This is a genomic window from Actinopolyspora biskrensis (genome assembly GCF_013408175.1).
In the GTDB taxonomy this organism is placed as follows: domain Bacteria; phylum Actinomycetota; class Actinomycetes; order Mycobacteriales; family Pseudonocardiaceae; genus Actinopolyspora; species Actinopolyspora biskrensis.
Map to the genome: position 1 here is coordinate 57,672 of NZ_JACBYW010000003.1, position 57,671 is coordinate 115,342.

The window sequence follows — 57,671 nt, forward strand, 5'->3', positions numbered from 1 at the left end:
CCGGTGATCCTCCCGCCGTCGTGCTGCGCCCTCCGGTGTACCTGGACAACCTCTTCAGCCCCTGGAACGGACCGGACCTGGTGAACAACGGCGTGCTGGCCTACCCGTTCTCCGCGGACCGACGAGTGTCCTGGTTGTCGCACGACGACCTCGCCGCGGCCACGGTGGCCGCGCTGCACGCGGAAGGGGTGGAGAACACGGTGCTGCCGCTGGGAGGCCCCGAAGCGATCAGCGGGGACGAACTGGCCGCCGTCCTCGCCGGCGAACTCGGCGGGAACGTCACCTTCCGCCCGCTGACGGCATCAGGGTTCGAGAGCATGCTGCGGGGACCGCTCGGAGCCACCACCGCGGCCGGAATCGCGGGCATCTACCGCTGGCTGGACGACGACCCCGGCTCCGAACTGTTCCACGTCGACAACGGCCCGGCCGAACGCCTGCTGGGATTCGAACCCGCCCCCATCGCGGATTGGGTCCGCGCCCAGCCGTGGGAAGTCTGGAAGCACACCTCCACGGGATGACCGGAAGCGGTGCGGAACCGCCGCCGCTCGAGGCGCCCCGCGGCGCGGCGGGGACCGGCCCCGCCACCCGTGTTCCGGCACCCGGAGCGCGGGCCGGCCGGAGGTCCGCCGGCCGAGCCCGCACGAGACCCGAACGGAAAAGCTCTGTCAGTGGGCGAAGTGCCTGGTTCCGGTCAGGTAGAGCGGGACGCCCGCGGCGGCCGCCGCCGCGCTCACTTCCTCGTCCCGCACCGAACCACCGGGCTGCACCACAGCGCGCACCCCGGCGTCCAGCAGCACCTGCAGACCGTCCGGGAACGGGAAGAAGGCGTCCGAAGCGGCAACAGCACCGCGCACCCGGTCCCCGGAACGGGAGACCGCGAGCCTGGCCGCGTCGACGCGGTTGACCTGTCCCATCCCGACACCGACCGTGGCGCCGTCGTCCGCGAGCAGAATCGCGTTCGACTTCACCGCGCGGCAGGTGTGCCAGGCGAAGGCCAGATCCCGCAGCGTGGCCTCGTCCACGGGTTCTCCCGCGGCCAGCGTCCAGTTGGCCGGGTCGTCCCCGGAGGCGTCGATCGCGTCGGCCCCCTGGACCAGCAGGCCGCCAGAGATCGCGCGCATCTCGACCCGCCCCCCGTGCGGTGGCTGCGCGGTCAGGATGCGCACGTTCTTCTTGCGCGTGAGCACGTCCAGAGCGCCCTCGGCATAGCTCGGAGCGACCACGACCTCGGTGAACACCTCGGCGATCTGCTCCGCCATCGGAACCGAGACCTCGCTGTTCGTGGCGATCACGCCCCCGAAGGCGCTGACCGGGTCGCACTCGTGCGCCTTGCGGTGCGCCTCGGCGACGTCGCCGTCCGACACCGCGATTCCGCAGGGATTGGCGTGCTTGACCACCGCGACGCAGGTCCGCTCGTGGTCGTGCGCGGCTCGCCAGGCCGCGTCGGCGTCCACGTAGTTGTTGTAGGACATCTCCTTGCCGTGCAGCTGCGCCGCCGCGGCGAGACCGGTGGCGTCCCCACCCGAGACGTACAACGCGGCGGGCTGGTGCGGGTTCTCGCCGTAGCGCAGCGCACTGCGCCGCTGCCAGGTCTCCCCCATCCAGCCGGGGAAGCTCTCCTCCTCCGGACTGTTGTTCCTGGTCATCCAGCTCGCGACGGCCACGTCGTAGGAGGCGGTGTGCCGGAACGCCTCCGCGGCCAGCTCGGCCCGCTCGGTGAGGTCGAAACCGCCCTCGCGGACTCGCTCAGCCACCCAGTCGTACTTGTTCGGTTCCACCACGACGGCCGTGTTCGCGTGGTTCTTGGCCGCCGCGCGCACCATGGCCGGACCACCGATGTCGATGTTCTCCACGATCTCGTCCGCACCGGCTCCGGACTCGACCGTCCGCGTGAACGGGTACAGGTTGACCACGAGCAGGTCGAAGGCGGGAATGTCGAGCTCGCTCAGCTGATCGACGTGTTCCCGCTTGCGCTGGTCCGCCAGCAGCCCGGCGTGCACCCGAGGGTGGAGGGTCTTGACCCGACCGTCCAGCGCCTCGGGGAACCCCGTGACCTCCTCGACGGGGGTCACGGGGACGCCTGCTTCCGAGATCGTCCGGGCCGTGCCGCCGGTGGAGACGATCTCCACACCGGCCGCGTGCAGACCGGTGGCCAGTTCAAGCAGACCCGCCTTGTCCGAAACGCCGATCAACGCGCGCCGCACCGGCCGCCGTTGTTGCGAGTTCGTGGTCACGCCGATACTCACCTTTCGTCCCCGCACGGTCCAGCCGTGCTCTGCCAGCCGTTCCAGCGTTCGCACCAGCGTCCGCCGTTCCTCGGCCTTGATTCGTTCGTGCAGAGTCCGCTCGTCGTCATCGGGAAGCACCTCGACCGCCTGCTGAGCCAGGATCGGTCCGGTGTCCACCCCTTCGTCGACGACGAACAAGGTACAGCCGGTCACCCGGACGCCGTATTCCAGCGCGTCGCGGACGCCGCGCATACCGGGGAACGAGGGCAGCAGCGCGGGATGGCTGTTCAGGTAACGCCCCCCGAAGCGGGCGAGGAAGTCGGTGCCGACGAGCTTCATGAAGCCCGCCGAGACCACCAGGTCCGGCTGGTGGGCAGCACACTCCTCGGCAAGGGCCCGGTCCCATTCCCGCCTGCTCGAATGGTCCTTCAACCGGCAGGTGAACGTGGGAACACCCGCGCGTTCGGCCCGTTCCGTACCGGCCGTACCCGTGCGGTCCGCGCCCACCGCGACCACTCGCACCGGGTAGTTCGGGTCTTCGACGGCGTCCAACAGCGCCTGCAGCAGGCTGCCGGAACCGGACACCAGGACGACCACCCGCACTGGGCTGGACGGTCGAAAACTCCGGACGCCGGATTCCGCTTCCTCCGGCGACACGCTCTGTTGCTCCGCGGCGGTGGGGAGTGGGGCGCTCAGTGTGCACTCCTGACGACGGCCTGAGGGTTCCGCTTGATGTCACACGCAGACTAAGCGCCCTGTTCACGATCATCACAGGCAGGTCCCCACCCGAGTGGTATGCCCCTCACCGAGATTCTCCGCTCTCGCCCGTCGCAGGTGCTCGGGGCCGTTTCGGCACCAGGAGCACCTGCGGGGAAGACCCGGCTCCAACCGACGACTCGACCGGAAAAGCTCTGCCTGCGAATGCGCTGCCCCCGCGTTCCGGTGTCCGCTGGGCCTCTCAGCCGGAGCGGGGTTCCGGAGCGGCAGCCACACTGTACGAATCTTTTTCGTTTTCTTGGCTGGAAACTTCCTCGTCCGCGCCCGGCGGAGCGGTCTCCCCGGAGTCCGGGGAGACCGCTCCGCCGGTTTCCTCCGCAGCCCGCTCCGGCCCCGGGTCCTCCACTTCGGCCGGTTCCGCTCCGGCCGATTCCACTTCTGCAGGATCCTCGGCCTCCACCTGCTCCGGTTCCTCCGCCGTGTCCGGCTCCTCGGCGGGCTCCGGGGCGGAATCCCACTCGGCGGACTCGGCCCACCCGGGCTCCGCTCCGGCCCGCTCCTCCTCCGAACCGGCTCGAAGGGACCCGGCCGCGCCTTCCTCCCGGTCCTCGGCACGCCACACCCCGAGCAACCACGCGGTCGAGAAGGCACCAACCATCAACCATCCGGCCGTGGCCAGGGCGGCGGGCACGGGCCGTGGTGCGAAGGGGCCGTGAACCCCGCCCAGGCCGCCCCCGGCCAGCAGGGCCAGCGACAGCACGAACAACGCCACCGGAACCGTCGCGAGAGCGAGCACGCGCATTCGTCCGTCCTCCCGCGCGGTGACCCGCCGACAGTGCGCCCCGAGCGCCACCCCGACGAGCACGGGCACCGCGAGCACCCCGACCAACCACCCCGGCGGGCTCTCCTCTGGCAGCACGCCGAACAGCGGCAGCACCGGAAGCGGGTGCGACAACGCCCCTCCGAACGGGGTGAACGTGGTATCGCCCATCGAGAAGCCCACTCCGGTGGCGAAGGCCCAACCACCGACGACCACGTTCGGCACGTACAGCACCGAGACCAGGGACGCACCCGCGCCTGCTCCCGCACTGCCCAGCTCGACCGAGCGCGCCTGCAGTTCGGGCAGACTCGCGCAGAAGGCGCCCAGGAACACGATCGCTCCCGCGGCGACCACACCGGCGGAGGCCAGCACCCCCTCGCGCAGGGCCAGCCACATCGGGCGGGACAGACGCTGCCACAGCAGGTAGAGAACCCCGCACCTGTCCACAGTGCCCACGAAAGCCGCGAAAGCGGCCGTCGAACCGCAGTGGACGAAGGCCCGCCACGGGGCGGCGCGCACCGGTGAACCGTCGGTGCCGAGCAGCAGGGCGAACAGCGTTCCGAGCAACGCGTGGGACAGCCCCATCACGAGGATCACGGGGAGCAGCTGCTCCGGCTTGCGCAGCCGCGCCCGCCGCGCCACCTTCGCCGAGGCCCACGCGATCAGCGTCGCCGCCAGAGCGGTGGGCAGCAGCGGCAGAGCCGTCAGGGGCGCACCCTGGACGTGCAGGGGGACCTGGAAAACGGTCAGCCACCCCGGCACGGCGGCCACGAGCACACCGGACCAGGCGAACTCGGCGCGCGGGGAACTTCCCACGACGCAGGAGAGCAACACGGCCACGCCAAGGTAGCCGGACACCAGCACCAGCACGGACGCCAACAGCGTCTCGCGCGTCGCGCGTACCCACTGCCGGGTGGTGCAGGACTCGGCAGCGTCGATCTGAGCGGAATCGAGTGCCGTCACACGATCGAAGGTGTCAGCCACACACCGAGCGCTGGCGACGACGCGCCGCCGCACCCCCCGAAAGGGTGATCACGAGCTCGTGCGGGAACGGGGCCCGCTCACCGGTGTTCTCCGATCGAGCCGTCGGACGGGACGGGGCTTCCTCCGGCGCGGGCAGCGCCGAAAGCACCACCCGTGCGACGACCACGAGCGGTCGCCGCACGGCACGAGCACGGGGTCTTCAGCCCGGAGGCCGCTGACCGGGGTGGGGCATCTGCTGAGTGCCCTGCGGGCCTCCCGAGGGATCACCCTGCTGTCCCTGCTGCTCCTGGGAGGGCTGCTGCTCGTAGGGGTTCGGCCTGGCGTAGGGGTTCTGCTGGCCACCCTGGTAGGGCTGTTGAGCGAACGAGCCGGGCTGGGCGTACTCCTGCGGTTGGCCCTGTGGTTGCGCGGGCTGGGGCTGGCCGAACTGCCCGGGCTGGGCCGCGCCCTGGCCGGTTCCCGGAACGAAACCGCCCGACTGGGGGTTCCAGCCGCCCTGTTGCTGCGGTGCTCCCTGCTGCGGGGCACCGGGCTGGGCCGGGTACGGGCCGCTCTGCGGATTCCAACCCCCCTGCTGGGGCTGTCCCTGCTGCCCGGCCGGACCGGGATGTGCCACCTGCTGGGTGGCTCCTCCGCCCGCCGCTGGAGGTGTGAGGATCCGGTACTCGAACAGCAGCAGCCCCACCACGGCCACCGCCTGCAACAGGACCAGCAGCATCAGCACGATGGAGGAGGCCCCGCTGGTCGCGCCCGGGACGTCGGAGGTCCCCACGAGAACGACCTGCTGCAACATCGACAACGCCGCGTACACCGCGAGCGGAACCATCGCGACGGTCGAGCTCGGGACCCGTGGAAGCAACCACATCCCGGCCAGCACGGCAGTGGCGATCACGGCGAGTCCGGACACGCCGGTCATCGCGTTGGCCGCCGAACCGAAGAATCCGACGAACCAGCTGACCAGACCGAGTGCGGCCGTGGCGAGCGCGAGGATCGACTTCGCGTCCAGCTCGAATTTCGCCCGCTCCGCCGCGGCGGGTTGCTGGGGTGGTGGGTAGGGCGCGGGCATGGGAACTCCATCCTGACCGGAGAATCGTTTGACAGCGGTTCGGCGGTCATTCGTTCGAGGGGTGCGCCGGAACCTCGATCACGACGCTACCGAACCCGCGGGGACCGCGTCACAGGAACGCGAGGACCGGAGGACGCCCGGCGCACGGCCCCGCGACACGGAAACGCCGCCCGTCACACCCGCGTGCGGGCCGACGGACGGCGCATCCGTGCTACGGCGCGGTGATCAGCCGTTGATGATCGAACGCATCAACTTGGCGGTCGCGCTCGGCGTCTTGCCGACCTTGACCCCGGCTTCCTCCAGCGCCTCCTTCTTCGCGTCCGCGGTACCGGCGGAACCGGAGACGATCGCACCGGCGTGCCCCATCGTCTTGCCCTCGGGGGCGGTGAAGCCCGCGACGTAGCCGACGACCGGTTTGCTGACGTTGGCCTTGATGTACTCGGCAGCGCGTTCCTCGGCGTCACCACCGATCTCACCGATCATGACGATCGCCTCGGTCTCCGGGTCCTGCTCGAAGGACCGCAGCGCGTCGATGTGGGTGGTCCCGATGACCGGGTCGCCTCCGATGCCGACACAGGTGGAGAAACCGATGTCGCGCAGCTCGTACATCATCTGGTAGGTCAGGGTGCCGGACTTGGACACCAGGCCGATCTTGCCGCCCGCCGTGATGTCGGCCGGGATGATGCCCGCGTTGGACTTGCCCGGCGAGATCACACCGGGGCAGTTCGGGCCGACGATGCGGGTCCGGTTGCCGGTCGCGTTGGCGTGCGACCAGAAGTAGGCCGCGTCGTGCACCGGGATTCCCTCGGTGATCACCACGGCGAGGCCGATCTCGGCGTCGATCGCCTCGATCACGGCTTCCTTGGCGAACTTGGGCGGGACGAACACCACGGAGACGTCGGCCCCCGTCTCGGCCATCGCCTCTTTGACGCTGCCGAAGACGGGCAGCTGGCTGCCCTCGATCTCGACGCTCTGCCCTGCCTTGCGGGCGTTCACACCGCCGACGATGTTCGTTCCGGAACGCAGCATCCGAGCAGTGTGCTTGGTGCCCTCGGAACCGGTGATCCCCTGGACGATGACCTTACTGTTTTCGTTGAGGAAGATTGACACAGCAGCTCGCCCCTTATTCGCCCGCAGCCAGCTCGGCGGCCTTGTCGGCCGCGCCGTCCATGGTGTCGACCAACGTGACCAGCGGGTGGTCGGCCTCGGCCAGGATTCGCCTGCCCTCCTCGACGTTGTTGCCGTCGAGCCGGACCACCAGCGGTTTGGCCGCCTCGTCGCCGAGCATCCTCAGTGCCTGGACGATGCCGTTCGCGACCGCGTCGCAGGCGGTGATGCCGCCGAAAACGTTGACGAAGACGGACTTCACGTCCGGATCACCGAGGATGACGTCCAGTCCGGCCGCCATGACGTCGGCGGAGGCTCCTCCGCCGATGTCGAGGAAGTTGGCGGGCTTGACGTCGTTGTGCTCGGCTCCCGCGTAAGCAACCACGTCCAGAGTGGACATCACGAGACCGGCACCGTTACCGATGATGCCGACCTCGCCGTCGAGCTTGACGTAGTTGAGGTCCTTGGCCTTGGCCTTGGCCTCCAGCGGGTCCTCGGCGCCCTCGTCCACGTACTCGGACTGCTTGGAATTGCGGAACGAGGCGTTGTCGTCGAGGGTGACCTTGCCGTCGAGGGCGATGACCTTGCCCTGCGGGTCCTTGACCAGCGGGTTGATCTCGAAGAGGGTCGCGTCCTCGGCCACGAACGCCTCCCAGAGCTGGGCGACGATGGTGGTGACCTGATCGGCGATTTCCGCCGGGAACTTGGCCGCCTCGACGATCTCGCGGGCCTTGGCCTCGTCCACACCGTGAACCGGATCGATCGGGACCCTGGCCAACGCGTCGGGGTTGTTGGCCGCCACCTCCTCGATCTCCACGCCTCCCTCGACCGAGGCCATCGCGAGGAAGTTGCGATTGGCACGGTCGAGCAGGAATGAGAGATAGTACTCGTCCGCGATGTCGGAGGCCTCGGTGACCAGCACTTGACGCGTGGTGTGGCCCTTGATGTCTAGCCCGAGGATCGCCTCGGCCTTGGTTTCGGCCTCGGAAGGGGTCTCGGCCAGCTTGACACCGCCGGCTTTACCTCGCCCACCGGCCTTGACCTGGGCTTTGACGACCACGGGCCCGCCGATTTCTTCCGCGACTGCCTTGGCCCCGTTGGGATCATTGGCCACGGAGCCGGGCAGTGTCGGTATTCCGTGGGAAGCGAAGATCTCCTTCGCCTGGTATTCGTACAGGTCCACGCGACTCTCCTGCGACGTCGGTGTCGGACTCCGGTAACCATATCCACCTGCGAGAACGACAGAAGCAGCGCATGCGGTGAACTCGCTCACCCCGAGGCGGGCGCGAGCAGGCAATTCCCGCCGTGCGGTGCTGCGGGAGCCGCGCGGAGCGGTCAAGCTCACATCAAGAACGGGAGCGCGCCGCCGGAATCGCCGTCCCGACGGCCAGCACGGCACCGGCCAGCGCGCACCACAGTCCCGCTCCGGGAGCGGAGTCCGGCACCCCGGAGGCGGTCAACGGGGCCTGCAGCGCACGCATCGACAGCACCAGCGCACATCCCGCCAGCAACCCGGCGGCGCGCTCACCCCGCGCCAGGGGGACCAGCACCAGTGCCGCCGGCACCGCCAGCACGGCGCAGAGCAGCCCCCACGAGGCGATGCCGAACTCGGTGAGGATGCCGAGCGGGACGTAGTCCGGCGCGGTCAGCACCGGGAGCGTGAAGGCCGCGACCGTGAGCAGCCCGAGCAGCACCGTGGGCACGATCAGCGAACGGTCGGCGGTCGTTTCGCTGAGATCCACCTCGTCGCGTTCGGCCCCGCCTGCCAGTCCGGCGCAGCAGGCGGCCGCCCCGGACAGCAGGATCGCGGCGACCGTCAGCCAGGTGCCGAAGCCGAGAAGTTCGGCACCGGTGGCACGAGCCACGTGCAGCACGATGTCCAGACTCGCGGCGCCCGCGAGCACGACGATCACCCATGCCACGGCCAGCGCCGGACGCGCCGCTCTTCCCCGGCGGAAGAGCAGGGCAGCACCGAGCAGCGCGAACACGCAGCCCGCGACCAGGAGCTGGCGCAGGTTCGCGTACTCGGCCAGCCCGACCTCCCCGTCGGCGGTGCGCAGTTGCGGGGACAGCGCGGCGACGACCGCCAGCGCTCCTCCGAGCATCGCCAGGATCCCGGCGGCCGCGGACAGCCTGTCGTGACCGGGCAGCTCGATTTCCGCGGAGGCGGGCGCGCTGTCGACCACTCGTCCCGCGGGAAGGGCCAGCACCGCGAAGCCGGACACCGCCACCAGTTCGAGGATCGTCCCCCAGCCGATCGACAGTTCCGCGTGGAACAGCACGGCTCCGAGCGCCGGGACGGTCGTCCCAGCGAGGGCGGCCGCCAAACCGAGCAGTCCTCCTCGCGCGGTGTCCGCGTCCACCGAACTCACGGCGACACCGGCGACGAGGGGAACGGTGATCGCGAGCAGCAGGTCCCCCGCGAACACCGGCACGGAGGCGTCCGGCCCTCCCCCGGTGAGCACGAAGGGGTCGGTGGAGACGAAGCGGGCGAGCAACGCGCCGATCGCGCCCAGGACCGCGGTGCACAGCACTCCGGCCAGCAGCCCCTGCCTCCTGCCCACGGGACTGCGCTCGCCCGTGCCCGCCGGGGCGGACCGGGCGGTCCAGGCGAGGACCCCCGCTCCTCCGAGCATCACGTGTCCGGCCGACAGCAGCCAGGCACCGCTCGACGGGGCCAGCGGGCGGAGGCTCTCGCGCAGGAACAACGCAGGATCGGTGACCACGCCGGGATCGACCAGCAGCTGAGCGTCGTCCAGCAGCGCGCTCGGTGCGAGCGCCCCCGCGGCGAGCAGCACGGCACGTGCCGCCGCGGGACGGTTCGCGCCGAGGAAGAACGCGGACAGCGCGGGAGGAAGCAGGCCGAGCAGCAACAGCACCGGCCAGGAGGGATAGGCGGCGGGAACCGGCGGCGAGACCACGCCGAGCAGCGGAGCCGCACCGATGCACAGGGCCGCCACGGCGGCGATCCCGGAGGCCGTCCGGAGAAGTGGCCACGAGCGGTTTCCCGGACCGGCGAGGGAACTGTCCAAAGTAGTCTTCATGTCCGATTTTCCGGGACGACCGGATCCGACCGCGGCACCGGGCTCGGCTCCGGGTTCTTGACCGGAACGGGCATTCACGGCACCGACGCTAACAACCTCGAAGGGCACGGGCGGGCACGCCCCGACGCCGCGCGGAGGGCACCTGCTCCGAATTCATCTCTTCGAGCTAAGGGCTTTCAGCAACCCGCACGAACGTGAGACACACAGTGCACCAGTTGGACACTGAACGTGTTCATCGCTACCAAGCGATTACCCGAAACCACCAACGGCCACACCGGGGCGTGACAACATCGTGTTGTGACTTGAGGCACTTTTCGCGGTCGTCGCTCAACCTCGGCCTGCCCGGGACGATCACAGCCGACATACTAATTGGACAGTTTTGCCATCGCGGGAAAACGCAGGGAAGACCACGTTCGAACCGCGGGCGAGCACAACGGAAAAGCCGTTCCCTCACGTCCGGCGAAGCGGTGTTCGCTCCGCGTGACGAACAGAGCGGACCCGATCGGGATTTGCCCCTAGGGGACTCCCTTGGTTAATGTCCCGACGTCCGTTGTCACAGTCAGATCACGAACAGGGACAAGTACCGGTTACCCCGACCGGACCGGGTCTCCCCAACCCGGCCCTGTGGTCCGGCTCCCCGAGACGGAAGGTCAAGCATTGACTCGACACCGCTCCCCCGGCGGTCAACAAAACGCCCCGGTACAGCAGCACGATTCGGACGAGGAGTCCACAGCGGACCGAAACCGCAAGCACCGGCCCCCGACACCTTCCTCGGTGCTGCGCGGACGAATCGTCGTCGCGGCCGTCGCGGCCGGCGCCTTCGCGGCCGCCGGACAGGCGATGGCCGCCGAACAGGACCAGTCCGATTCCCAGCAGGACGACTCCACTCCACTGGCTTCCAGCCAGGAAGCCGCCGCCTCGCTGGGAACCGCCACCGAGGAGAACACCGGGACCAAGGGTTCGGACGGCGCGAGCGCGGGCGTCGGTGGTGCCGCACCTTCCCCCGAGGTGCTGCCCGTAGCACGCACCGCCAACACCGACGACGAAGTCCGCAAGATAGCCAAGAGCCAGCGCGTCGAGCGCGCCCGTGAAGCGGCCATCCGCGAGGCACGGCAACCCGACTACGTCGCTCCGGCGGAGGGCACATTCACCTCCGGCTTCGGCGGACGCTGGGGAACCACCCACTACGGCATCGACATCGCCAACAGCAAAGGCACCAAGATCTCCTCCGTCGCCGAGGGAACGGTGCTCGAAGCGGGCCCCGCGAGCGGCTTCGGCCTCTGGGTACGGGTGCAGCACACGGACGGCACCATCACCGTCTACGGCCACGTGCACAGCGTCACCGTGCAAGAGGGCGAGAAGGTGGAAGCGGGCGACCAGATCGCCACCATGGGCAATCGCGGTTTCTCCACGGGAACGCACCTGCACTTCGAGGTGTGGAACCAGGGCGGGAAGAAGATCAACCCGCTTCCCTGGCTCAACGCCCGCGGCGTCAACGTCACCTGAATTTAAGAACGGCGGCTCTTCTTTGAGGCTCGGCGGCTCGGTTTGCGCGGCTCGGTTTGCGTGGCGGTGCGGGTGGCGGAACCTCGGTCGGCGCCCGGCTGCGGGAGCGCGCCCATCGAGTAGCCACACCTACGCCACGGGCGCGCTGTCCTCGCCGGGCACTCGACCGAGAACCCCCGGCGGTGCGAGTTGCCGGGCGGATCCTCCGGCGCCGAAGGATCCGCCCGAGCCCCGGGCACGGACCTCGCGAACAGGAACTCCCAGCGCAAGGCTTCTGTCCAACGCGGGCGCTTTGAGCCTATGCAGCCCGGCCGACCGCGGGTTCTCCCGTGGTGCTCTCGCGAGGACGGCCCCGACGTCGTGTAGGTCGCTACCCGATGTCGGGGCACCCGCAGCGAGAGCCCGCGAGAGGTTCCGCCAAGCGACCACCCAAGCAACCGGCACCGCCGACTCTGTTTCTCCTACCCCTCCTGGGCGCGCCACTTGTCCATCAACTTGGGCAGTTCGGCACGCAGGAACTCGAAGAAACGCCGCGTCTCGTCCAGCCTGCTTCCGGCTGCCGTCTCCGCCCCGAGCGCGGAAACGCCCTCCCGCAGAGTGCTCTCCCAGCTCAGGAACTGCTCGTCGCGTTGCGCGAACGCCTCGTACCACATGTCGTCGCGGACACGGTACCGATCACGCCGGCTGCCGGGCTCGCGTTCCCGCACGACCAGGCCCACCTGGATCAGGTAGCGCACGGCCCCGGAAACCGCAGCGGCGCTGACCTGCAGGGAGTCGGCGAGTTCGGCCGCCGTGCAGGCCCCCTCGTCCGTCACGAGCAGGCGAACGAACACCCGTGCGGCCATGCGGGGGAACCCCGCCTCGCTGAAGTCCAGGGCGAAGCGCTCGACGAAGCGAGCCACCGCCTGCTCGTCACGCCCCTGCGCGGGGTTCGGCGCTGTCTCGGACATCCGGACCTCCCGCAGTGCTCGCTCGCCTCCCCGGCAGCTGGTTTACACATTTGCCAAAGTTCACAGCTTTGTGAAAACAGTATAACTTAACAGCGGGCGACCGCGGAGGACCATCCGGACGAGGCCGGGCGAACGCGGAACACGGGACGCCGACCACCTGTATTCATACTATTCACGAATTTGTGAAACTTATGTACCATCTGAACCGTGATACCTGAGGTCGCCGCAGCCATTCGGGTGGGACACCCCGGAACCGGGCTCTACTCATCCCGCGCGGGAGCACGCACGGCGGACCCCGATCCGCCCGCCGAGCCCGCCGGCGCGACACCGACGTCAACGGCCCGGGGCGCGCAGAGCGGACCGGATTCGGCACTCGCCCCGAGGGCCGGAAGAACGCGCCGGTGACGACAGCGCGGTGACAACGCCGCGGCCACGGCCGCGCCACCCTCGTCCGACAACGTCGGAGCACCCCTCCCACATCAGGTCGGCACCCACACGGAAACCGGGATCGCCGGACGAAACGGACACGTCGAACGGCCCTCGGAACGAAGTGCCGACACGCGAACGATCCCCGAACGGGTACCCAGAGGAATCGACATGAATTCCGAAACCCCAGCCATCTCCGTCTCCGGCCTGACCAAGAACTTCGGAGCGACCAGAGCGCTCGGCGGACTCGAGCTCGAGGTGCGCCCCGGGGAGGTCCACGGCTTCCTCGGCCCCAACGGAGCGGGCAAGACGACCACGATCAGGATCCTGCTCGGCCTGCTCCGAGCCGACTCGGGAGAAGCGGGCCTGCTCGGCGGCGACCCCTGGAACGACGCCACCGAACTGCACCGCCGAATCGCCTACGTCCCCGGCGACGTGACCCTCTGGCCGAACCTTTCCGGCGGCGAGGTCATGGACCTGCTCGGGCGACTGCGCGGCGGAATCGACTCCCGGCGCAGAGCCGAGCTGCTCGAACGGTTCGACCTCGACCCGCGCAAGAAGGCACGCACCTACTCGAAGGGCAACAGGCAGAAAGTCGGGCTGGTGGCCGCGCTGGCCTCCGAGTGCGAACTGCTGATACTGGACGAGCCGACCTCGGGGCTGGACCCGCTGATGGAGGAGACCTTCCGCGAGTGCGTCCGCGAGCAGCGCCGAGAGGGCCGCACGGTCCTGCTGTCCAGCCACATCCTCTCCGAGGTCGAGGCGCTCTGCGACAGGGTGACGATCGTCCGCTCGGGCAGCACGGTGGAGTCCGGGACCCTCTCCGAACTGCGGCACCTCACCCGCACCTCGGTCACCGCCGAACTCTCCGCTCCCCCCGACGGTCTGGAAGACCTCCCCGGGGTGCACGAGCTCGACGTCGACGGGACCCGGATCCGCTGCGAAGTGGACACTCCCGCGCTGGACGGGCTGCTGCGCCGGCTCACCCGGGTCGGCGTGCACAACCTGACCAGCCAGCCGCCCACCCTCGAGGAACTGTTCCTGCGGCACTACGAACAGGAGTCCGGAACCACGACGCAGCAGGAGGTGCCCCGATGAACGGGATGGCCGGAACGGGCGAACTCGTCAGGCTGATCCTGCGCAGGGACCGGATACGCATCCCCGTCTGGATGGCCGGGGTGGCGGTCTTCCTGCTCGGCAGCGTGGCAGGCTTTCCCGCCGCGTACGGGACGGCGGCCGAACGGCAGGCCAGGGCGGCGCTGATGGACAACCCGGCCACCGTGGTGCTCACCGGCCCCGGATTCGGGCGGGAGGACTACACCTACGGCGCGATGACCGCCAACGAGATGGGCGGGATGACGGCCGTGCTCATCGCGCTGATGAGCATCCTGCTCGTGATGCGGCACAGCAGGCACGAGGAGGAGAGCGGAAGGACCGAACTGCTGCGCTCGGCCGTCGTCGGCCGCTACGCTCCGCCCGCCGCGGCACTGATCACCGTGCTGGGGGTGAACCTCGTGCTCGGGCTGGTGCTCGGCTTCGGCCTGCCCGCCACACTGCCCGAGTTGAGCCTGTCCGGATCGCTGCTGTTCGCGGCAGGGCTAACCTCGGTCGGATTCGTCTTCACCGCCGTGGCCGCCGTGGCCGCCCAGATAATGGAGCACGGCCGGGCCGCGAGCGGCCTCGCCGGAGCCCTGCTGGCCGTGACCTTCGCCCTGCGCGGCGCGGGAGACCTCGGGGACGGAACGCTGTCCTGGCTGTCCCCCATCGGCTGGGCGCAGCGCACCCGGGCCTACGTCGACGGGATCTGGTGGCCACTGGTCCCGGCGCTGCTGCTGACGCTCGTGCTGGTGGTCCTGGCCTTCACGCTCCGCGGTCGCAGGGACGAGGGGGCCGGGCTCGTCCGGGGCGGTCTCGGCAGAGCATCGGCATCCGGCCGGCTGTCCGGCCCGTTCGCGCTGGCGCTGCGGCTGCAACGGGGAGCGCTGACGGGGTGGACGGTCGGGTTCGTCCTGTTCGGCGCGTTCGTGGGGACCATCGCCGAGCAGGCGGCCAGGTTCGTGGAGAGCAACGAGACCGCGCAACGCTTCTTCGCGCAGAACGGGCAGGCGGACTCGGCCGAGACCATGATCGCCACCTACATCTCGTTGATGGCCATGGTCGCCGGCGGTTTCGCCCTGCAGTCGGCCGGTCTGTCCCGCGCCGAGGAGTCGGCGGGGCGGCTGGAGCCCCTGCTCGGGGGCACACCGCTGTCCCGAACCCGGTGGGCGGTGGCGAACCTGGCCGCCACGGTCTCCGGCAGCGTGCTGGTGCTGGGCGGAGGCGGCCTGGGCGCGGGCCTCGTCTACGCGGCGACCAGCGGGGACGCGAGCAACGTGCTCCGGGTGCTCGCCGCGGCCCTGGTGCACCTGCCCGCGGTGTGGGTGCTGGCCGGGATCGCCACGCTCCTGTTCGGGCTGGTGCCCGCCGCGAGCGGTCTCGGCTGGCTCGTGCTGGCCTGGGGCGTGTTCGTGGGGATGTTCGGCCCCCTGCTGCGGCTACCCGACTGGCTCGCCGACGTATCGCCCTTCGCGCACACCCCGATGCTGCCCACCGGGGATCCGGAAGCCACGCCGCTGATCGCGCTGACCGCGGCCGCGGTGGTTCTGATGGCGGCCGGGGTCACCGCGTTCCGGCGACGCGACACGGCTTGACCGGCGGCCGGAGCGGCCGGTGCCGGAACGACTCCGCGCACCGGCCGCTCCGGTGCGCGGCTGCGGGTAACCGCCGGAAGGCGCTCGATTCCGGGACGCCGGACGGGTGACAGGCGCGGGAGGAGTCAGCAGCCTCCCCCACCGCCGCCTCCTCCGCCGGGGCCGCCTCCTCCGACGGCTCCGCCGCCTCCGGCAAAGTGGGCGTGGCCCCCGTTCCGGAACGAAGAGCGGTAGCGCGCGTAACCGCCCCGGATCGGAGTCCACTGGTCACCGCGCTCCGGGGTGTTCGCCCGGAACGCGGTGACCAGCCTGACGACCAGGAACAGCGCCAGGAGCAGCACGGGGGCACCGACCACGGCCAAGGCCTGTGACACGACAACTCACCTCGCTACGGCGACACGTGTTCGAAAGCACGAAGCATACGCGCGCAGCCACCGGTTCGAGGCGATTCAGCGGATTCGTGACCCGGTTGCCGCAGCCCGTCCACCCGCCCGAAGAACGTTTCGCGCGAAACGTTCCCCCGGCACGAATCCGGAGTGACGGTTTCGCGCGAAACGTCCCGAGTTCCGATCAGAGCTTGACCAGGGGAACACTGCCGATCAGCATCAGCCGCACGGTCCCCGAGTTCCCGAAGTCGATGGTCGCGGTAGCGCGTACACCTTCGCCCTCGGTGGACAGCACCGTGCCCAACCCGTACTTGTCGTGGTTGACCCTGTCCCCTTCGGACAGCTTGAGCGGTACCGCGTTCTTCCAGTCGGAGCTCGTGGAAGCACGCTCCGCACCGCCGCCGGACCTCTTGCCGTCCGAACCGTTCTTCGGTGACCAGCTGCCACGCTCACGCGGTGCCGAACGCTCGTGTTCGACCCTGCGCCACTCCACGAGGTGCTCCGGAATCTCGGTGACGAACCGGGAGGCCGGATTGGTCATCGGCTGTCCCCACGCGGAGCGCATCAGAGCACGGGACAGGTACAACCGCCTCTTGGCGCGGGTGATCCCCACGTAGGCGAGCCGCCGCTCCTCGGAAAGCTCCGCGGCATCGCCCAACGCCCTGGTGTGCGGGAAGACTCCGTCCTCCCACCCCACGGCGAACACGACGGGGAACTCGAGCCCCTTCGCCGTGTGCAGCGTCATCAACGTGACCAGGCCGTCCCCGTTCTCCGGGAGCGCGTCCGCGTCGGCGACCAGCGAGACCCGCTCCAGGAAGGCCCCGAGGGAGTCGTCGGGCAGTCCCTGGTCCGCGTCCTCCTCGGGGACCGCTTCACCGGCACCGGAGTCCCCGGAGGCATCGGCCGCGGTCTCCCGGGCGGCAGCCCGCGTCTCGCCGAACTCCCGCGCCACGGCGATCAGCTCGTCCAGGTTCTCCACCCTGCTCGCGTCCTGCGGGTCCTCGCTGCTCTCCAGCTCGGCCCGGTATCCGGTGCGGGCGAACAGGGTTTGCAGCAGGTCGGCGACCTCGGTCGTGGGCACGAGCTCGCGCAGCTCGTCCAGCAGATCCACGAAACCGGCCACCGCACGCGCCGCACGCGAGTTCAGCCGCGTGATCTCGCCGCGTGCTCCGTGCCGCAGAGCCGTCGCGAAGGAGATCCGCTCCTGGTCGGCGTATTCGGAAAGCACCGTCTCCGCGCGCTGGCCGATGCCCCGCTTGGGGACGTTGAGTATCCGGCGCAGGCTCACCGTGTCCTCCGGGTTGTCCAACACCCGCAGGTAGGCCAGCGCGTCGCGGATCTCGCGGCGCTCGTAGAAGCGCACCCCGCCGATCACCCTGTAGGGCAGGCCGAGGCGGATGAACACCTCCTCGAACACGCGCGACTGGTTGTTGGTGCGGTAGAACACCGCTATGTCGTTGAAGGTGGCCTCGCCCGAGTCGACCAGCCGGTCGATCTCGGCGGCCACGAAGGCCGCTTCGTCGTGCTCGTTGTCGGCCACGTAACCGACCAGGGGCTCTCCCTCGCCGGCCTCGCTCCACAGCCGCTTCTCCCTGCGGCCCGTGTTCGACCTGATCACCGAGTTCGCCGCGGACAGGATCGTCTGCGTGGAGCGGTAGTTCTGCTCGAGCACGATGGTGTGCGCCTGCGGATAATCGCGCTCGAACTCCTCGATGTTGCGGATCGTCGCGCCGCGGAAGGCGTAGATCGACTGGTCGGCGTCGCCGACGACGCACAGCTCCCCCGGGGGCGTGCCCTCCGCGCTCGTTTCCGTGCCGACCAGTTCGCGGACCAGGGCGTACTGTGCGTGGTTGGTGTCCTGGTACTCGTCGACGAGGATGTGGCGGAAGCGGCGCCGGTAGTGCTCCGCGACGGCCGGGTGGTTCCGCAGCAGCGTGACGGTGCGCATGATCAGGTCGTCGAAGTCGAGCGCGTTGGACTCTCCCAGCCGCCGCTGGTAGGCGGCGTAGACCTCGGCGACCTTGCGCTCCAGGTCGTTCCCTGCCCGCTCCGCGGCCGTCTCCGGATCGACGAGCTCGTTCTTCAGGTTGGATATCTGCCCCGCCAGGGTGCGCACCGGGTAGCGCTTGGAGTCCAGTTCGAGGTCCCGGCTCACCAGGGTGACCAGCCGGCGCGAATCGTCCGCGTCGTAGATCGAGAAATTGCTGGAGAGTCCGAGCACGCCCGCTTCGCGGCGCAGGACGCGCACGCACATCGAGTGGAAGGTGGACACCCACATCGCGTTGGCGCGGCGCCCCACCAGCTCGGCCACTCGTTCCTTCATCTCGACGGCGGCCTTGTTGGTGAACGTGATCGCCATTATCTGCCCCGGATGCGCACCACGCGCGTCCAGCAGGTGGGCGATCCGGTGGGTGAGCACCTTGGTCTTGCCCGATCCCGCTCCGGCCACGACCAACAGCGGCGATCCGCTGTGCAGCACCGCCTCCCGCTGCTGCGGGTTCATCTCGTCGAGCAACCGCTCTCCCGTTCGTTCCTCCCGCGCGCTTGGCGCGCTGCCGTGCCCCCCGGCGGGGGCCTCCCCCGTTCTTGCCGGTGAGGTGGTTCCCTCGGAGTGGCTCGGGCCTTCGGCGGGGACGTCGAACAGGGTGCTCATCGGTAGTTCAGAGTACCGCCCGCCCCGACGGGCGCCGACGACAACCGCACCGGAACCCCTCCTGCCGAGACCCCCGCGCACAACGAGGTGCCGCGACGCGTTGTTCCGCCGCCACCCTGTCCCCCGTCCGGGCGGGCGCGGCCGCACGGGGAGTCCCCCGAAAGTCGGAGCACCGTCGCCTTGGCCGAGGAACGACTTCGTGTGGCACACTGGTCGTGTGCTTACGCGGCTTTACCAGTTTTTCTACGGGCGCAGGACTCCGGCGCCCGTAGCTGTGTGAGCTCCATATCTACGACGCCCCGGAGTCCTCGGACCCGGGGCCTTCGCGTATCCGGGTCGAGGTCCAGGGCCGACGAGCCGGAGGACGAAGTGAACACGCCTGTGGACAGCGATCAGAGCAACGCCGAAGCACCCGAATCCGAGTGGCCCGCCGACGGGAGTTCCGGCGAGGACCTTCGGGAGGAGATCGACCACCTCGACGAGGAGATCCTGCGGCTGGTCAAACGCCGCGCCGAGGTCTCCCACCGCATAGGTGCCGAGCGGATGGCGGCCGGAGGCCCCCGCATCGTCTACAACCGCGAGATGGACGTGCTCGCGCGCTACCGCGAACTCGGTCCCGAGGGGCGTGAGCTGGCCATGCTCCTGCTCCGGCTCGGTCGCGGCAGGCTCGGCCACTGAACTCGCGAACGGGGAATCAAGCGGTGAAGCCGCTTGCCTCCACCCGCGCAGCCGGCAGCGCCGCGGGGTCTCGGACGAGTGCCCGGCGAGGACGGCCCCGATGTTGTGTATGACCGCTACCCGATGTCGGGCATCCCGCGGCCGGGCGCCGCTCCGGGGTTCCTCCCCCGCACCGCCACGCGAGCCGAGCCGAAAGCTTCGACACCTCAGTGTGCCGCCCAGCCACCGTCCATCGGAAACGAGGAGCCGGTCACGGAAACGGCCGAGTCACCACACAGCCAGACGGCCAACTCGGCGACCTCCTCCGGCTCGACCAGCCGTTTGACCGGGGTCCTGGCCAGGAGCACGTCCTCGACCACCTGTTCGCGCGGCACCCGGTGCCGCACCGCGTGCTCGCTCACCTGGTGTTCGACGAGTGGCGTACGGACATATCCCGGACAGATGCAGTTCGACGTGACCCCGTGCTCGGCCCCCTCCACCGCGACGGTCTTCGACAGCCCCTCGAGTCCGTGCTTGGCCGTGACGTACGCGCTCTTCAGCGGAGAGGCCCGCAGCCCGTGGACGGACGATATGTTGACGATGCGGCCCCACCCCCTGCGGTACATGCCGGGCAGAGCCGCCCGGATGATCCGGAACGGTGCCTGGACCATGACGTCCAGCAACAGCGAGAACATCTCCGGCGGGTACTGGTGCACGGGCGCCACGTGCTGGAGACCGGCGTTGTTGACCACTATGTCGACGTCCTCACCCAACCCGGCGACGGTCTCGGGGTCGGACAGGTCCACGACGGTGTGCCGAGCACCGATCCCGGAGGCGACCGTCTCCACCGATTCGGCCGCGCGATCGGCGAGCAGCACATCGGCGCCCGCCGCCGCCAGTCTTCTGGACACGGCCGCGCCGATCCCGCTTCCCGCCCCGGTAACGAGCGCCCGCTTGCCCGTCAGTTCTCCCGCGGATCCTGCTTGTGGCCGGAACGCGGCAGCCGAGCTGTCACCCATATCAGCAAACTAGTGGTGATTTCGGTTCTGTCCAACAGCCGCACAGGGGTTTTCACTGCGGCATCCGATGGTCGTCCCACCGGCCCCCGAGCGGTCCACGCCGTCCCCGGGAGCTCTTCCGGTCGAGTCACCGGTCGACCCTGGGGTCTCCAGCGGCGGCGGCAACGCCGGAACATCCACCCGAGCGGCTCGTCCCGGCGCGGGAGGTTCGACTCAACGAGCACTCGCGAAACCCGGACGGAACGCCTCGCTCGGGAAATCCGTTGTACCCAACGCCCGCGGCAGCGGGCAGACTGAAGTCATGGGCACGATTGTCGATGTGGTCGCTTTTCTGGTCACTCTCCTGGCCGTGTTGGCCGCCGCGGGGCACGCGGGGTACCTCGCCCTGCTGTCCAGCACGGCCCGGAAACGTCCCGGTGGGCAGACCGCAGTGAACTTCACCAAGAAACGCGCTCCCGTCGCGGGGGTGACCCTGGGAGTCGGACTGCTGGCACTGCTGATCTCCAGCGGCGGCGTCACGGCCGACGTCTTCGCGATTCTGCTCGGCGGCGGAGCGGGCATCGGCTCGATGGCGGCGTTGCGCAGCACGCAGGCGGACTTCAACGCGGGGCGTTATTAAGAGGGTTCTCGGCTCGGTTCGCGTGGTGGAGCGGATGGCGGAGCCTCCCGCGGTCTCGTGAGCGAGTGCCCCGGCAGCGGGTAGCGGGCCGCGCGACGTCGCGGCCGTCCTCGCCGGGCGCTCGTCCGAGAACCCGCGGCGGTGCCTGCTGCGCAGGTGGAGGCAAGCGGCTTCGCCGCTCGACCGACGCCCGCCCCGACCGAGCGAACGGTCACCCGAACCGCTCCGGCAGCAAGAGGCCCGCAGCGGAGTCGCGTGCGGGGCCGCGCCCCGCACCGACACCGTGGTGGCACGGGACGTGGACACGATCGGGTCGTCCACTCCACGCGGTCCCGTGCCGCCCCGCACGGTGCCCCGGTGCCGCCGCACGGGCGAGGACTACCTTTCGTGGGACCACCGGTGACCTTTGCGCGAACACCCACCGGTAACCGCCCCTGTCGGAGGAACGCTCTTCCCGCGAGCAGAGCACACGACCGAGCGGTAATCACCGATCGTGTCCGATCCGGCCCGTTGCGTAACGGATCACGGATCCCCCTAGCCTGTCTCCATGACCGCCACGCAAGATCATCCTCCCGCCGTGCCCGAGCGAACGCTCGTGGTCGCAGCCCACTCCGGCCGCACCGGCTCCGGAAGCGCGGGAACCGCCGCTGAACGCCGCCGCGGCTCCCCGAACCGACTGCCCGGCCCTCTCCTCCGGACGGCGAGCACGGCCTGAACGCGAGACGGGACGGAAAGTCGGTTGCGATGGACGGCACCAAACCGAACGGCTGGTCGGGAGAGCTCGACGACTCCCCCGAAGGTCCCCCCGGTCCACAGCGGGGCGCCCCGGAACGGCGGTGCGTCCGCCTCGCGGAGTGTCGCGCGGGAAGGGCGGGAGCACCGTCCGCCGGGGGACCCGACTCCGCTTCCGCGGAGGAGGACGACGTGCTGCAGAAGTTCGACCTCGGCATGGTCCCCGCCTCGGTGACCCCACCGCGCACCTGGCGACGAGCCGGGTGGTTCGCCGTGCTGTCCTCAGCCGCCACCCTCGGTGGGATCGTGCTCGCCACGGCCGCCCTCGCCCCGAAGGAACCGCCCCACCACACGGCCGAGGTACCGCACATGCCGCGCGGCCACGACTACCCCCGGCCCGCCGCGCTGAGCGATCCGAGCGCCCTGGGGAGATGCGTCCCAGGCCCCCCGCGACGAACACGGGGGAGTTCCGAGCCCTCCCCCGCGGAAACGACCACGTCACCGGAGAGCACGAACCTCCGGGCCCTCTCCCCCCGGAGCGGGGACCCGAACTCCCCTCCGGGGGAGGGTTCCGCGCCGCACTCAGCGGAAAGCGGGTCCCGGGCGCCGGAGCCACGACCGGAGCGGCAGGTGCCGACGAGCACGGGGAGCGCCAGCTCGCTCCCCACGACCTCGGAGTCCGTCACCGCACTGGCGGAACAGCAGTACGCCGGGACGACGAGCTGGTCACGGATGCGCGAACTCACCGAACGGTACTTCTCCGACATCGCGGCGGGGGAACTTCGCAACGCCCACGGCATGACGGGGGGACGACTGCGCCGCGCGGACTTCGCGGAATTCGCCGCTCCCTACGCGGACGCGGACCGGATCGAGGTCGTGGCGACCACCGCGGCCGTGGACAGCACGGTGACCGAACTGCGTCTCGAACGGAGCGGAGGAACCCGGACGCTCCACCGGAGGTTGAGGTTCGACGAGGAGCGGCACCGGGTGGTCGCCGACGTCCCCGCGAGTTAGGCCCCGCGAACCCGAGAACGGACCCGAGACGGGCCCTGACCGGCGACCCCATGACCGACGAGAGGACGAGGACATGCCGGGACCACCGGAGCCGGAAGCCGCGCAGCCCCCCGAGCGGCCTCACGAGGACGGGGCGGGCGGCCGGCCGGTGTCCGATGCGCGGTTCCCACGCTCGACGCGGGCAACGGCCGGGGCGCTGGCCGCGTTTCTCGCGCTGGGAGCCACCGGGGTCACCGGCACCGTGCTCTCCGACTCGCTCTCGCGCCCGCCGGGGCGGACCGCCCGGGTCGACGAGACGGCCCGGAGCGGGGTGGCCGGGTCCGCCGCTCTCCGGATCGACGTGTTGTTCGAGCGGGCGGGGTGGTCCCCACCACGCCTTCCGGCCGAGACGCCACGGCTGCCCGAGCTCTGGACGCGGACGGGGACCGAGGACTCCCCGGCGAATCCGTCGGCCGGAAGCATGCGGGGGGCCACCGGGGTGGTGCGTGATTTCTACCGGCTGCTGGGCACCGATCCCGCACGGGCGCTGAGCCTGGTCTCGACGAGTCTCACGGACCGCCAGCGCACCCGGATAGCACACGGCTGGCGTGCGCTGAGCTCGGTCAGGCCGCACGAGATCGTCCCGACCAGGAACGGAGAAGTACTGGCCACTGTCGCGGCACGCGACGACGCGGGAACCAGCATCGCGCTGCGGTACTCGTTCTCGGTCACCCGCGGCGACGACCCGCGGATCTCCCGGGTGAGACTGCGGGCGGCTCGACTGCAGCGCACCGATGAGCAGGGCTGACCCGTCGAGCGAGGTCTCCGTCCCGCTGGTGTTTTCCGCTCTCCCCGCCGTGGGAGGCCGCTGAGCCGACCCCTCGCGGGCGGCGACCGCTTCACGCGCTTCCACCCCGGCGCACGCGGCTTTCACGCACGAACACGGGACGGCTACCGCCAGAACACGTTCCGGCCGGTATTCTCACAACGATGCGGCAACGACCGCCACATCTCCGGTGCCTGCCGGTCCGGGACGAGTGGGTGGGATCCGCCGTCGACACGAGCGCAGCGATACCAGCCGTGCTCCACCGAATTCGAGAACTTCGGGCCGCGACCGGTTCCCCGTGGACTAAGCTGCCGCATCACGGGCGGTCGACTTCGGTAGCCGACCGGGCCCGCACAGTGAACGTGTACATGTCGGAGGGCCGCGCACGGCCCGCGAGAAATCCACCGATCCCGACGAACCACCGAACCGGCACCGCCGGCTAGGCAGGGAGTGGGACCGAGAGCAGTACGGGGAGACGTCGGTGAGCGACGAAGGTCGCCTGGTCGCCGGACGCTACCGGGTGCAGCGGCGCATCGGCAGCGGCGCGATGGGTGTTGTGTGGGAGTGTGTCGACGAACGCCTGCAGCGCACGGTCGCGGTCAAGCAACTGGTGATGCAACCCGGCCTGGAAGCGGCCGAGGCGGAAGAAGCACGGCAACGGGCGATGCGCGAGGGGCGCATAGCGGCGAGGCTCCAGCACCCGCACGCGGTGTCCGTCTACGACGTGGCCGAGGAGGAGGGGCAGCCCGTCCTCGTGATGGAGTACCTGCCCTCCACCAGCCTGGCCGCGATGATGTCCGAAAGCGGTCCGCTGCCGCCACGTGAGGTCGCCCGCATAGGCGCCCAGGTGGCGGACGCCCTCGGTGCCGCGCACGCGGTCGGGGTGGTCCACAGGGACATAAAACCGGGGAACGTCCTCCTCGGCGAGGACGGCACGGTCAAGATCACGGACTTCGGCATCTCGCGGGCGCAGGGGGACATCTCGGTCACCCAGACCGGGATGCTGGCGGGCACGCCCGCTTACCTGTCCCCCGACGTCGCGTGCGGCAAGGAACCCAGCGGGGCTTCCGACGTGTTCTCCCTCGGGGCCACGCTCTACGCCGCCGTCGAGGGGCACCCGCCGTTCGGGCAGAGCGAGAACACCCTCGCGCTGCTGCACGCCGTGGCCGCGGGCAAGGTCGAGCCCCCGCAGCAGGCGGGCCCGATGACCGACCCGCTCATGGCCATGCTGCAGGCCAACAACGAGGACCGCCCGGACATGGCCCAGGTCAGGCAGATGCTGCAGACCGTGTCCGAGGGGCAGGCGGTGACCTCGGTGCCGAGCAGACCCGTTCCCATCCCGCCCGCGATGTCCCCGGGCACGGCAGCGGCCACCGAAGCCGTGCCCGCGAACAACGACGGCGGGACCATGGTCGCCGGTTCCTCCCAGGAGGACGACCTCTACAGCGGCGGCGACACCCGCGCGACCAACGCCTACCTCGGCTCGGACACCCGGGCGGACGCCGCGGTGAACAAGCGGCGCGGCAAGGGACCGCTGGTGGCCGTGGGCGTGCTGCTCGTCGCGGCCGTCGCGGCGGGGGTCCTGGTCGTGACCTCTTTGCTCGGCGACAACAGCGAGGGCGACCGGGTCACTCCCGCGGGTGAGGGGACCAGCAGCGAGCTCGCCCCCACGTCCACGACCACCTCGGAGCCGACCACCTCGCAGCAGCAGTGGGGCGACTACACCGAGGACGAGGACTACTACGAGACCACCCGGACGCAGGAGACCACGGAGGAAGAGGAGACCAGCACGACCACTTCGGTGCCGGAAACCTCCGAGTCGGACACCCCGACCGCCACCAGCGAGTCGGACGACACGGACACGACGACGACCACCACGGAGACGGATACGAGCACCACCGACGCCGCCGACGAGGGGACCGATTCCCTGAACGACGCAGGCTCCGGCACCGAGTGAGCCGGTTCGCCAACCGCCTTGCGAGGGCTCGTCGTTCACGCAGTACGGTTGGAGCCGTCGTGTGACGCTGGCTCGTCCGCGGGCCCGCCCAGTCCATCCAGTCACCGACACCGCCAGTACCGGGGAGAGCTGTGAGCGACGAAGGTCGTCTGATCGCGGGACGCTACCGGCTGCACAAGAGCATCGGCAGCGGTGCGATGGGGGTGGTTTGGCGCGCGGTCGACGAGCGCCTGCAGCGCACCGTCGCGGTCAAGCAGTTGTTGCTGCAGCAGGGGCACACCGAGGCCGAAACCAGGGAAGCACGCGAGCGCTCGATGCGCGAGGGGCGCATCGCGGCCCGGCTGCAGCACCAGAACGCCATCGCCGTTTTCGACGTGGCCGAGGAGGACGGGCAACCCGTCCTCGTGATGGAGTACCTCCCCTCCACCAGTCTGGCCTCGCGGATCTCCGACGGCGGGCTGCTGCCCCCGATCGAGGCCGCGGGCATCGGAGCACAGGTCGCCGGGGCGCTGGCGGCCGCGCACCTGGCCGGGATCGTGCACCGGGACCTGAAGCCGGGAAACATTCTGATCGGTGAGGACGGAACGTCCAAGATCACCGACTTCGGCATCTCGCGCGCCGTGGGGGACGTGGCCGTGACCAAGAGCGGGATCCTCGCCGGAACCCCGGCCTACCTCTCGCCCGAGGTGGCGCTGGGCAGGGATCCCGCTCCAGCCTCGGACGTGTTCTCCCTCGGTTCCACGCTCTACGCCGCCATCGAGGGGCATCCGCCGTTCGGCGTGGACGACAACGCCATCAGCCTGCTCCACCGGGTTTCCCGCGGTCAGGTGGAGTACCCGCGCCACGCGGGACCGATGGCCCCCGCGCTGATGGAACTGCTGCGTGCCGACCCGGTGGAACGTCCCACCATGGCGCAGGCCAGGGACTTACTGCAGGCCGTGCACGACGGCAGACCCCTCCCCGGTGTCCAAGGCGGACCGCACCCCTCCGCACCACCCCACCCGGGCGTGAACCCCGCACCACCGCCTTCACCGGGGATGATGGGCCCCTCCGCTCCGCCAGGACCTTCGCAACAACCCCCCGCGGCGGCTCGACAGCAGCAGGCCACCGCAGCCGCCCCCGCCGCTTCTCCCGCCGTGGCGAGTCCACCCACACGGGTGGGAGCCCCGACCCGCGGCGGAGCTGATTCCCCCCGGGTCAAGCGCGCGCTCATCGGATGGGCCATAGCCGTGCTGCTGGCTGCCGTGGTCGGGATACTGGTCGCCAACGCCGTCTCCTCGGATGGCGGGGGCGGTTCGCAGGCGGTTTCCGCCGGAACGCGGAGCACTTCCGTGAACGGCTCCGACTCGGCGGACGCAGCCGAATCCGCCACGAACGCGAGGACCACCACCGCCGAGGCCACGAACTCCACCGGGTCCGAGACCACCGGCAGTTCGCCGACCTCCTCGACCTCGAAGTCCGTTTCGGACGACGACCTGGTCCGAACCGTCCGGAACTACTTCGCGAAGGTGACCGAGGACACCGACGCGGCGTGGAAGATGCTCGGCCCGGAGCTCAAGTCGGTGGGCAAGGACACCTACGAGGACTTCTGGGACTCCATCGAGGACGTGCGCGTCGTGAGCGGGCCACGGGTGGCCGATGAGAACAAGGTACGGGCCGTACTGCGTTACGAGCGGGACGACGGCGGGACCAGCACCGAGAAACACGTCCTCGGGATGATCGTCAGAGACGGAACGCCGCTGATCAACACCGACAGCGGGGCCAGCTGAGGGTCTCCGGCGGCCGGGCCGCTCGAGCGGGGAAGATCCGCGACCGCACCCGCGGGCAAGTGCTCAACCGGCCGCCTCGGAAAGCGCGTCCAGCAGAATCCGCGTGCTGGACAGCCGCGCCACCGACTCCCGCACCGCGACGTGGATCCGCCGAACCGGCTCCGGTTTGCGCAGCGAGCGCACCGCGACGTTCGGGTGGATCGGGTCCAGTCCGAGTCGCGGGATCAGCGACACCCCCAGCCCGGCGGCGACGAACCCCTGCGCGGACTGCGGACTGTCCGGTTCCAGCGTGACGTTGGGCGTGATCCCCGCGGCGGCGAAAGCGTCCTGGAGCGATTCGGCGCAGGGCCCCTCCGTGAGCGACTCCTGCACCCACGACTCCTCGGCGAGCCTGCCGAGGTCGACGGGGTCCTCCGCGCACAGCGGATGCCCTTCCGGAAGCACGAGCCGATAGGGATCGTCGACCAGGTGCGTCACGCGAACCCCGTTGAGCGAGGGAACCTCCCGGCCGACCACGAACACGCCCACATCGACGGCTCCCTCGACGAGCTGTTCCAGCAAGCCGTCCTCACGCATCCCCAGGTCGAGCCGCACGTCGGGGCAACGCGCGCGGAATCCGGCCACGGCAGGAGGTATCAGGGCGACACTCGCGCTCTGGAAGAAGCGGACCCGGAGCACCCCGGTACGTCCCGCCCGCCGTTCCGCCAGCTCCGCCTCGGTCTCCGTCAGGATCTCGGACAGCTTTCCCGCTCGCTCGGCGAGCATGGTGCCCGCCTCCGTGGGACGAAGCCCGCGCCCGGCCTTCTCGAACAACGGCAGGCCCGCCTCGCGCTCCAGAACGCCGAGCTGCTGGCTGATGGCCGACGGCGTGTAGCCGAGGTTGTCCGCCGCCGCGCTCACCGAACCGCTGTTGACCACCGCGCGCAGCACCTGCATTCGCCGGACATCCAACACATCCCGGACTTTACAGCAGAACTGAAAGATCAGTGAAGCAAAATCCACTTGTCCTAATCGGTAGAGGCCAGCATGGTGGTTCGCGGGCGGTGCCGCCCGGGAACCGCGATCGTGGAGGAGATCTTGAACAACCGCGCCAACTACGTGCGGCTGATCGTTCTCGCCCTGCTGTGGGGAGCGAGCTTTCTGTTCATCAAGGTGGGGCTGCAGGCGCTGTCCCCGACCCAGGTGGCGTTCGCGCGGATAGCTCTCGGCGCAGGGGTGCTGACAGCGCTGTGCGTGCTCAGCGGTGGGCGCCTGATCGGGTTCGGCTCGGCCGAAGCACGCGGCCTGTGGCGGACCATCGCCGTGGCCGCCGTGTTCGGCAACGTAGCGCCCTGGATCCTGTTCGGGATCGGTGAACGCACAGTGGACTCGGGGCTCACCGGCGTGCTCAACGCGACCACGCCACTGTGGACCGTCCTTTTCGGCTTGCTCTACGGAACGGAGCGCTCGCTGCCCGGAGCCCGGCTGCTCGGGCTGCTGGCCGGGTTCTCCGGGGTCGTGGTGATCCTGGCACCGTGGCAGGGTGCCGATGGCCTGCTCGGCTGGGGCGTGCTCGCCTGCCTCGCGGCGGCCGCCAGCTACGGCGTCAGTTTCGTCTACATAGGTCGGAGCCTGAGCGGTCCCGGTCTGTCCGGGCGCCCGCTGTCCCCGCTCACGGTGGCCACCATGCAGATGACGGCCGCCACCGGGATCGCGCTGTTCACGCTGCCGGTGGGTGGGCTGGCGCCGATCGAGCCCGCCCCGCTGCCGCTGCTGGCGGTGGCGGCGCTCGGGGTGTTCGGCACCGGTCTCGCCTTCGCGCTGCACATCCGGATCATCTCCGACGAGGGGGCCACCACCGCCTCCACCGTGACCTACCTGATGCCCGCCGTCTCGGTGGTGCTCGGTTGGCTGGTCCTCGACGAGAGCTTCGGTCCCCGCGTGCTCGCCGGTATGGTCGTCGTACTGCTCGGGGTGGCGCTGAGCAGGACCAATGTCCGCGGCTCACGCGGGAGGACCCGCGCGGCCGACACCGAGCCGAGCGAACCCGCCCGCAGCTGACCCGGTGAGCGTCATCGGTACCCGCCTCCCCTGCCCCCACACGCGAAACGTTCTCTCTGGAACGGCTCCAGTGACAGGCGCTCCCAGCAGAAGGGCCGCTACCCGATGGCCTCCCCCAGAGCGAGAACCCGCGAGAGGTTCCGCCACGCAACCGCCCACGACAAGCCAGTCCCCGAAAAGCCTCCACCCCAACGCGAGCGCTTTGAGCCCGAGCAATCGGCACCGCCGAAAGATCCCCTTCAAATTAGGCGGCGATCGGAGGCCCACTTGGACAGCTCGTACCGGTTCGACAGCTGCGTCTTGCGCAGGACGCTGGAAACGTGCGTTTCGACCGTCTTCACCGAGATGAACAGCTCGGATCCGATCTCGCGGTAGGCGTAGCCGCGCGCGAGCAGCCGCAGCACCTCGCGTTCCCTGCGGGTCAGTTGATCCAGCTCGGGGTCCCCGACGGGGGCGGAGTTCGGCCCTTCCGCGAAGGCGTCCAGCACGAAGCCCGCCAACCGGGGTGAGAACACGGCGTCCCCGTCGGAGACCCGGCAGATCGAGTCGGCCAGCTCCCGCCCGGAGATCGTTTTGGTGACGTAGCCGCGCGCACCACCGCGTATCGTCGTGATGACGTCCTCGGCCGCGTCGGAGACGGACAGCGCGAGGAAAACCACTTCGGGGCACCGCTCGCGCACCCGTCGCAGCACCTCGGCACCACCGCCGTCCGGCATGTGCACGTCCAGCAGCACCACATCGGGACGCAGGTGTTCGATCCCGGCCACGGCCTCGGCCACCGAACCGGCTTCGCCGATCACCCGCACCCTCTCGTCGGCCGTGCCCAGTTCGGCGCGAACACCGGTGCGGAACAGCGCGTGGTCGTCGACGATGTAGACCCGCACCGCGGACCGCTCCTGCTCCGTCTCCCGAAGTTCCGGGGATTCGTCGTGCTCTTCGGTCATGGCTCGAGCTCCTTCACTGTCGCCTCTCGGGAGAGCGCGGGAGGTCGAGGTGCACCTCGGTTCCCGCTCCGGGCGAGGTGCGCAGGCGCACCTGACCCCCGTTGCGCTCCATCCTGCCCCGGACAGAGTCGGTCAGACCGTGCCGATCCTCCGCGACCTCGTCCGGGTCGAACCCGGCTCCCCTGTCCCGCACGAACAGCTCGGCCCGGTCCGGCTGCAGTTCGGCGTAGACGCTGACCTCGCCGACCCCGGCGTGTTTGGCCGCGTTGACGACGGCCTCCCGCGCGGCCGCCAGCATCGCCCGCAACGACTCGTCCAGCTGGCCGTCCCCGACGACCACCGGTCGCACCGTGATGTCGAAGCCGTCCTCGATCTCGCCGCAGATGCGCCCCAGCTCGGCCGAGACCGTGTCGGCGACCGCGGCGGGTTCCACGGTCTCCTCCGCGCCGGTGTCCGGACCGGCCGAGGCGGGCATCGCCACCGGCGCCTCGGTCATGCGTCGGGAGGTACGGCTGTAACCGCCGGGGCCGTAGAGCCATTGCCGCAGCTCCCGCTCCTGGCTTCTGGCGAGCCTGCGAACCTCCCGTTCCGAGGAGGCCTGCTTCTGGATCAGCGCCAGCGTCTGCAGCACGGAGTCGTGCAGGTGCGCCGCTATCTCGGCCCGCTCCTGCGACCTGATCCTGGTGGAGCGCTCCACATCGAGATCACCGACCAGCCTCATCCACCAGGGCACGGTGAGCACTGCCATCCCGATCAGGGTCGCGCTCACCGCGGCGAGGACCACGGGAACCTCGCTGCCCGCGGCTCCCCGGACGAAGAAGAACAGACCGATGACCACCAGCAGCGCCCCGGCCAGCACCCGGAGCCCGGCGGCACGCCCGCCGCCGGCCAGCGTGCCGAGCACGCTCGACCTGGCCTCCCGGCGCCACTGGTCGCGCTGGGATTCGTCCGCCTCCCGCCAGAGCACGGCGCCACCGACGAGTATCGAGGCGAGGGTTCCGACCAGCCACGGGGGAACGGCACTGGCCGAGGCCACCACCACGGCCAGCCCGATACCGAGAACCAGCAGCACCAGGCCCTGCTGACGCTCCCGCACCGAGGCCTGCCCGCCCCCGTCCGAGCGCTGGCGCACGAACACCCACAGCAGCCCGTAGGCCAGCACCCCCGCACCACCGAACGAGGCCAGCACGGCGAACGCCGCCCGCACCCACAGCACGGGCAGTTCCAAGTGCCGCGCGAGCCCCATGGCCACTCCGGCCACGACTCGTCCGGAGCGCTGGCGGTACAGCCGGGGCCCTTCCCCCTCCGAGAAGCGGTACGGCCGGGTCCGTCCCTCCGGTCCGATCGCTTCTCCCGCACTCGGGGAACGCTTCTCGGGACGCTTGGATCGGACCTGCACGACACCGATGGTTGCACGCACGGCCACCGCCGGGCATCGGGGAAGCGCGCGACCGCGTGCGGGGGATTTCAGGGACTTCCCTGAGGACGAGGAGACGGATGGGCACGCAGAGTGGAAACATGAACGGACCAGTGGGCAGCGGCGAGACGGGCGGCTCCGGAGGGACCGGTGGCTCCGGGACACGTACCGACCCCCGCGAGGAGGGGTTCCAGGACTCGCTGCGGCGGCTCTGGAACACCCGTCCCACGCGCACGGACGGGAACCGCAAGATCGCCGGGGTCTCGGCCGCGCTCGGTGAGCACTACGGAATCGACCCCGTGCTGTTCCGCGTCGGCTTCGCGGTGGGCACCTTCTACGGCGGGGCGGGTCTGCTGCTCTACGTGCTGCTCTGGCTCGCTCTGCCGAAGCTGGACGCGAACACGGGCAGGGTCAGGGACCACTCCCCGGTGCTGCTGGTGCTGGCCGCGCTGGTGCTGGTACCGGTCATGTTCTCGATGTTCGACCTTCCCAGCGTGTTCGGTCTGCTGCTCGGCCTGCTCCTGCTGTACCTGCTGCACCGGCACTACAGCGGTCGAACTCCCCCGGACCCACGGGCCGGAACGACCGCCACGCCACCCGAGCACACCGCCGCTTCCACGAACGCCGCTTCCACGAACGCCGCTTCCACGAACGCCGCACCGACACCCGGCGCGGACGGCACCGCCAGCACCTGGGTGTATCCGGGGGCGGAAACGACGACCGCGCACAGCGCGGCACTTCCCGGGGAGACCACTCCTCCCGCCGCGGCGAGCACTCCGCCCCCGGAACAGGGCCCGCCCTCCCCCACGCCCCCACCGGTTCCGGAATCGCCGAGGTCACACCCGGCCGGGAGCCGATCACGCCATTCGGTGACGCTGACCACCCTCGGAGTCGCGCTGCTGGCGGGAGGGTTCTCGGTGGCGCTGGGCCTGCCCCCCGTGAAGGTGGGGGCGCTGATGCTCGGCGTGCTCGGCTGCGGAATGCTGGTGGGGGCCTTCCTGCGGGGAGGCAGGGGGTTGATCGCGCTCGCGATCCCGCTGGCTCTGCTGAGCATGGTGGCGAGTGTGCTGCCCGACGACCCGTGGAACGGGATCAGCCGGGTCACGGCCACCCCGGACACGGCTGCCGAACTGGCACCGGTGTACTCGGAATCGGCCGGCAGCATCACGCTGTACCTGAACCGCATGCGGCTGCCACCGGGCGAAGAAGCGCGCTCCTCGGTGCGCTTGGGCACGGGAACCACGACCGTCCACCTGCCGCGGAACGCGGACGCGCACGTCACGTGCTCCGCGGAGTTCGGGTCGGTGGACTGTCTCGGCCTGCACCGCTCGGGCCGGAATCCGCACGTCGACAACACCGATCTCGGAGCGGACGGACCCGGTGGGGGCACCATCAGGCTCGATCTGAGGACGAAGGCAGGGACCGTGGAGGTTTTCCGTGGCTGACGACCGACCGGAACAACAGCTGAGCCCGCGGGCTCAGCGCACCGGAGCACGGCGTTTCGGGCTGGACCCGATCGCGTTGACCGCGGGGGTCCTCACCGTGGCGACGTCGGTCTACCTCCTGGTCGGGGGGACGTGGACCGCTCAGCGGGTGCTCGCCTTCGGCGCCGTCGCCGTCGGGGTGCTCATGCTCGTCAGCGCACTGCGGCGGTACTGACCCGCGAGTCCGTCAGGCCCCGTCACGCACGGGGCACCGACGCCGCGGACCCGTCCAGGCCGGGCCCGGGCGCCGTCACCGCCGGTCACTCCCACTCGATCGTCCCCGGTGGCTTGGACGTCACGTCGAGGGTCACCCGGTTGACCTCGGAGACCTCGTTGGTGATCCGGGTGGAGACGCGTTCGAGCACCTCGTAGGGCAGCCGGGTCCAGTCGGCCGTCATCGCATCCTCACTGGACACCGGGCGCAGCACCACCGGGTAGCCGTAGGTGCGCCCGTCCCCCTGCACGCCGACCGACTGCACGTCGGCGAGCAGCACGACGGGGCACTGCCAGATGTCGTGGTCCAGCCCAGCGGCCGTCAGTTCCTCGCGGGCGATCGCGTCGGCGGCGCGCAGGGTCGCGAGGCGCTCCGGGGTGACCTCTCCGATCACCCGGATCGCCAGTCCCGGACCGGGGAAGGGCTGGCGCTGCACTATCGTCTCCGGCAGGCCGAGCTCGGAACCGACCCTGCGCACCTCGTCCTTGAACAGGGCGCGCAGCGGCTCGACCAGATCGAACTGCAGGTCCTCGGGCAGGCCGCCGACATTGTGGTGGCTCTTGATGTTGGCTGTGCCGGTTCCCCCGCCGGATTCCACGACGTCCGGGTACAGCGTTCCCTGGACCAGGTACTCGATCCGTTCCCCGGCCTCGCCCGCCTCCGTCTGCAGATCCCGCGCGGCCTGTTCGAAGGTCCTGATGAACTCGCGCCCGATGATCTTGCGCTTCTCCTCGGGGTCGGTCACTCCCGCCAGCGCGTCGGTGAACTGCTGCACGGCGTCGATCACCACGAGTCGTGCGCCCGTGGCCGCGACGAAGTCGCGTTCCACCTGGGTGCGTTCACCGGAGCGCAACAACCCGTGGTCCACGAAGACGCAGGTCAGCCTGTCGCCGATGGCCTTGTTGACCAGAGCGCCCGCGACGGCCGAGTCCACGCCGCCGGAGAGGGCGCAGATCGCCCGCGCGTCGCCGACCTGCTCCCTGATGGCGGCGACCGTCTCGTCCACGATCGAGGTGGTGGTCCAGCGCGGACGGATTCCCGCGATCTCGTGCAGGAACCTGCGCAGCACCCCCTGACCGTGCGGGGAGTGCGCCACCTCCGGGTGGTACTGCACCCCGGCCAGTCCGAGTTCGGGACTCTCGAAGGCGGCCACCGGGGTGTCCTCGGTCTCGGCGATGACCCGGAAACCGTCCGGGGCCTTGCTCACGGAGTCACCGTGACTCATCCACACCGGGTGGTGCCCGGGCAGTTCCTGGTGCAGCGTGCCCCCGGCGGCGCAGACGGAGAGCTCCGTCCTGCCGAACTCCCTGGTCCCGGTTCGCTCGACGGTTCCGCCCAGCGCCTTCGTCATGACCTGGAAGCCGTAGCAGATCCCGAAGACCGGCACACCGGAGCGGAACAGCGTCCCGTCCATCTCCGGGGCGCCCTCCTCGTAGACGCTGGCCGGCCCCCCGGACAGCACGACGGCCGCGGGGTCCCTGCGCAACATCTCCTCCACCGGGGTGTCATGCGGGACCACCTCGGAATATATCTGTGCCTCCCGCACCCGGCGGGCGATCAGCTGCGCGTACTGCGCGCCGAAATCGACCACCAGGACGGGGCCGCTGCCGGATCGTCCTTGCGCGGAATCCTGTCCGGCGGGGTCGATACCCCCTGCGGTGTCGGACACGACGTCGAACCTCCAGGTGAGAGCACTACGCTGGTCAGCGTATTGTCCCAGGCCCACCGAATGCGGCGGCATCACCCCCTGGGGTCGACACGTTTCACGCGAAACGCTCCCTCCGCAAGGGCTCCGGAGTGACCGCTTCGCGCGAAACCGCGATCAACGGCGCAGCGCGGCGGGAGCCTCGGCGGGCACGGCCGGATGGCGGGGCTCCACCGGCTCCACCGGGCGGTACTCCTCGGACTGCGCGGCACGCGGATCCGCCTCCCCCTTGTTCGGCCACATGGAGAAGGCGCGCTCCGCCTGCGCGGTGATGGTCAGCGAGGGGTTGACCCCGAGATTCGCGGTTATGGCCGAACCATCCACTATCGACAGATCGGGGTACCCCCACGCGCGGTGGTACGGGTCGATCACTCCGCTGCTCGGGTCCGAACCGATCGGGCACCCGCCGATGAAGTGCGCCGTCAGCGGGACGTCGAACAGCTCGCCCCAGGTTCCCCCGGCGATCCCGTCGATCTTCTCCGCGGCCAGCTCGTTGGCGCGCTCCCCCGCCGGGATCCAGGTCGGGTTGGGAGCACCGTGGCCCTGGCTCGAAGTCAGCCTGCGCCTGCCGAACAGCCCCCTGCCCAACCTGGTCCGCAGCGAGTTGTCCAGGCTCTGCATCACCAGCAGGATCACCGTGCGCTCGCTCCAGCGGCGCACCGACAGCAGTCGCAGCGTGGTGAGCGGACGCGTGAGAGCCGACCACAGCCACTGCCGCCAGCGCGGTGTGCTCTTCCCACCGCTGGTCGGCAGGGTCTGCAACAGCCCCATCGCGTTGCTGCCCCTGCCGTAGCGGACCGGCTCGATGTGCGTGTCCTCGTCCGGGTGAAACGAGGAGGTGATGGCCGTCCCCTCGGAGAAGTTCCGATCCGGGTCGACCGCGCGCTTCTGCGCTCCGATGATCGCTTCCGAGTTGGTCCGGGTCAGCTCGCCCAGCCTGCTGGAGAGCGCGGGCAGGTCCCCGTTCTCCCTGCAACGGTGCAGCAGGTTCTGCGTTCCCCACGTGCCCGCCGCGAGCACGACCTGGTCGGCGGTGAACGTGCGGGGGTGTTTCGCCAGCAGGGCCCCTGTCCTGCTGGTTCGGATCCTCCACTGCCCGGAGGCGTCCTTGCGCAGCCCGTCGACCGTGGTCATCGGCCACACCTCGGCGCCCTTCGACTCGGCCAGGTAGAGGTAGTTCTTCATCAGGGTGTTCTTGGCGCCGACCCTGCATCCGGTCATGCAGGCACCGCACTCGGTGCAGCCGGTGCGCTCCGGCCCCGCTCCGCCGAAGTAGGGATCGCTCGCGCGTTCGCCGGGCTTGCCGAAGTAGACGCCCACAGGAGTCGGGTGGTAGCTCTTCTCGGCCCCCATCTCCGAGGCGACTTCCTGGATAACGCGGTCGGACGGGGTCACCGTCGGGTTCGTGACCACGCCCAGCATCCGAGTGGCCTGCTCGTAGTGTCGGTCGAGTTCCTTCTCCCAGTCCGTGATGTGGGCCCACTGGGAATCGGTGAAGAACGGCTTCATGGGGCGGTACAGCGTGTTCGCGTAGACCAGCGAACCGCCGCCCACTCCGGCACCGGCGAGGATCAGCACGTTCTGCAGCATGTGGATGCGCTGGATGCCGTAGCAGCCGAGCCGCGGAGCCCACAGGAAGCGGCGCAGGTCCCAGGAGGTCTTGGGGAACTCCTCGTCGGCGAATCGTCTGCCCGCTTCCAGCACGGCGACGCGGTACCCCTTCTCGACCAGGCGTAACGCGGCCACGCTGCCGCCGAAGCCGGATCCGATCACGACCACGTCGTAGTGCTCGCGAGCCGAGCTCTCCCCGCGAGGGTGCTTCCGATCACTCATGCGGGAAAGACTAGAGCAACTTACTCGCCAGTAGCCATAGCTCACGGCAAATGCGTTCACCGGTTGGACACTTCCCGGGGCGGTTCGGTCACCGGCCAAGCGGTCCGGCCGCTCGCCGCCCCGAGCAGCCGGACCGCCAACTCCCGTCGGGAACTTACGATCAGGGGTGCCACACCGACGCAGGCGCTTACGAGCCTATGCAGTCGGCACCGCCGCGAGCACCCCGAGCCGTCGGAAACCCAAACAAGAACTCCCGACCCGAACGTTCACTCCAACGCGGGTGCTCTGAGCCTGGGCAGTCGGCACCACCGCGGGTTCTCGGTCGAGTGCCCGGCGAGGACGGCCTCGACGTCGTGTAGGTGGCTACCCCATGTCGAGGATCCCGCAGCCGGGCGCCGACTGAGGTTCCGCCACGCAACCACCCAAGCAAACCGAGCCACCGAACCTCCCAGAAACATCAGCGGCACAGCATCAGGCCGACCTTCTGGAACTCCTTGAGCTCCGAGTAACCGGTCTTGGCCATCGCACGGCGCAGCGCGCCGAACAGGTTCAGCGTGCCGTACGGATCGCTGCTCGGGCCGAACAGCAGCGTCTCCAGGTCCACGCCAGCGCTGTTGAAACCGACGATCTCACTGCGCGGCAGGTTCGGATGCGCTGCCGCGGCGGTCCAGTAGTAGCCGTGCCCGGGAGCTTCCGAAGTCTCGGTGAGTGGTTCCCCGAGCATGACCGCGTCCGCGCCGCACGCGATCGACTTGGCGATGTCCCCCGAGTAGGAGAGTCCGCCGTCGGCGATCACGTGCACGTAGCGGCCACCGGTCTCGTCCAGGTAGTCCCTGCGCGCGGCAGCGGCGTCGGCCACGGCCGTGGCCATGGGCACCCCGATCCCCAGCGTCTGCGTCGTGGTCGCCGAGCGGGACTGCCCGAACCCGACGATCACCCCCGCGGCGCCGGTGCGCATGAGGTGCATGGCCGTGCGGTAGTCGCCGACACCACCCGCGATCACGGGAACGTCGAGATCGCCGATGAACTGCTTGAGGTTGAGCGGATCGCCGTCACGGGAGACGTGCTCGGCCGAGACGATGGTGCCCTGCACCATCAGCACCTCGACTCCCGCGGCCAGCAACGTGGGCGTGAGTTCCTCGGCGTGCTGCGGACTGACCCGCGCGGCGACCGTGACCCCCGAGTCCTTGATCTGCTTGATCGCCTCGGTGAGCAGATCCGTGCGGACGGGAGCCGAGTGCAACTGCTGCAGCATGGCGATCGCCGCCTCCGGGCCCTCGCCCTCCTCGGCGACGCGCACGATCTGGTTGAGCTCGCCCTCGACGTTCTCGTGACGCGCCCAGAGCCCCTCGGCGTTGAGCACCCCGAGACCGCCGAGCTCGCCGATGCGGATGGCCGTCGCCGGGGACACCACCGCATCGGTCGGATGGGTCACCAGCGGAATGTCGAGCCGGTAGGCATCGATCTGCCAAGACAACGAGACGTCCTTGGACGAACGAGTACGCCGCGACGGCACGATCTCGACGTCTTCCAAGTCGTAACCGCGCATGGCCGTCCGGCCCATGCCGATTTCCACAAGATCCCGCACGTGTGTCCTTCCCGCGGTGCCGCTTTGCTCCTCCGAGGGCCGGCCGCGCCCGTCCGACCCGGCGAGGCACGCTACCGCGTCGTGTAGTTGGGGGCCTCAACGGTCATGGTGATGTCGTGCGGATGGCTCTCCTTCATACCAGCCGTCGTCACACGCACCAGGTACGCCTGCTGCAGCTCCTCGATGGAACCGGACCCGGTGAAACCCATTCCGGAGCGCAGCCCACCGACGAGCTGGTGCACCACCTGACCGAGCGGTCCACGGTAGGGGACCCGCCCCTCGATGCCCTCCGGAACCAGCTTGTCCTCGGAAAGCACGTCGTCCTGGAAGTAGCGGTCCTTGGAGTAGGACTGCCCGTCCTCCCTGGAGGACATGGCCCCCATGGAGCCCATGCCCCTGTAGACCTTGAACTGCTTGCCGTTGACCAGCACCAGGTCCCCGGGGGCCTCCGCCGTCCCGGCGAAGAGACTGCCGAGCATCACGCTGCTCGCACCGCTGGCTATCGCCTTCGCGATGTCGCCCGAGTACTGGATACCTCCGTCGGCGACCAGCGGAACTCCCGCCGGGCGGCATGCCTGGTCGGCCTCGTAGATGGCGGTTATCTGGGGAACACCGACACCGGCCACGACGCGGGTGGTGCAGATCGAGCCGGGGCCCACACCGACCTTCACCGCATCGGCCCCCGCATCGACGAGGGACTGCGCGCCGCTCCTCGTCGCGACGTTGCCGCCGATGACGTCCACCGAGTCCCCGAGCTCCTGCTTGAGCGTCGCCACCGTCTCGGCGACCGCCTTGGAGTGCCCGTGCGCGGTGTCCACGACCAGCACGTCCACGCCCGCGTCGACCAGGGCCATCGCTCGTTCGTGGGAGTCGGTGCCCACACCGACCGCCGCGCCGCAGAGCAACCTGCCGTCGGCGTCCTTGGTCGCCTCCGGGTACTGCTCGGTCTTGACGAAGTCCTTGACCGTGATCAGACCGCGCAGCTTGCCGCCACCGTCCACGATCGGGAGCTTTTCGACCTTGTTCTCCCGCAGCAGGTCGAGCGCCTCATCGGTCGTCACCCCGACCCTGGCGGTGATCAACGGGGCGGTGGTCATGACTTCCCTGACGCGCTTGGTGTGATCGGTCACGAACCGCATGTCCCGGTTGGTGATGATCCCCACCAGAGCGCCGTCCGGTTCGGTCACCGGCAACCCCGAGATCCGGTAGCGCGCGCAGAGCGCGTCGACCTCGGCCAGCGAGTCCTCCGGCGAGCAGGTCACCGGATCGGTGACCATACCGGCCTCGGACCGCTTGACGACCTCCACCTGCGCGGCCTGCTCCTCCGCGGGCAGGTTGCGCTGCAGAATACCGACCCCGCCCAGCCGTGCCATCGCGATGGCCATCCGGGCCTCGGTGACCGTGTCCATGGCCGCGGAGATCAGCGGGGAACGCAGCCGTATGTTCCGGGAAAGCAGGGTGCTCGTGTCCACGGCGCTCGGGACTATGTCCGACTCGCCGGGCAGCAGGAGCACGTCGTCGAAGGTCAGCCCGAGCGTCGCGAACTTCGTCGGAAAGCCCGGGGCGGTGAGTTCGCTGGTCATAGCGCGAAGGAGTGCCTTCCTCGATCAGTTTGAAGTGCCTGGCGTCCCGTCCGGGAGTGGTCCGTGCCGCTCGGGTGCTCGCAAGCGAACCGGTGAGAACGTTTCCCGACTCACCGACCATCCACACGAGGGCACTCCCTGAGGCGAGCGGAACCCGCGAGCCCTTCCGACGAAGACGCACGGCGGCCGCGGAAGGACTGCACCACAAACGCCTCGACACGACTCACGGGCGATGTCCCCCCATGGTATCGATTGAGAGAATCCGGGAATTCCCCGGCCACGGGACCGGAGGGCTGGACCGTACCGGTACCGTGCGGGTCGTGCCGCATGACCCATTGCCACCAGACCCGTTCGCGGGCGATCCGGAAGACCCGAGCATGGCCCTCGGCGATCAGGACGAGCAGGACCAACAGCTCGGTGACGAGGAACGGGCCGAACTGCTCTCGGACCTGGCCGACCTGGCCGTGTACCAGGCGCTGCTGGAGCCGCGCGGTATCCGCGGGATCGTCGTGGACTGCGCGGACTGCGGCGAAGCGCACTACCACGACTGGGAGCTGCTGCGGTCCAGCCTCGAACAGCTGCTCAACGACGGACGGATGCGCCCGCACGAACCGGCTTACGAACCGAATCCGGGCAACTACGTCAGTTGGGAGTACTGCCGTGGCTTCGCGGACGGAGTGATCGAGACCGAGGACCAGCGCAGTCGCTGACCGAGGTCGAGCGCCAGTGAGTGCTCGCCCGGATCGGGCGAGTGCTCGGTCGGACCGGGCCGTCAGGAAAGCGGCCTCGCCGCTTTCCTCCAACCACCCGGCCGGCACCGCCACGGGTTCTCCCGTGGTGCTCTCGCGAGGACGGCCCCGACGTCGTGCAGCACCGCTACCCGATGTCGGGGCACCCGCTCACGAGACCGCGAGGTCCCGCCCCGCGCCGCACGCGAACCGGGAACCTCGAGCTCTCAGTCGAAGTGCGAACTCAGCGAACCGTCGCTGCTGCTGCCCGAGGTACCTTCCCCGTCACTGCTCGGACTCTCGCTTCCGGTCGAACTCGGTTCCCCGGACGAGGAGGTGGGCGGCTGCTTCGAGGTACTGCTCGGCACGCTCGAACTCGTGGGAGGCGAGGTCTGGTCGGAGCTCGGGGAAGTGGTGCTCTCCGAGGACTCCTCGGAGGAACCGGACGGAGGGGGCCCCTGCTGGTCCGAACTGCTCGACTCCGTCGAGGAGCTCTCCGGCGGTGTCGGCGGTTGTTGGAACTTCGCGCTCAGCGAGGCGTGCGCGGCACGGAGCTCGGAACGCCGTTCCCCGGGATCGATGGTGCTGAACTGCTGCTCCGCCTGCTGCAACGCCGTCTCCGCGGCTTGTTCCTGCCCTTGCTGCCAGGCCTGGCTGGCATGCTCCAGCTGGGTTTCCGCACGGGATGCGGCCGCTGCCGAAGCGGCGCGATCGCTGTAGAGGACCTGGGTCACGCCCCACAACGCGTCCCCGGGGCCTGCGTCCCGCGCCGCCAGCCCAACCCCGGTGAAGGTGATCATCAGCACGGCCGCGGCCGTGGCCACCGGGACCAAGTGCCTTCGCTTACGGGCGCGGCGTTTGGGTCTGCCCTCTTCAACCGCCGCGACGGCGCTGTCCGTGTCGACGAGCTCACCGACGGGTGCGGAGTCGACATCGCGTCGCCATGCCAACAACAGGGCCTCGACGTCGACACCTGACTCGTCGGAGAGGGACTCGCTCCCGGACTCCGCTCCGCCGAGTGTGTTCAACAACTCGTCGTCGGCCCGCAGCTGGGCGAGATCCAGCGGTTCCTCGTCCTCGTCGAGGTCCTCGGTGAGATCGAGGTCCTCGCCGAGGTCGGCATCCGCGAGGTCCGCACCGTGCTCACCCGGGGCGCCGACCGTGCCACCTGCTCCGACCCGGTCACCGGCACCCTCGCGCGGCCGGAACTCGAGCACCTCGGCACCTTCCGAATCCCCCGGAACCGGCTCCTCGGCAGTCCCCCGACCCGCGGTGTCCTCCGGGGGCGTGCTCTCGGCCCCGACGGACGAAGTCGTCTCGGTCCCGTCCGTGCCACCTGCTCCGAAGTCCTCCGAATCGGCTCCCGGACGGGAGAACCGCTCCTCCGACTCGGAATCACCGCCGACGGGTGCGGTGGAACTCGTCCCACCTTCCTCGACGTTCAACCGGTCGTCCTGCTGGCCGGGCTCGACGGAGTCACGCCCGTTGTCGTCTCCTCCGGAGCCTCTGTCTTCCGCCATTCAGACCACCTCCTCCGCGGACAGCGTCTTTCGCAGCCGGGCGAGCGCACGGTGTTGCGCCACACGCACAGCTCCCGGCGTCGAACCGACCGCTTCGGCGGTTTCCTCCGCGGACAACCCGACGACCACCCGGAGCAGCAGGATCTCCCGCTGCTTGGCCGGTAGCACACGCAGCAGTTGCGCCATCCTGCCCGAAAGCTCGCCCTGTATCGCTCGCTGTTCCGGCCCGGCCTCGGACTCCGGGGTGTCCGGAGGGTCCGCGACCGGTTCGGACCGGTTGCGAGCCGATGCACGGTGCGCATCGGCCACTTTGTGTGCGGCGATGCCGTACACGAACGCCAGGAACGGACGACCCTGGTCCCGGTAGGTCGGTAGCGCCGTCAGCACGGCGAGACACACCTCCTGGGCAACATCGTCAGCCGAAGCGAACGAGCGTTCGTTCCGGCCCACCCTGGCGCGGCAGTACCGCACCACCAAAGGACGGATTTCGGCGAGTAAGCGCTCGATCGACTGGCGATCGCCGTCGATGGAGGCGCTGACCAGAGCGTCCAGCCCGTCCCCCACGTTGCTCATCGCAGACGCCAGCCTCGGTGTTACGCGTTGACTCGAATCGAAGTTGCCCGGATCCAATGACGTGCCGAGCACGCCGATCCCGTGGTCACACTACCGGCCGGGTGTAGCGGTCCGTGCACCGACTGGACATCTTCCGGGAGCGGAGGAAACACCGCGACGTGCGGGCGAGGCTCCGCCCGCCGTCCGGTCCGTGGGCCGCCCTCCCGGCGCCCCGGCCGCATCTCCGCACGCGAAAAAGCCACTGACCTGCTCCGACAGCCGAGAAGCCGCTCGCGACGACGCGCGATCGGGCACGCGCGCGAGCGCGCGGAACGCCGCTCTTCCCGCGACCTTCCGCGCCCACCTCGACCCAACCTCGACCCAACAGAAGTGAGTGACTTTCAGCACAGATCAGTTGTGCTGCGAAATCCCGCGTCGGGAGACTTGTCACAAGGCTCGCCGGATCTCGGTGCTCCGATCAACCGGAATCCGCCGGGAACTCGCAGCGGAACCCCGCCCAGGGAACCCCGTCCAGCTTCGTGAGCCGGTGACTCGGGAGCGTCGCGGGACACGTCGAGCAGCCACCCGCAGGCCCGTGGCCCGCCGCACCGCGATGCACCCGGCTCACGACGCGCTCCGAGCGACTCGGCCCGCGCGGCCGAGCACACGGGCCGGACGAAGCTTTCCGCCGGAAGTTCCGAAGGCACCCCGACGAGCCGGCGACACGAGTCGTTCCCGACCTCCCGAACGGGAGCACGCCTCCGCGGGCGACTGGTTCGGGGACAGCACCCGGTCGAGAAGAGCGTCCCCGAGAACTCACGGCGGACTCCCGCGTGAACGGCCGGCACGGCCCCGTGGGCCAACAGCACACCGGAGCCGGACGAACCGTCCTCCGCGGAAGCGCTCAGGCGACGAGCCCACGCCGGAACCCGTGCGCGACGGCCTGAGCCCGATCACGCACCCCCAGCTTCCGGAACAGCCGCCGCGCGTGAGTCTTCACCGTGTCCTCGGAGAGGTAGAGCTCACGCCCGATCTGCCCGTTGCTCTTGCCCTGCGCCATTCCACGCAGCACCTGGAGCTCGCGGTCGGTGAGCTGCACGCCGGGGTCGGAGGGCTGGCGCGGAGCCGGCACCGAGGTGCTCGCCAGGGTGTGCGCCAGAGCCGCGACCAGCTCGGGGCGGGAGGCGTCCCAACGCAGATATCCACGTGCCCCACCCGCGATCGCCGCGGCGATGCTGCCCGCGTCGTCCGGCGCGCCGAAGACGATCACGTTGGCCTGGGGGTGGGCGGACACGAGCCTGCGGGTGGCCTCCACTCCGTTGGGCACCGCGCGTTGGGTACCCACCAGAACGACATCGACCGCCTGCCGGGCGAACCGGGAAAGCAGCTCGTCACCGTGGGCCACGCAATCGATTCGACTCACTCCCGGTACGGCCGACATCACGCGAGTGAGCCCCTCCCGGACGCTCCGCCGGTCATCGCAAATCAAGACCGTCGTCACGGGAACTCCCTTCCTACAGGCGAGTGAACGTTCCACTTCCCCCATCGGACACAAAACGGCGGAGCTTGACCCGCACGACGAACTCTCTCTCCACTTTCGGTCTATGAACTCACCACGCAGGCTTCACCGGAACGGAGTAACCGAGCCGTAAAAATTTCACCCGTTCCGGGGTAGGCATCTCAACACGCCCAATAACCTGCGAGATTCATCCGAATCCCTCCCCCCTGATCGTCCCCTTAGGACAAATCGGGCAACCGGAGCCACCCCGGCCAAACCATTTTGTGACATACGTCACCAACAGTACCCTCCTGCCCGGCCGATGACCGATGTGACGCTTCAGCACCCCCACAACGAACCACCCGCCGCGGCGACCGGCACCGCCACGCCAACCGGACCCTCCGCGCCTCTCACCCACGCGGAGCAGGCCCCCGGCGCGTGAGTCGGCTACCCGACCAGCCGCGCGAGGTTTCGCCGTGAGCCCTAGGAGCTGTCCGCGGGAGCGAAACCTTCCAGACAGGTGAGCGCGCCCTCCCAGGAGTCCAGGTGATCGACGTACTCCGGCAAGGCGTCGGTCGACCAGCCGGGCCCGGCGGCGAAGACCCGCACGCGCTGCCGGGGGCGCGGCAGCCCCGTGAGCACCTGGGGATCGGCGAAAACCGAGTGCTCGGACCAGACGAGCACAGCAGCCGGGGCCGCCCTCCGGATAGCCGCCTCCAGCCCCTCTCTGGGCAGTGCGGAGGCGAACAAGCGGTGCCCCACTCCCTCCCGGGCCAGCGCAGCCGCCAGCGCGATCAGCTCGAGGGACTGCTGCTCACCGGGAGCGGTCGCCAGCAACACGGGGCGTGGATTGCGCGGCGGCGCGGCGCCGGCGATCACCGAGCGCAGCACCGTCAGCGCCGAGTCCTCCAGCAGCTTCGGCATCTCGGCACCGCTGCCCGTGCGCTCCCGCAACTCGGCCAGGGCCCTGGTCACCGGGCTCAGCACCTCCCGGCGCATCGCGCCGACTCCCTGCCGGGTGACGCTTTCCAGCAGGATGTGCTGCGCGGCCGGGGAGTCCAGCGCGAGCACGGCCCGCCCCAGCCCCCGTGCCAGCGGCGTCGCTCCGGGCAGGCGCAGGCCACGTCCACCGGTGTTGGCGGTGTCGACGGGTTCTTCGGAGGGCTCCCCGTCGCTTTCGAGCACCCCGGACATCAGCACGGCGCCGTCGGTGTTCTCCGCGAGGCCCTCCGGGACGGGGTCCCGCCTGGACCCTCGTTGGGCGGTCTCGCCTCCGGCCTCCGTCCGCCCCTCGCCCTGCCGCGCGGAGGCCGCGTGCGCGTAGCGCGCCGCCTCGGCCGGGGAGGCTCCGCGCAGCAGAGCGTGCTGCATCAGCTCGAGACGGGCCACGTCATCCGGTCCGTACCGCCGGTGGCTCCCGGAGGAGTGCTCCGTGGGGCCGAGCCCGTACCGGCGATCCCAGGTACGCAGTGTCGCGGGTGCCACTCCCAGACGGCGGGCCACGGCCGCGACCGAGAGCTTGGGAACGGCCCCCGGATCGGTTCCCTCGGGGCGCACACCCCCGCACCCAGCGGAGCCACTGCCTTCGGGCTCGTTCGCTGTGGCGGAGCCCGTTCCGCACACGGACGATTCGGCGTCCACAGCCGACCACCTCGTCACCTCGACCACATCATCACGGGACATGTTCGTGGTAGCGCACGCATCGAGGCAAGCCGTGCCTGGCCAACACATTGTCACTCCAACGTGAACCATCTTTACCAGCAAAAAGGGTTGAACAAGCTTTGACTCGGTTTTACTGTGATCCGTGCGAGGCCGCGGTGACACACCGTGGCAGGGAGGGGACCCACCGAATTGGAGGTGGTTGTCGCAATGGCGGACACACGACGTCTTCCGGGACCGAACGCCGATATCTGGGATTGGCAGATAGAGGGCCTGTGCCGGGGGATGGACAGCGCGTACTTCTTCCACCCGGACGGAGAACGCGGCCCGGCCAGGGCCAGGCGGGAGGCGAAGGCGAAGGAAGTGTGCCATCGCTGCCCGGTTCTGGAGCAGTGCCGAAAACACGCACTGACAGTTCAGGAGCCCTACGGGATCTGGGGCGGGCTGTCCGAGTCCGAACGCGAGGTCATCATCAAGAACAACCGCAAAACGGACGCGCCGATGCCCGCGTGATCGGACACCGCCGGGCGGTATGACCACTGCGATCACCGTTGGCCCAGTTCCGCTTTCGGAACTTCCACAACACAGGTTTCGTCCGGCTCGGATGCGCAGCCCTCGCGGAGTGCGTGGTTCGGGGGTGCGGGAGCCGGATGCGTCGCGAGGCCGCAGGGCGCCGACCCACGCGGGCGGCCGCCCGATCAGCTAAGCGAACTTCTGTTGTGAGTTCCCGGGGCCACCGAGGAGCGTCCGGTTCGACCCGGTGGCCGGTGAGCCGTGTCGCGGCACGAAGAGTTTCCGACGTGTCGGAGTCAACGGGGGGAGCACGTCGGAGACGGCTCGAACCGCGACACGAAATCGGGGCGGCACCCACGAGGTGCCGCCCCGATTCTCATGTGTGGCTCTCACAGCGCACGGACGTCGTCAGTGGCTGTGGCCGCCGGAGGAGTCCTCGTCCTCTTCCGGCTTGTCGACCACGGCGCTCTCCGTGGTCAGCACCATGCGCGCGATGGAAGCTGCGTTGGAAACCGCCGAACGAGTGACCTTCAGCGGGTCCACGACGCCGGGACCGTTCAGGTCGCCGAACGTGAGGTTGGAAGCGTTGAAGCCCTCGCCCCACTTCATGTCGCGGACCTTGGAGACCACGACGGCGCCTTCCTCGCCGGCGTTGTTGGCGATCCAGAACAGCGGGGACTCCAGAGAACTGCGCACCAGCTGGACACCGGTGGCCTCGTCACCCGAGAGCCCGAGGTTGTTCTCCAGCGCCTTGGAGGCGTGCACCAGGCTGGAGCCACCACCGGGGATGCTGCCCTCCTCCGCGGCGGCCTTGGCCGCGGAGACGGCGTCCTCGATGCGGGACTTGCGTTCCTTCATCTCGGTCTCGGTGGCCGCACCGACCTTGAGAACCGCGACACCGCCCGCGAGCTTGGCCAGCCGCTCCTGCAGCTTCTCGCGGTCCCAGTCGGAGTCGCTCATCTCGATCTCGTTGCGGATCTGCTTGACGCGACCCTGGACGTCGTCCTTGTTGCCGCCACCGTCGACGATCGTGGTGTTGTCCTTGGTGACGGTCACGCGGCGGACCGACCCCAGCACCTCGGGACCGACCTCGGAGAGCTTGAGACCGACGTCGGGGGAGATGAGCTGGGCACCGGTAACGGCGGACAGGTCCTGCAGGAAGGCCTTGCGGCGGTCACCGAAGTACGGGGCCTTGACGGCGACGACCTTGAAGGTCTTGCGCACGGCGTTGACCACCAGTGTGGACAGCGCCTCGCCCTCGACGTCCTCGGCGATGATCAGCAGCGGCTTGCCGTCGTTGGCCACCCGCTCCAGCAGCGGAAGCAGCTCCTGCATGTTGGAGATCTTGTCCTGGTGCAGCAGCACCTGGGCGTTCTCCAGCACGGCTTCCTGCCGCTCGGAGTCGGTGACGAAGTACGGGGAGACGTAGCCCTTGTCGAACTGGACACCCTCGGTGACCTCCAGTTCGGTGGCCAGCGTCGAGGACTCCTCGACGGTGATGACGCCGTCGTCGCCGACCCGCTCCATGGCCTCGCCGACCAGGGAGCCGATGTTCTCGTCCCTGGAGGAGACGGTGGCGATCTGGGCGATGTTGTCCCTGCCCTTGACCGGAGTGGACTGCTCCTTGAGGGACTCGATCACCGCGTCGGAGGCCTGCTGGATGCCGTTGCCCAGCGAGGCGGGGTTCGCCCCCGCGGCGAGGTTGCGCAGGCCGCCGCTGACCAGCGCCTGCGCGAGCACGGTCGCGGTGGTGGTGCCGTCGCCCGCGACGTCGTTCGTCTTCGTCGCGACGTTCTTGGCGAGCTGGGCACCCAGGTTCTCGTACGGGTCGTCGAGCTCGACCTCACGAGCGATGGTCACACCGTCGTTGGTGATCTGCGGCCCGCCGAACTGCTTGTCCAGCACGACATGACGACCACGCGGCCCCAGAGTGACCTTCACGGAGTCGGCGAGCTGGTTGACGCCACGCTCGAGCGCGCGGCGCGCCTCCTCCTCGAAGCTGATTTGCTTAGCCATGTTTCAACAGCCCTTCAGCGTGAATGCCGGGATGTCTGTTCGCCGAACGGGCGCGCAGTCGAACGCGAGCGCGCGGTCGGTTCCCGACCGCCTGCCTACGTCCGGCGAGCAGTGACTCGCAGGCAAACCGCCCCGGAGGTCCGCACCTCGGGACCGCCGGGGCGGCACTTGCCCACGAGGACGTTCACGTCCCCCGTCGGTTCGACGAGAAACTCTCGTCAGGCGGACGAGCCGGTCGTCAGTTGACGACGGCCAGCACGTCGCGGGCGGAGAGCACCAGGTACTCCTCACCGTTGTACTTGACCTCGGTCCCGCCGTACTTGGAGTAGATCACGACGTCACCCTCGTTGACGTCGAGCGGGATGCGGTTGCCTTTGTCGTCCACACGACCAGGACCCACAGCCAGGACCTTGCCCTCCTGCGGCTTTTCCTTGGCCGTGTCCGGGATCACGATGCCGGACGCCGTCGTCGTCTCGGCCTCACTTGCCTGGACAACGATCTTGTCCTCAAGCGGCTTGATGCTCGCCACGGTCTTGACCTCCACCTTCTGGGGCCTTCGAAGCGTTGGCTGGATGTCTGACGGCTCCGTGACTCCCCGCCGTCGCGGGTGCCGGGGCGCTCCGGCGCCGTTCATCTAGCACTCTACCGATGCGAGTGCCAACCTTCAACACGACCCTCCCGAAAGCGCGAAAATTCGCTCCGCAGTGTTCAACTCACCCGGTTGCGCAGCGACGTCGATCCGGACGGCCTCCACCCCGCTCCCCCGCAATACATGAACAGTTTTCATCTTTACTCGGGACGATGCGCACGCGGCGCCCGGCGAAGGAGCAGGCACGAGCCGTCCGGACCTGCCGAGGCCCTCCGCGCGGTTCGCGCGGCGGCGCCGGGCAACGGAGCCGCCCGCTCGGGAACCCCGCCCCGAAGCGCGGAACCGGGTGATCGACATGCGAGAGATCTCATCACCACCCAGGGTGCGTGCACCGTGATCGACTGTGTGCTCTAGGTTGCCGGGTATGCCCGCACCGACCAGGCCGACGAACCAGCCCTGGAAACGTCGTCCCCGTCCCTCCCGTCCACCCGGACCGTTCGGCCCGCCCCGGCGACCCACCAATCAACGAATCTGACCCTCCACACAGGAGTCCACCAACTCGGGTTGTCGCAGGTGGTCGCTCGGCGGAGCCCCTCGCGGGCTCTCGCCGCGGGGTCCCCGACCCGGGTAGCGGTTGCGCGACGCCGGACCGCCCTCGCGAGAGCACCGCGGGGAACCCGCGGCGACGCGAGCTGCTCGCGCGGTGCCCTCTCGACGCTGCCACGCCTGAAGGGCACCGCGCTGTTCTTCTCGCCCGAACAGGTGATGACTTCTCCGTCTCCGGGAGTTAACCCGATGACCACCGGATCGCGGTGGCCCGATCCCTCCTCGCACGAGAGGCTGTCCGGCGGTTGGTCTTCGAACAGCTATCTGGAGGAGCGGGATGTCCGAATCCACCACGTCCGGTTCGCACAGTCCACTCGGTCGCCGCTCGGTGCTGCTGGGCGGGGCCGCCGCGGTCGGCGGTGCCGCACTCGCGGGGACGACCGCGGGAATCGCGCACGCCGGAAGTCACGCGCACCCCGGAGCGGGCACGGGCAGACTGAGGGAACCGTTCGCTCTCGGGGTCGCCTCGGGGGATCCGCTCCCGACCGGCATCGTGCTGTGGACCCGCCTCGCCCAGGACCCGACGGCCCCGGACGGCATGGGCGGCATGCCGAACAGGACCTTCCCGGTGCTCTGGGAGATCTCCGAGGACGAGAACTTCGCGCGTCCCGTGCAACGCGGGCGCTCCTGGGCGGGCCCGGAACACGGCCACAGCGTCCACGTCGAGGTCGACGGCCTGCGCCCCGGCGCCGAGTACTTCTACCGCTTCCGCGTGGGCGACGAGGTGTCGCCCACCGGACGGACACGCACGGCACCGCCTCCGGGCCACATGGGCGACCTGACGTTGTGCTTCGCCTCCTGCTCCCACTTCGGGCAGGGCTACTTCACCGCCTACCGCCGGATGGCCGAGGAGGAGCCGGGGCTGATCCTGCACCTCGGCGACTACCAGTACGAGTACCCCGCCTCGGACGACGACGTGCGGACCGTGCTCGGACCGGAGACGAAGACGCTGGCCAACTACCGGCAGCGGCACGCGCAGTACAAGACCGATCCCGACCTGCAGCTGGCCCACTCGGTGGCTCCCTGGCTGGTGGTCTGGGACGACCACGAGACCGAGAACAACTGGGCCGACGAGGTTCCGGAAGCACCGCAGGAGGACTTCCTGAAGCGCCGCGCCGCAGCGTTCAAGGCCTACTACGAGAACATGCCGCTGCGCAGCGGTGCCCGGCCCGAAGGCATCGACATGCAGCTCTACCGGCGGGTCCGCTGGGGCGGGCTGGCCAACTTCCACATGCTCGACACCAGGCAGTACCGCGACGACCAGCCCTGCGGGGACGGTTACAACGAGGAGTGCCCGGAACGTTTCGACCCGGACCGCACCATCACCGGACGGCGTCAGGAGCAGTGGATCCTCGACGGTTTCCGCAGGACGGACGCGCGGTGGGACGTGCTCGGCCAGCAGGTGTTCTTCTCCAAACTGGACCTGACCGCCGGTCCGGGCGAGGGCTACAACATGGACTCCTGGGACGGCTACGTCGCCAACCGGGACCGCATCGCCCACGCCATGGCGGACAGCAACGTGCGCAACGGGGTGGTGTTCACCGGCGACGTGCACCAGCACTGGGCCGCCGAGATCCGCGACTCCCACGAGCACCCCGACTCGCCTCCGGCGGGCACGGAGTTCGTCACCACCTCGATCACCTCCGGCGGGGACGGCAGCGGTGAGGCCCAGCAGGGCGTGGTCGACGACAATCCGCACGTGAAGTTCAACCAGGACCGGCGCGGCTACGTGCGCACCCGGTTCAGCGCGGAGGAACTGCGGGTGGACTACCGGACGTTGGACTACGTGTCCGAGCGCGGGGCTCCCGCCAGGACCGAGGCCACCTTCGTGGTCACCGACGGGGAGCCGAAGCTGCACCGGCGGAAGTGACGGCCGTGCGCCGCGGGTGTCCCAGTCCTGCCCGGAACCGGGACACCCGCGGCACCACCACTCGCGGAACTTCCGGCTGCCTCGGGTGAGAAATCGGTTCCTCGTTTTCCGCCGCCTCTCCCAGCGGCACCATTCCACCGGGAGAGCCGACGTGGCGTAGGTGAATCCCGAGGCAGGTCCTCCGCAGCCGGGCACTGCCCGAGGTTCCGCCAAGAACCCACCGCACCGACCGCCCCGGGCGACCCCGGGTCAACGCACCACCGCGGTGTCCACCGACAAGCCGGGCACTGCCGAGAATCCGAGCGGTGAGGGCTCGACCTCCGTGGCCATCACGTGCGCGCCCACGGAGGCGATCATCGCCCCGTTGTCCGTGCAGAGCCGCGGCCGCGGGACCCGCAGCGTGATCCCGGCCTCCGAACAACGCTCCTTCGCCAGCTCGGAGATCCGCGAGTTCGCCGCCACACCGCCGGAGAGCACCATCGTGTCCAGCCCGAGCTCCACCGCGGCCCGCACGGCCTTCCGGGTGAGCACATCGGCCACGGCCTCCTGGAACGAGGCGGCGATGTCGGCGATCGGCAACTGCCGCCCCGTCTCGCGGGCCTGCTCCACCCAACGTGCCACGGCCGTTTTCAGGCCGGAGAAGGAGAAATCGAACTTCGCGTCCCGCGGACCGGTGAGCCCGCGCGGGAAGGCGATCGCGTTCGGATCGCCCTCGCGGGCCATCCTGTCGATCGGTGGACCACCCGGGTAGGGCAGCTCCAGGATGCGCGCGACCTTGTCGTAGGCCTCCCCCGCGGCGTCGTCGATGGTCGAACCGATCTCGGTGACCTCCCCCGCGATCCCGGACACCGAAAGCAGCTGGGTGTGCCCGCCGGAAACGAGCATGGCCAGGCAGCGGGAGGGCAGGGGGCCGTGCTCGAGAGCGTCCACGGCCACGTGACCGAGCAGGTGGTTGACCCCGTAGAGCGGGACGTTCAACGCGGCGGCGTAAGCCTTCGCCGCGGAGACCCCCACCATCAACGCACCGGCGAGTCCCGGTCCGGCCGTCACCGCGACGGCGTCCACATCGGACAGGTTCAGTCCCGCTTCGTCCAGCGCTCTGCGGACCGTCGGCTCCATCGCCTCCAGATGCGCCCTGCTCGCGATCTCCGGTACCACGCCGCCGAAGCGCGCGTGCTGCTCGACGCTGGAAGCCACCGAATCGGCCAACAGCCGCACCGAGCCGTCCGGCTCCAGTCGGACCAACCCAGCCCCGGTCTCGTCACACGACGTCTCGATACCGAGCACGATCCGGCCGGGGCCACCCTTCGCACTCATACCGCTCCACCTTCCTGCTCAGCCGAATGCGCCGGGCGCCGCATGGTGTAAGCGTCGGCCCCGGACGGCTGGTAGTAGCGCCTGCGCACCCCGACCACCTCGAAATCGTGCCGCCGGTAGAGCGCTATCGCCGCTTCGTTGTCAGTGCGCACTTCCAGGAACACCTGAGCACGCTCCTCGTCGGCACGGTCGAGCAGCCTGCGCAGCAGCTTCTTCCCGACGCCGCCGCCCTGAACCTCCGGAGCCACGGCGATCGTGTGCACCTCGGCCTCCGCCTTGGGCCCCCTGGCCACGAAGGCCAGCCCGGCGTAGCCCATCAAGGAGTCGGCGGGGTCATAGGCGCCGACGTAGAAGTCCCCGCGATCCAGGGCGGCGATGAAGGCACCTTCGGGCCAGGGATCGTCCGTGGGGAAGAGCCTGCGCTCCAGCTCGGCACAGCGCACGACGTCCTTCCTGCGGAGTTTCGCCACGAAGGGCTCGGCCCCGCCACACGCCGTCGAGATCCGGGCTCCACCGGTGTGCTGATTCTCGGTCACGTCTTCCCTCGCTCGACCGTCACCGTCTTGGGCGGGCCCGGCGTGGCCGCGTCCGGCCTGCGCAGGTACATCGGCACCAACGGCCGCGGGTCGGCTCCGGAACCGAGTTCCTCCCGCGCCACGGCCACCAGCCCCTCCGGCGTGGGATGGGCGGGGTCGACCACTTCGAGTCCCAGCTCAGCCGCGTGCGCAGCGGCCGATTCCCCCGCCGCGGAGACCACCGTGCTCCCGTCCAGTTGCCCAGGCAGTTCCGAGGGGCTGTTCACGGCCGGTGCGGTCAGTCGCTGCCGCGTGCCGTGCTCCCCTCCGGGACCGTAGGTGGCCCAGTAGACCTCTTTGCGCCGCGCGTCGGTCAACACGAGGACCGGGGGGTTCTCGGCCACCTGGGCTGCTATGGCGTCCAGGCTGCTCACGGGGTGGACCCTGGTTCCGGCCGCGTGGCCGAGCGCGGCGGCGGTGACCATCCCGACGCGTAACCCGGTGAACGGCCCCGGACCGGCGCCGACGACGATCGCGTCGACGTCGGCGAGGCTGTGCCCGCCTTCCGCGAGCACCTCGAGCAGTTGGGGGGTCAGCAGTTCACCGTGGGCGCGCGGATTGACCGTTACGCGCTCGGCCAGGGAATGCGGCCAGGAGTCCGCGAGCTCGACCAACCCCGCGGTTACCGCAGGGGTCGAGGTATCCAGCGCGATGACGAGCACGGTGCTCCAGAGTACTCCGACTCCAGGTCACCGAGGGAACGCGGGTCCGGTGGGGCGACCGCGCCGCCCCACCGAACCCGGTGCCTTCCGCTCGATTCGCCGGTTCGGCCCCTCTCCCCCGGCGCCGGAGGCGCCGGAACGACCACCCACGACGGAGGAGAACGGAAAACCTCAGTTACCGGGTGGGCCGCAGCGTCACCGAGTAGGTGTGCGGACGGTCGGCCCGCACCTTGTACTTGTCCATCACCGAGTTCGGCGTGTCACCGAGCCCGGTGACGTCGGCGGAGACGTGCAGGGTGACGAACGGATCGGTGCGCAGCTGTTGCGCGAAATCCGTGCGCTGGGCGTTGGAGTGCCGGTCGGCGGAGACCGCCAGGGAGTCGCCCTCGACGGAGATCCCACCGCTGCTCCCGGACAGCTCGACCCATTCGGTGTCCGTCTTCACACCGTTGTCCTGCGGGGGCAGGAAGTCGAACCACTGCTCTTCCACGCTGCCCGACCAGGTGCCCATGCGCTGCGCGTCCTTGCGGTCGGGGTACGACTCGCCGGGGCCGCGCCCGTACCAGGTCATCTCCCCGAAGGACTTCGGAACGCGCATCGACGTGCCGACCCGGGGCAGCCAGGGCAGCGAGCGCATCCGCTCCCCGTACGCCTCGACCCGGTGCTCGAGTTCCACCTGACCGGACTCGTCGATCAGGTAGGTCCATCGGCTGTCGAAGCCGTCGCCCTCCACGTCGGGGGCCGACGACCGCGTGTTGACCACGACCCGCACCCCCTCGGAGGAGGACCGGTCCACCTCGAGGGAGCGCACCTTCGTCTCCAACCGGTCGAGCCCGACCGAGCGGAACTGGGCCTCGGGGTTCACCCCGCTCCAGTTGCTCCACTCGTTGCCGAGCGGAGCGCGGAAGACGTCCAACCGCGGCCCTTCGAGCAGCCGGCGTTCCTCCGCGGCGTTCATCGAGCTCAGCGAACCGGTGGAACGGTCGAAGGAGTACTCGAAGTCCGCACCCCGCACGCCGAGCTCCTCCGCGGAGCGCTCGACGGACAGTTCCTCGGTCCCGGAGGACCCGACCCCGCTTCCCGGGGCGGGAGGCGTGACGCTTCCACCCGCGTCGAACTGCTCCGAGGAGACCGTGTGGCCCCCCGGGATGCCGCGGGACGACTCGGCGAGCCGGGCTCGCAGATCGAGATGGCGCTGCTTCTCGCCCGCTTCCGGCAGGTCGAGGTCGACCTCGCGGCTCTCGCCCGGGGGCACGGTCACGTCGACGGGTCCCCCGGCCACCTTCTCGCCGTTCTCGGTGAGCTCCCAGCTCAGCTCGTAGGCCGAGGTGTCGAGGGTGTGGTTGAAGTTGCGCACCACGAACCTCCCCCCGGCTGCGTCGGAAGCCCCCTCCACCTTCTCGAACCGCACCGGGGCGTGGCTGTAGGCCAGCTGCTTCAGCTCGGGCTGAGGCGTGCGGTCGGCGTTGACCAGGCCGTTGACCACGAACTGCGAGGACCCGTACGTGTTGTACCGCCCCTCGCGGCGCTGCTCGTCGAAGTTCAGCGCCAGCACGGCGTCCTCCGCCGGGTCCTTGCCCGCGACGACCTGTCCCGGGGGCAGCGCCCGGTCGTAGACGCGGGCGTTGTCCACCACGGCGTGCGCCGTGCGGCCGGCGAAGCTGTCGCTGTGCTTTTCCTGGTTGCGCCCGACGGTCACCGTGTACATCGTGTTCTCGGCGATGCCACCGTCGTAGGACTCGGAGGCCACCCGCTCACCGTCGAGGAACAGCCGGACCTTGTTCCCGTCGTAGGTGCCGGTGATCCGGTGCCAGTTGCCCCACCAGTCCTCGGGGACCTTCACCCGCGCGGTGTGCCAGTCCCCCTCGCCGTAGACGAAGAACTCCACGTGCTCGCGGTCGGACATCTGCAGCGCCCACTGCTTGTCCCCCTTGGCGAGGAACGTGTTCGAACCTTCCCAGGAGAGCGGTTTGACGTTGATGTCCAGCGACACGGCATCACCGGATATGTCCAGCTTCGGGTCGCGGTAGGACTGAGCCCAGTCGTCCAGTCCGGACAGCTTCAGCCCCTTGCCGTCCACTCCCTCGACCAGGGAGGGGTTTCCGTTGACGTGCACCGGGATGTCGTTCCCGGAGGAGTCGGGCAGCTCGCGCAACGGTCTGGACAGGCCCTGATCGACCCAGTCCCAGACGAATCCTCCCTGCAGGGAGGGTTCTCGTCTGATCGTCTTCCACATGTCCTCGTAGTTGCCGAGGCTGTTGCCCATGGCGTGCAGCCACTCGCCCATCACCACCGGCTTGTCCTCTTCACGGGCGTACTCCTCCAGCGATCCGGGCGAGGCGTAGCGCGGGCCCATCACGTCCGCGTAGGGAGCGTCCCCGTGGTGGCCGTTCGCCTGGTGGTACAGCAGCCTGCTCGGATCGTTGGAACGGGCGTACTCGGCCATCTTGTAGTGGGCCTCACCCAGTCCGGCCTCGTTTCCGGTGTCCCAGAAGACCACGCTGGGGTGGTTCTTGTCGCGCTGCACCATCGCGGAGAAGCGGTCGGCGAAAGCCGCCTGCCACTCCGGACGGTCCGCCAGGCAGTCCCGTTCCGGTTCGGCCGAGCAGTCCTCCCTGTAGTGGGTTTCGATGTCGACCTCGTCGGCCAGCAGCAGACCGTTGCGGTCGGCGAGCCGGTACCAGTACGGATCGTTCGGGTAGTGCGAGGTCCGGACGGCGTTGATGTTGTTGCGCCGCATCAGCTCGACGTCCCGACGCTGACTCTCGCGACTGACCGTCCGCCCCGTCCTGGGGTCGTGCTCGTGGCGGTTGACCCCGCGCATGTGGACGGGCTCGCCGTTGAGCAGGATCTGCCTGTTCTTCGTGGTGACCTCGCGGAAACCGACCGGCTGCTGGGTCGTCTGCAGCACGCGCCCGTCCGGGCCGAGCAGTTCCAGCACCACCGTGTAGAGCGCGGGGTTCTCGTCGCTCCACAACTCCGGCGATTCGATCCCGCGGCCGAGTTCGACTTCGGCCGAGTCATCGTCGATCCCGGTGCTCTTCCCGAACTCGGCCACCCGCTCGCCGTCGGGACCGTGGAGTCTCGCGCGCACCCGGTGGTCGCCGGTGGTCCCGCCCGCTACGCGGCTCAGCTCCACCCCGACGCGGAGATTCGCGTCGGTGTGGGAGTCGTCCAGTTCGGGGCGGACGGTGACGTCGGACATGTGCGTCCGCGGCACGCTGTACATGCTGACACTGCGGAATATCCCGGACAGGTGCCAGAAGTCCATGTTCTCCAGGTAGCTTCCCGAGCTCCAGCGGTGCACGCGCACGGCGATGGTGTTCTCGCCCGGCTTCAGGTGCTCGGTCACGTCGTACTCGGCCGGGGTGTAGCCGCCCTGGTCGTAGCCGACGTACTCCCCGTTGACCCACACGAAGGTCCCGCCGGTGGAGCCTTCGAAGCGGAGGAGCTGCCGCCTGCCGTCCCAGTCCTCCGGCACCTGGAACTGGCGCACGTAGGCGCCGGTCGGGTTGACGTCGTCGGGGACGTTCGGCGGATCGTAGGGTGATATCTCCGAGGGGACGTTGCGGTACACGGGGTTCCCGTGGCCCTGCTGCTGCCACACAC

The 57,671-nt window shown here is 69.7% G+C and carries 43 protein-coding genes and 1 pseudogene (2 of these 44 cut by a window edge); 16 read left to right on the top strand and 28 right to left on the bottom strand.

Annotated elements, in window-relative coordinates; genetic code table 11:
• Window positions 1–518, top strand: the 3' portion of a protein-coding gene (locus FHR84_RS08645) for an NmrA family NAD(P)-binding protein (protein ID WP_179534981.1). It extends 397 nt beyond the left edge of the window; the window shows 518 of its 915 coding nt (coding positions 398–915); the start codon falls outside the window, past its left edge; it ends in the stop codon at window positions 516–518.
• A gap of 147 nt (window positions 519–665) precedes the next feature.
• On the opposite strand, the gene purH is transcribed toward FHR84_RS08645, so the two are convergent.
• The 7 genes and pseudogenes from purH to FHR84_RS08675 all read right to left on the bottom strand — a co-directional run bounded on the left by purH (window position 666) and on the right by FHR84_RS08675 (window position 9,966).
• On the bottom strand, window positions 666–2,234 hold the full coding sequence (gene purH / locus FHR84_RS08650) for a bifunctional phosphoribosylaminoimidazolecarboxamide formyltransferase/IMP cyclohydrolase (RefSeq protein WP_343075230.1): 1,569 nt from the start codon (window positions 2,232–2,234) through the stop codon (window positions 666–668).
• A 42-nt stretch (window positions 2,235–2,276) separates the two neighbouring features.
• Window positions 2,277–2,885 (bottom strand): annotated as a pseudogene (gene purN / locus FHR84_RS23210) (phosphoribosylglycinamide formyltransferase); the annotation flags it as partial.
• Window positions 2,886–3,186: 301 nt separating this feature from the next.
• Entirely contained in the window at window positions 3,187–4,728 is a 1,542-nt protein-coding gene (locus tag FHR84_RS08655) for a cell division protein PerM (RefSeq protein WP_179534983.1), read from the bottom strand.
• Window positions 4,729–4,948: 220 nt separating this feature from the next.
• The gene (locus FHR84_RS08660) at window positions 4,949–5,815 is read right to left on the bottom strand and encodes a DUF5336 domain-containing protein (RefSeq protein ID WP_179534984.1); all 867 of its coding nucleotides are present in this window, start codon (window positions 5,813–5,815) and stop codon (window positions 4,949–4,951) included.
• 225 nt (window positions 5,816–6,040) lie between these two features.
• A complete protein-coding gene (gene sucD, locus FHR84_RS08665) occupies window positions 6,041–6,925 on the bottom strand; it encodes a succinate--CoA ligase subunit alpha (RefSeq protein ID WP_179534985.1) in 885 nt (294 codons plus the stop codon).
• Between the two features lie 13 nt (window positions 6,926–6,938).
• On the bottom strand, window positions 6,939–8,105 hold the full coding sequence (sucC, locus tag FHR84_RS08670; protein ID WP_179534986.1) for an ADP-forming succinate--CoA ligase subunit beta: 1,167 nt from the start codon (window positions 8,103–8,105) through the stop codon (window positions 6,939–6,941).
• Between the two features lie 163 nt (window positions 8,106–8,268).
• Window positions 8,269–9,966, bottom strand: a complete 1,698-nt coding sequence (locus FHR84_RS08675; protein ID WP_179534987.1) for a hypothetical protein — start codon at window positions 9,964–9,966, stop codon at window positions 8,269–8,271.
• Window positions 9,967–10,740: 774 nt separating this feature from the next.
• Here FHR84_RS08675 and FHR84_RS08680 point away from each other — a divergent pair.
• Window positions 10,741–11,472, top strand: coding sequence for a peptidoglycan DD-metalloendopeptidase family protein (locus tag FHR84_RS08680; protein ID WP_179535384.1), 732 nt, complete (start codon window positions 10,741–10,743; stop codon window positions 11,470–11,472).
• Between the two features lie 461 nt (window positions 11,473–11,933).
• Here FHR84_RS08680 and FHR84_RS08685 read toward each other — a convergent pair whose 3' ends face one another.
• Window positions 11,934–12,422, bottom strand: coding sequence for a GbsR/MarR family transcriptional regulator (locus FHR84_RS08685; RefSeq protein ID WP_179534988.1), 489 nt, complete (start codon window positions 12,420–12,422; stop codon window positions 11,934–11,936).
• A gap of 597 nt (window positions 12,423–13,019) precedes the next feature.
• On the opposite strand from FHR84_RS08685, the gene FHR84_RS08690 reads away from it, so the two are divergent.
• On the top strand, window positions 13,020–13,946 hold the full coding sequence (locus FHR84_RS08690; protein ID WP_179534989.1) for an ABC transporter ATP-binding protein: 927 nt from the start codon (window positions 13,020–13,022) through the stop codon (window positions 13,944–13,946).
• On the top strand, window positions 13,943–15,538 hold the full coding sequence (locus tag FHR84_RS08695; protein ID WP_179534990.1) for an ABC transporter permease: 1,596 nt from the start codon (window positions 13,943–13,945) through the stop codon (window positions 15,536–15,538). The genes FHR84_RS08690 and FHR84_RS08695 overlap by 4 nt, the downstream gene beginning before the upstream one ends.
• Window positions 15,539–15,663: 125 nt before the next feature.
• On the opposite strand, the gene FHR84_RS08700 is transcribed toward FHR84_RS08695, so the two are convergent.
• Both FHR84_RS08700 and FHR84_RS08705 read right to left on the bottom strand, forming a co-directional pair.
• Entirely contained in the window at window positions 15,664–15,912 is a 249-nt protein-coding gene (locus FHR84_RS08700; protein ID WP_179534991.1) for a hypothetical protein, read from the bottom strand.
• 196 nt (window positions 15,913–16,108) lie between these two features.
• Window positions 16,109–18,577: a UvrD-helicase domain-containing protein gene (locus FHR84_RS08705; protein ID WP_218862589.1), complete on the bottom strand. Its 2,469-nt coding sequence runs from the start codon at window positions 18,575–18,577 to the stop codon at window positions 16,109–16,111.
• Between the two features lie 369 nt (window positions 18,578–18,946).
• On the opposite strand from FHR84_RS08705, the gene FHR84_RS23215 reads away from it, so the two are divergent.
• Complete coding sequence (locus FHR84_RS23215; RefSeq protein ID WP_343075206.1) at window positions 18,947–19,255, top strand: chorismate mutase; 309 nt, start codon at window positions 18,947–18,949, stop codon at window positions 19,253–19,255.
• A 206-nt stretch (window positions 19,256–19,461) separates the two neighbouring features.
• Here the strand turns inward: FHR84_RS23215 and FHR84_RS08715 are convergent, their stop codons facing one another.
• Window positions 19,462–20,253, bottom strand: a complete 792-nt coding sequence (locus FHR84_RS08715) for a 3-hydroxybutyrate dehydrogenase (RefSeq protein ID WP_179534992.1) — start codon at window positions 20,251–20,253, stop codon at window positions 19,462–19,464.
• Window positions 20,254–20,554: 301 nt separating this feature from the next.
• Here FHR84_RS08715 and FHR84_RS08720 point away from each other — a divergent pair, with 301 nt between their 5' ends.
• The 5 genes from FHR84_RS08720 to FHR84_RS08740 all read left to right on the top strand — a co-directional run bounded on the left by FHR84_RS08720 (window position 20,555) and on the right by FHR84_RS08740 (window position 27,149).
• Entirely contained in the window at window positions 20,555–20,872 is a 318-nt protein-coding gene (locus FHR84_RS08720) for a hypothetical protein (RefSeq protein WP_179534993.1), read from the top strand.
• A 744-nt stretch (window positions 20,873–21,616) separates the two neighbouring features.
• Window positions 21,617–22,618 (top strand): hypothetical protein, encoded by a 1,002-nt coding sequence (locus FHR84_RS08725; protein WP_179534994.1) that lies wholly within the window; start codon window positions 21,617–21,619, stop codon window positions 22,616–22,618.
• Between the two features lie 73 nt (window positions 22,619–22,691).
• Window positions 22,692–23,405, top strand: a complete 714-nt coding sequence (locus FHR84_RS08730; protein ID WP_179534995.1) for a hypothetical protein — start codon at window positions 22,692–22,694, stop codon at window positions 23,403–23,405.
• Between the two features lie 499 nt (window positions 23,406–23,904).
• Window positions 23,905–25,380, top strand: coding sequence for a protein kinase domain-containing protein (locus FHR84_RS08735; RefSeq protein WP_179534996.1), 1,476 nt, complete (start codon window positions 23,905–23,907; stop codon window positions 25,378–25,380).
• A gap of 131 nt (window positions 25,381–25,511) precedes the next feature.
• A complete protein-coding gene (locus tag FHR84_RS08740; protein ID WP_179534997.1) occupies window positions 25,512–27,149 on the top strand; it encodes a protein kinase domain-containing protein in 1,638 nt (545 codons plus the stop codon).
• A 63-nt stretch (window positions 27,150–27,212) separates the two neighbouring features.
• Here the strand turns inward: FHR84_RS08740 and FHR84_RS08745 are convergent, their stop codons facing one another.
• Window positions 27,213–28,085: a LysR family transcriptional regulator gene (locus FHR84_RS08745; protein WP_179535387.1), complete on the bottom strand. Its 873-nt coding sequence runs from the start codon at window positions 28,083–28,085 to the stop codon at window positions 27,213–27,215.
• A 90-nt stretch (window positions 28,086–28,175) separates the two neighbouring features.
• On the opposite strand from FHR84_RS08745, the gene FHR84_RS08750 reads away from it, so the two are divergent.
• Complete coding sequence (locus tag FHR84_RS08750; protein WP_179534998.1) at window positions 28,176–29,189, top strand: DMT family transporter; 1,014 nt, start codon at window positions 28,176–28,178, stop codon at window positions 29,187–29,189.
• A gap of 239 nt (window positions 29,190–29,428) precedes the next feature.
• Here the strand turns inward: FHR84_RS08750 and FHR84_RS08755 are convergent, their stop codons facing one another.
• The gene (locus FHR84_RS08755) at window positions 29,429–30,133 is read right to left on the bottom strand and encodes a response regulator (protein WP_179534999.1); all 705 of its coding nucleotides are present in this window, start codon (window positions 30,131–30,133) and stop codon (window positions 29,429–29,431) included.
• Between the two features lie 13 nt (window positions 30,134–30,146).
• On the bottom strand, window positions 30,147–31,532 hold the full coding sequence (locus FHR84_RS08760) for an ATP-binding protein (protein WP_343075208.1): 1,386 nt from the start codon (window positions 31,530–31,532) through the stop codon (window positions 30,147–30,149).
• 119 nt (window positions 31,533–31,651) lie between these two features.
• On the opposite strand from FHR84_RS08760, the gene FHR84_RS08765 reads away from it, so the two are divergent.
• Both FHR84_RS08765 and FHR84_RS08770 read left to right on the top strand, forming a co-directional pair.
• On the top strand, window positions 31,652–32,995 hold the full coding sequence (locus tag FHR84_RS08765; RefSeq protein WP_246300404.1) for a PspC domain-containing protein: 1,344 nt from the start codon (window positions 31,652–31,654) through the stop codon (window positions 32,993–32,995).
• On the top strand, window positions 32,988–33,209 hold the full coding sequence (locus tag FHR84_RS08770) for a hypothetical protein (protein WP_179535002.1): 222 nt from the start codon (window positions 32,988–32,990) through the stop codon (window positions 33,207–33,209). Before FHR84_RS08765 ends, FHR84_RS08770 begins: the two co-directional genes overlap by 8 nt.
• An 85-nt stretch (window positions 33,210–33,294) precedes the next feature.
• Here the strand turns inward: FHR84_RS08770 and guaA are convergent, their stop codons facing one another.
• The 4 genes from guaA to guaB all read right to left on the bottom strand — a co-directional run bounded on the left by guaA (window position 33,295) and on the right by guaB (window position 39,957).
• Window positions 33,295–34,896 carry a glutamine-hydrolyzing GMP synthase gene (gene guaA / locus FHR84_RS08775; RefSeq protein WP_179535388.1) on the bottom strand — a complete coding sequence of 534 codons (1,602 nt, stop codon included), beginning with the start codon at window positions 34,894–34,896 and terminating at the stop codon, window positions 33,295–33,297.
• Window positions 34,897–35,070: 174 nt separating this feature from the next.
• Window positions 35,071–36,786 (bottom strand): FAD-dependent oxidoreductase, encoded by a 1,716-nt coding sequence (locus tag FHR84_RS08780; RefSeq protein WP_179535003.1) that lies wholly within the window; start codon window positions 36,784–36,786, stop codon window positions 35,071–35,073.
• Between the two features lie 457 nt (window positions 36,787–37,243).
• Window positions 37,244–38,374 (bottom strand): GuaB3 family IMP dehydrogenase-related protein, encoded by a 1,131-nt coding sequence (locus FHR84_RS08785; protein WP_179535004.1) that lies wholly within the window; start codon window positions 38,372–38,374, stop codon window positions 37,244–37,246.
• A 71-nt stretch (window positions 38,375–38,445) separates the two neighbouring features.
• Window positions 38,446–39,957 carry an IMP dehydrogenase gene (guaB, locus tag FHR84_RS08790; RefSeq protein WP_179535005.1) on the bottom strand — a complete coding sequence of 504 codons (1,512 nt, stop codon included), beginning with the start codon at window positions 39,955–39,957 and terminating at the stop codon, window positions 38,446–38,448.
• A gap of 311 nt (window positions 39,958–40,268) precedes the next feature.
• Here guaB and FHR84_RS08795 point away from each other — a divergent pair, with 311 nt between their 5' ends.
• Entirely contained in the window at window positions 40,269–40,667 is a 399-nt protein-coding gene (locus FHR84_RS08795) for a DUF5319 family protein (RefSeq protein ID WP_165632100.1), read from the top strand.
• Window positions 40,668–40,912: 245 nt separating this feature from the next.
• Here FHR84_RS08795 and FHR84_RS08800 read toward each other — a convergent pair whose 3' ends face one another.
• The 4 genes from FHR84_RS08800 to FHR84_RS08815 form a co-directional block, all read right to left on the bottom strand.
• On the bottom strand, window positions 40,913–42,205 hold the full coding sequence (locus tag FHR84_RS08800) for a hypothetical protein (protein ID WP_179535007.1): 1,293 nt from the start codon (window positions 42,203–42,205) through the stop codon (window positions 40,913–40,915).
• Window positions 42,206–42,778 (bottom strand): sigma-70 family RNA polymerase sigma factor, encoded by a 573-nt coding sequence (locus FHR84_RS08805; protein ID WP_017976715.1) that lies wholly within the window; start codon window positions 42,776–42,778, stop codon window positions 42,206–42,208.
• 883 nt (window positions 42,779–43,661) lie between these two features.
• On the bottom strand, window positions 43,662–44,258 hold the full coding sequence (locus FHR84_RS08810; RefSeq protein ID WP_026152733.1) for a response regulator transcription factor: 597 nt from the start codon (window positions 44,256–44,258) through the stop codon (window positions 43,662–43,664).
• Between the two features lie 480 nt (window positions 44,259–44,738).
• Window positions 44,739–45,896, bottom strand: coding sequence for a MerR family transcriptional regulator (locus tag FHR84_RS08815; RefSeq protein WP_343075231.1), 1,158 nt, complete (start codon window positions 45,894–45,896; stop codon window positions 44,739–44,741).
• Between the two features lie 228 nt (window positions 45,897–46,124).
• On the opposite strand from FHR84_RS08815, the gene FHR84_RS08820 reads away from it, so the two are divergent.
• On the top strand, window positions 46,125–46,427 hold the full coding sequence (locus FHR84_RS08820) for a WhiB family transcriptional regulator (RefSeq protein WP_026152734.1): 303 nt from the start codon (window positions 46,125–46,127) through the stop codon (window positions 46,425–46,427).
• Between the two features lie 408 nt (window positions 46,428–46,835).
• On the opposite strand, the gene groL is transcribed toward FHR84_RS08820, so the two are convergent.
• The gene (gene groL, locus FHR84_RS08825) at window positions 46,836–48,443 is read right to left on the bottom strand and encodes a chaperonin GroEL (protein ID WP_179535009.1); all 1,608 of its coding nucleotides are present in this window, start codon (window positions 48,441–48,443) and stop codon (window positions 46,836–46,838) included.
• Window positions 48,444–48,681: 238 nt separating this feature from the next.
• Entirely contained in the window at window positions 48,682–48,972 is a 291-nt protein-coding gene (groES, locus tag FHR84_RS08830; RefSeq protein WP_043570581.1) for a co-chaperone GroES, read from the bottom strand.
• A 943-nt stretch (window positions 48,973–49,915) separates the two neighbouring features.
• Here groES and FHR84_RS08835 point away from each other — a divergent pair.
• Complete coding sequence (locus FHR84_RS08835; RefSeq protein WP_179535010.1) at window positions 49,916–51,508, top strand: alkaline phosphatase D family protein; 1,593 nt, start codon at window positions 49,916–49,918, stop codon at window positions 51,506–51,508.
• Window positions 51,509–51,757: 249 nt separating this feature from the next.
• Here FHR84_RS08835 and tsaD read toward each other — a convergent pair whose 3' ends face one another.
• The 4 genes from tsaD to FHR84_RS08855 all read right to left on the bottom strand — a co-directional run.
• A complete protein-coding gene (gene tsaD / locus FHR84_RS08840; protein WP_179535011.1) occupies window positions 51,758–52,825 on the bottom strand; it encodes a tRNA (adenosine(37)-N6)-threonylcarbamoyltransferase complex transferase subunit TsaD in 1,068 nt (355 codons plus the stop codon).
• Window positions 52,822–53,328, bottom strand: a complete 507-nt coding sequence (rimI, locus tag FHR84_RS08845; RefSeq protein ID WP_179535389.1) for a ribosomal protein S18-alanine N-acetyltransferase — start codon at window positions 53,326–53,328, stop codon at window positions 52,822–52,824. The genes tsaD and rimI overlap by 4 nt, the downstream gene beginning before the upstream one ends.
• A 29-nt stretch (window positions 53,329–53,357) precedes the next feature.
• Complete coding sequence (gene tsaB, locus FHR84_RS08850; RefSeq protein WP_179535012.1) at window positions 53,358–54,062, bottom strand: tRNA (adenosine(37)-N6)-threonylcarbamoyltransferase complex dimerization subunit type 1 TsaB; 705 nt, start codon at window positions 54,060–54,062, stop codon at window positions 53,358–53,360.
• Window positions 54,063–54,237: 175 nt separating this feature from the next.
• Window positions 54,238–57,671: the 3' portion of a glycoside hydrolase family 2 TIM barrel-domain containing protein gene (locus FHR84_RS08855; protein WP_179535013.1), read on the bottom strand. 394 nt of this gene lie beyond the right edge of the window; 3,434 of the gene's 3,828 nt are visible here — the last part of the coding sequence; its start codon lies off the right edge, out of view; it ends in the stop codon at window positions 54,238–54,240.

Coding starts and splice junctions, on each gene's coding strand:
- FHR84_RS08695 (WP_179534990.1), top strand. CDS start 13,943: ATGAACGGGATGGCCGGAACGGGCGAACTCGTCAGGCTGATCCTGCGC.
- FHR84_RS08820 (WP_026152734.1), top strand. CDS start 46,125: ATGGCGGACACACGACGTCTTCCGGGACCGAACGCCGATATCTGGGAT.
- FHR84_RS08730 (WP_179534995.1), top strand. CDS start 22,692: ATGCCGGGACCACCGGAGCCGGAAGCCGCGCAGCCCCCCGAGCGGCCT.
- tsaD (WP_179535011.1), bottom strand. CDS start 52,825: ATGAGTGCGAAGGGTGGCCCCGGCCGGATCGTGCTCGGTATCGAGACG.
- FHR84_RS08675 (WP_179534987.1), bottom strand. CDS start 9,966: ATGAAGACTACTTTGGACAGTTCCCTCGCCGGTCCGGGAAACCGCTCG.
- FHR84_RS08805 (WP_017976715.1), bottom strand. CDS start 42,778: ATGAGCAACGTGGGGGACGGGCTGGACGCTCTGGTCAGCGCCTCCATC.
- FHR84_RS08725 (WP_179534994.1), top strand. CDS start 21,617: ATGGACGGCACCAAACCGAACGGCTGGTCGGGAGAGCTCGACGACTCC.
- guaB (WP_179535005.1), bottom strand. CDS start 39,957: ATGACCAGCGAACTCACCGCCCCGGGCTTTCCGACGAAGTTCGCGACG.
- FHR84_RS08800 (WP_179535007.1), bottom strand. CDS start 42,205: ATGGCGGAAGACAGAGGCTCCGGAGGAGACGACAACGGGCGTGACTCC.
- FHR84_RS08745 (WP_179535387.1), bottom strand. CDS start 28,085: ATGCAGGTGCTGCGCGCGGTGGTCAACAGCGGTTCGGTGAGCGCGGCG.
- FHR84_RS08690 (WP_179534989.1), top strand. CDS start 13,020: ATGAATTCCGAAACCCCAGCCATCTCCGTCTCCGGCCTGACCAAGAAC.
- FHR84_RS08660 (WP_179534984.1), bottom strand. CDS start 5,815: ATGCCCGCGCCCTACCCACCACCCCAGCAACCCGCCGCGGCGGAGCGG.
- FHR84_RS08765 (WP_246300404.1), top strand. CDS start 31,652: ATGAACGGACCAGTGGGCAGCGGCGAGACGGGCGGCTCCGGAGGGACC.
- FHR84_RS08835 (WP_179535010.1), top strand. CDS start 49,916: ATGTCCGAATCCACCACGTCCGGTTCGCACAGTCCACTCGGTCGCCGC.
- FHR84_RS08780 (WP_179535003.1), bottom strand. CDS start 36,786: ATGAGTGATCGGAAGCACCCTCGCGGGGAGAGCTCGGCTCGCGAGCAC.
- FHR84_RS08750 (WP_179534998.1), top strand. CDS start 28,176: ATGGTGGTTCGCGGGCGGTGCCGCCCGGGAACCGCGATCGTGGAGGAG.
- groL (WP_179535009.1), bottom strand. CDS start 48,443: ATGGCTAAGCAAATCAGCTTCGAGGAGGAGGCGCGCCGCGCGCTCGAG.
- FHR84_RS08705 (WP_218862589.1), bottom strand. CDS start 18,577: ATGAGCACCCTGTTCGACGTCCCCGCCGAAGGCCCGAGCCACTCCGAG.
- FHR84_RS08715 (WP_179534992.1), bottom strand. CDS start 20,253: ATGGGTGACAGCTCGGCTGCCGCGTTCCGGCCACAAGCAGGATCCGCG.
- FHR84_RS08720 (WP_179534993.1), top strand. CDS start 20,555: ATGGGCACGATTGTCGATGTGGTCGCTTTTCTGGTCACTCTCCTGGCC.
- FHR84_RS08685 (WP_179534988.1), bottom strand. CDS start 12,422: ATGTCCGAGACAGCGCCGAACCCCGCGCAGGGGCGTGACGAGCAGGCG.
- FHR84_RS08755 (WP_179534999.1), bottom strand. CDS start 30,133: ATGACCGAAGAGCACGACGAATCCCCGGAACTTCGGGAGACGGAGCAG.